The following is a 57,165-nucleotide window of genomic DNA, read 5'->3' on the forward strand; positions in this document are numbered from 1 at the left end:
AAACCGGCGACGATGACCGCGCGGTAGCGCATCCACGTCACCGAAATGCCCGCCGTATCGACGGCACCCGGATTTTCACCGACGGCGCGCAGGCGCAGGCCGAAACGGGTGCGGTAAAGTACCCACCACGACAGCGGCACCGCCAGGAAGGCGAGATAGGTGAGGATATTGTTGCCGGAAATGACGTTGGCATAAAGCGGTCCGATGTAGGGTACCTCGCGCATCGCATCCGCGCCGGGCAGGATGATCGGCGCAAAACGGCCCTCCCCCGGCAATTGCGGCGTGCGGCCGCCCTGCCCGAACCATGCCTGGCCGAGTACCACCGTCAGGCCGGCGGCGATGAAGTTGAGCGCCACGCCAGACACGATCTGGTTGCCACGATTGGTGATGACCGCGAAACCATGGATCAGCGAGAACGCGATAGAGACGCCAATGCCGGCCAGAAGACCGGCCCACGGGTTTGCGGTAAGATAGGCGACACAGGCGGAAGCGAAGGCCGCCGCCAGCATCTTGCCTTCAAGGCCGATGTCGAACACGCCGGCGCGTTCGGAAAACAGCCCGGCAAGTGCGGTGAAGAGCAGCGGGATGGTGAGGCGGATGGTCGAGCCGAGAATGCTGACCAGCATATCGAAAAAATCCATGTCAGCTCACCCCTTTGCCAGACGCTGGTAGATGTGGACGATCGCGGGCCGGTACATGTATTCAAGCGCACCGGCAAACAGGATCACCAGACCCTGGATGACCACGATCATCTCGCGGGTAATGTTGGGCATCTCAAAGGAAAGGTCTGCGCCGCCCTGATAGAGAATGCCGAACAGCAATGCCGAAAAGATGATGCCGAGCGGATGGCTTCGCCCCATCAACGAAACAGCGATACCAACGAAACCTGCACCACCGACGAACTCCACCTGCAGGCGGGCGGAAGCGCCCATGACCGGGTTCAGCGCCATCATGCCCGCCAGACCGCCGGAAATGAGCATGGCGATGATGACGGTGCGCGAATAGGGAATGCCGGCATAGATGGCTGCCGACGGGCTGACGCCCAGCGTGCGCATCTCATAACCCAGCTTGGTGCGCCAGATCAGCACCCAGACGAGAAAACACATGGCCAACGCAATGAGGAAAGACACGTTGAACGGCGCTGGGCCGAGCTTCAGACCAAATAGTGCCATCAGCCAGTCGAGCTTCGGCAATTGGCCACCCGGAAGAAAGGTGCGCGTTTCCGGCGCCATCTTCCCCGGCACGATCAGCACATTCACCAGCAGATAAACCATCAACGCCGCGGCGATGAAGTTGAACATGATGGTTGTGATGACGACGTGGCTGCCGCGCTTGGCTTGAAGCCAGGCCGGAATAAAGGCCCAGGCCGCGCCGAAGAGCGCCGCGCCGATGACGGCAAAGGGCATCGTCACATACCAGGGCACGTAACGGTCGAGCGCCAGCGCCACCAGCGCCGCACCCAGCCCGCCAATATAGGCCTGCCCTTCGGAGCCGATGTTGAACAGACCGGCATGGAAAGCCACGGCAACGGAGAGGCCGGTGAAGATGAAGCTCGTCGTGTAAAACAGAGTGAAGCCAATGGCGTCACCTCGGCCGAGAGCGCCCTCGATGAGCAGGCGAAGTGCCGCCAGCGGGCTTTCTCCAATCGACCACACGACGAGCCCGGAAATCAGAAAGGCGGTGACGACATTCAGCAGCGGCAGCAGGCCGTAGCTGATCCAGTTTGGCAGGGGGGTGGAAGCGGTACTCATTCATGCCTCATGCGGCGATGCCGGCCATCATCAGGCCCAGCGTCTGTTCTTCGGCTTCCGCCGTTTTTTCTCCAACGACCCGGCCCGCGAACATGACCATGATCCGGTCCGAAAGGGAACGGATTTCATCGAGTTCGACCGACACCAGCAAGATTGCCTTTCCAGCATCGCGCATTTCGATGATGCGGCGATGGATGAATTCGATCGCACCGATATCCACGCCACGGGTCGGCTGGCCGATGATCAACATTTTTGGATCCCGCTCGATTTCTCGGGCGACGACGATCTTCTGCTGGTTGCCGCCGGAAAAATTGGCGGTCTTCAGCTGCGGGTTCGGCGGGCGGATATCATATTTCTCGATCTTCTCGACCGCATCCCTGCGGATGGCCTCCGGGTTGAGGAAGGGGCCTTTTCCGTATCGTTCGTCATGATGATAGCCGAGGATGGAGTTTTCATATTCCTCGAATTTCAGCACCAGCCCCATGTGGTGACGATCCTCGGGGATATGCGCGAGGCCAAGCTTGCGCAAAATGGCCGGATCGGGGCGGTCCACCTTCTGCCCGTCCACCCATATTTCGCCGGATGAGGGCTTGCGGATACCGGCGATGGCCTCCAGCAGCTCCGACTGGCCATTGCCGGCAACACCGGCAATGCCAACGATTTCGCCAGCGCGGACATCAAGTGAAACGTCGTCCACCATTGTGACGCCACGGCTATCCTTGACGGTGAGATTGCGGATGGATAACAGCACCTCGCCCGGCGTCGTCTCGCCCTTTTCCACCCGGAGCAGCACGCGGCGGCCGACCATCAGTTCGGCCAGTTCCTCGACGCTGGTTTCGGAGGTCTTGCGGGTCGCCACCATCTCGCCGCGGCGCATGACGGAGACGGAATCCGTAATCGCCATGATTTCGCGCAGCTTGTGAGTGATGAGGATGATGGTCTTGCCCTGCTCGCGCAGTACGCCGAGGATCTTGAAAAGGTGATCGGCCTCGGCCGGCGTCAGAACGCCAGTCGGTTCGTCGAGGATCAGGATTTCAGCGCCACGATACATGGCTTTGAGGATTTCGACGCGCTGCTGCAGGCCAACAGGCAATTCCTCGATCACCGCGTCGGGGTCGACTTCCAGCCCGTAATCATCTTCCAGACGCTTCAGTTCCCTGCGCGCACCGGCCCGGCCTTTGGCCAGCAATGCGCCGCCCTCCGCGCCGAGCATCACGTTCTCAAGCACGGTGAAATTTTCCACGAGCATGAAGTGCTGATGCACCATGCCGATACCGGCATTGATGGCCGTCTGGCTGTCGCGGATCGAAACCGGCTTGCCATTCACGCGGATTTCACCGGCATCCGCCTGGTAAAAACCGTAGAGGATCGACATCAAGGTCGATTTTCCGGCACCGTTTTCCCCGATGATGCCGTGGATCGTACCCTTGGCAACGGTCAGATTGATATTTTTATTGGCGTGAACGGCACCGAATTTCTTGTCGATGCCCACGAGCTCGATTGCAGGGTCCATACTCAAACCGAAACCTCTCCGAAGGCTGGATATGAAAAGGGCGCAAGGTGAAAAATCACCATGCGCCCCAGTCAGATATCATATCATTTCGGGCAGGAATTGTCCGCCATGTAGTCATGAACCTTGATGGTGCCGGCAATGATGTCGGCCTTCGCCTTGTCTACAGCGGCAATCATCTCGGGCGTGATAAGAGCCTTGTTGTTGTCGTCGAGCGCGTAAGCCACGCCGTCTTCCTTGACGCCGAGTGCCACGATACCGGGCGTGAACTTGTCGTCCTTGGCATCCTTATAGGCGTTGTAAACGGCCAGATCGACGCGCTTGACCATCGAGGTCAGAACGGAGCCGGGATGCAGGTGGTTCTGGTTGGAATCGACGCCGATCGAGTACTTCTTGTTGTCGGCGGCGGTCTGGAGCACGCCGATACCGGTCGCGCCGGCTGCCGCGTAAATCACGTCCGCGCCCTGGTCGATCTGGTTCTTGGTGAGCTCGCCGCCGCGCACCGGGTCGTTCCAGGCAGCACCGGTGGTGCCTGTCATGTTCTGAAAGACTTCGATCTTGTCGTTGGCCGCCTTGGCACCCTGGGCGTAACCGCAGGCGAACTTGCGGATCAACGGAATGTCCATGCCGCCGATGAAGCCGACCTTGCCGGTCTTGGAAGCCATGCCTGCGAGGAGACCGACGAGGTAGGAACCTTCATGCTCCTTGTAGACGACCGAGCGAACATTCGGCAGTTCAACGACGGAATCGACGATGACGAACTTCGTGTCGGGGAATTCGGCGGCAACCTTTTCCATGGCCGAGGTCCAGGCGAAGGATACGGCAACGACCGGGTTGAAACCCTTGCTGGCGAAGTTGCGGATGGCCTGTTCGCCCTGCGTGTCGCTGGTCGGTTCGAAGTCGCGGAACTCGATGCCCGTTTCCGCCTTGAACTTTTCAGCGCCGGCCGCAGCGGCCTCGTTGAACGACTTGTCGAACTTGCCGCCCGTGCCATAGACCAGCGCCGGCTTGATATCCGCGGCAAGCGCGGAAGCCGACATTGCGGCAAGCGCAAAAAGCGTCAGAAGGGATTTTTTCATTGTGCAGCCCTGTTGTTGCAATTGATATTTTAAGGGTCCTCCCGCAATCCCGTTAACCGGGAGTGTCTGCGGAACCGCCAGCCGTGTTCCCGGCTGTGCTTGGCGCATATCCTTGCATGGCTCAATGAAAAATTCATCCGGTTTTTTTGACCCGGTGGAAAAACTTTAATCTGGCGTTTTTTTAGTCTTTCCACCGGGCAGAACTGCAAAAAATCTAGCCTATATTGCAGCTTACGCCGGTTCCCCTGAGCCCGCAGTAGCCGCCCGGGTTCTTGGCAAGATATTGCTGATGATAGTCCTCGGCATAATAAAATGTTTCAAGCGGGCCGATTTCGGTGGTGATGGCGCGGCCGTGACCGGCCTCATCCAGAGCCTGCTGAAAAGCATCACGCGCCTTCTGCGCCTGCTGCAACTGGCCTTCCGTCGTCGCATAAATGGCGGAACGATAGGTCGTGCCGACATCGTTGCCCTGCCGCATGCCCTGTGTCGGGTCGTGCTCCTCGAAGAATATTTTGAGCAGGCCTGACAGCGAGATCACGGCCGGATCGTAGACCACCTTCACCACCTCGGCGTGGCCCGTCTGGCCAGTCGTTGTTTCCTGGTAGGTAGGGTTTCGCGTAAAGCCACCGGCATATCCGACAGCAGTTACCCACACGCCCGGCGTTTTCCAGAACAGCCGCTCGGCGCCCCAGAAGCAGCCCATGCCGAGATAGATGATTTCCAGACCATCCGGATAAGGCCCCTTCAAAGGCCGGCCATTCACGAAATGGGCCTCCGGCACCGCGAGCGCTTCTTCACGGCCGGGCAGAGCCGTTTCTTCGGTCGGCATCGTCGTCTTTTTTGAAAGCGTATCGAACAGGAACATTCGGTCCTCCGTGCGGCCGGTTCCGCCGCGTCTTAAGGGTTCACATCTGCGGGGCGCAGGCTTTTACGCTGTCAGACTGTTGAGCGTCTCATTACTTTGCGCTTCCTGTAACCGGCCATCCAGCAAAGCAGGGATAACGCCAGGAAGAAGGCAAATGCAGGCACCCCCGACAGGGCATTTTCAATGAAGCGCCACGCTTCAGGGTGAATATAGTGAGCCAGGGTCGCTTCCACCATGGTGCGCGAGGCAGGAAGAAGATAGTTCCAGACCGACAGGATGCCGGTGATGTTGACCGAGGAGGTGGAAACCGAGCGGATCGAATCGAGCACACCGAGAAAAATCGCCGCAATGAGGAGAAGAAAGCTCAAAAACCGCAAAAAAGCTCTCATCAGGCATACCTCGGCTACGGCGCATCGTTTCGACAGCCACGTTTTAAAACATATATTGCATCGATAAAGCCGGGAAAACCGGTTTGCAACCGCGTCTAAAGACAGGAAATTGCCGACATTTCAAAAAACTGTCAGATTCGTGTTGATCCCTGCGAATTCATCGGTATATATCGCGCCGTTCCAGTGATTTGCATTTCTTCAAAACATGCAGATTTGAAAAAAGGACAGGTGGCCGAGTGGTTTAAGGCGCACGCCTGGAACGCGTGTGTGCGTGAAAGCGTACCGTGGGTTCGAATCCCACCCTGTCCGCCATTTCACCCGACGCTAGCCATTAAAACCAAGCCTCCTGCGTTCCCGCGCCATAGCGTGAAAGCCGCGTTTTACCGCTTCCACGAGCCTTGATGGCTATGCTTCCGCACAGACAGGGATTTCTTGCACTTTTTTGCTACCCTTACCGCTCTCTTGCGCCTTGCAGCAGGAAAAATCGCTCCTTATATACGCCGCATAACTGCAGCGAATACTGCAAATCCAAGTCAAGGAGCTGCTACAAGAATGCCTCACGGGGTTCCGGCAGCTCGCTTCAAGGAGAGAAGAGCATGGCAAAAGTAATCGGTATCGACCTTGGCACGACCAATTCCTGCGTCGCAGTGATGGACGGCAAGGACACGAAAGTAATTGAAAACGCGGAAGGTGCACGCACCACGCCGTCCATGGTGGCATTTTCCGACGATGGCGAACGCCTTGTCGGTCAGCCGGCCAAGCGCCAGGCTGTCACCAACCCGACCAACACCCTGTTTGCGGTCAAGCGCCTCATCGGCCGTCGTTATGAAGACCCGACCGTTGAGAAGGACAAGGCCCTCGTTCCCTTCGAAATCGTCAAGGGCGACAATGGCGATGCCTGGGTGAAGGCACAGGACAAGAACTATTCTCCCTCGCAGATTTCCGCGATGATCCTTCAGAAGATGAAGGAAACGGCTGAATCCTATCTCGGTGAGAAGGTCGAGAAGGCCGTCATCACCGTTCCGGCCTACTTCAACGACGCGCAGCGCCAGGCAACCAAGGATGCCGGCCGCATCGCCGGTCTTGATGTTCTGCGCATCATCAACGAGCCGACCGCGGCAGCACTCGCTTACGGCCTCGACAAGAAGGACGGCAAGACCATCGCCGTTTACGACCTTGGCGGCGGTACCTTCGATATTTCCGTTCTGGAAATCGGCGATGGCGTTTTCGAAGTGAAGTCCACCAACGGCGATACCTTCCTTGGTGGTGAAGACTTCGACATGCGTCTGGTCGAATATCTGGCCGGCGAGTTCAAGAAGGATCAGGGCATCGACCTGAAGAACGACAAGCTTGCCCTGCAGCGCCTTAAGGAAGCTGCCGAAAAGGCGAAGATCGAGCTGTCGTCCTCGCAGCAGACCGAAATCAACCTGCCGTTCATCACGGCTGACGCTTCCGGTCCGAAGCACCTGACGCTGAAGCTGACCCGTGCGAAGTTCGAAAGTCTGGTCGACGACCTGGTGCAGCGCACCGTTGCGCCTTGCAAGGCAGCGCTCAAGGATGCCGGCGTTTCCGCTTCCGAGATCGACGAAGTCGTTCTCGTCGGTGGCATGAGCCGCATGCCCAAGGTGCAGGAAGTCGTGAAGCAGCTGTTCGGCAAGGAGCCGCATAAGGGCGTGAACCCGGATGAAGTGGTTGCCATGGGCGCCGCCATCCAGGCTGGCGTTCTGCAGGGCGACGTCAAGGACGTTCTGCTGCTCGACGTGACCCCGCTGTCGCTCGGCATCGAAACGCTGGGTGGTGTCTTCACCCGTCTGATCGATCGCAATACGACGATCCCGACGAAGAAGAGCCAGACCTTCTCGACCGCCGAAGACAACCAGTCGGCCGTGACCATCCGCGTTTCGCAGGGTGAGCGCGAAATGGCGCAGGACAACAAGCTGCTCGGCCAGTTCGACCTCGTCGGCCTGCCGCCGTCGCCGCGCGGCGTTCCGCAGATCGAAGTCACCTTCGATATCGACGCCAACGGCATCGTGCAGGTTTCCGCCAAGGACAAGGGCACCGGCAAGGAACAGCAGATCCGCATCCAGGCTTCCGGTGGTCTCTCCGACGCCGACATCGAAAAGATGGTCAAGGACGCCGAAGCCAATGCTGAGGCCGACAAGAAGCGTCGTGCGGGCGTAGAAGCCAAGAACCAGGCAGAAAGCCTCATCCACTCCACCGAGAAGTCGGTGAAGGAATATGGTGACAAGGTTTCCGAGACCGACCGCAAGGCGATCGAAGACGCCATTGCCAGCCTGAAGACCGCGGTTGAAGCTTCCGAGCCTGACGCCGACGACATTCAGGCGAAGACCCAGACCCTCATGGAAGTGTCCATGAAGCTCGGTCAGGCCATCTATGAAGCGCAGCAGGCTGAGGCCGGCGATGCTTCTGAAGGCGGCAAGGATGACGTTGTCGACGCCGACTACGAAGAAATCAAGGACGACAAGAAGTCCGCATAACCGCGTGACTTTCCGTCTCCTGACAATTTATGCAAGACATCCGGCTGCCGCGTGCAGCCGGAAATCCATTTGCGGGGCTTGTTAACTGAATGGCGAAAGCAGACTTTTACGAAACACTCGGCGTCAGCAAGACTGCGGACGAAAAAGAGCTGAAAAGCGCCTTCCGCAAACTCGCGATGAAGTACCATCCGGACAAAAACCCTGATGATGCCGATTCCGAACGGAAATTCAAAGAAATCAACGAAGCATACGAAACGTTGAAGGACCCGCAGAAACGCGCGGCCTATGACCGTTTCGGCCACGCGGCCTTTGAAAATGGCGGCATGGGCGGCGGTGGCGGCTTTGGCGGCGGCGGTTTTGCCAATGGCGGCTTCTCGGATATTTTCGAAGACATCTTCGGCGAGATGATGGGTGGCGGACGTGCGCGCCGTTCCTCGGGCGGACGCGAGCGCGGTGCCGATCTTCGCTACAACATGGAAATCACGCTGGAAGAAGCCTTCACCGGCAAGACGGCGCAGATCAGGGTTCCGACTTCGATCACCTGCGACGTCTGTTCCGGCTCGGGCGCGAAACCCGGCACGCAGCCGAAGACCTGCGCCACCTGCCAGGGTTCCGGTCGCGTGCGGGCCGCACAGGGCTTCTTCTCGGTGGAGCGTACCTGCCCCACCTGCCACGGTCGCGGCCAGACGATTTCCGACCCGTGCGGCAAGTGCCACGGTCAGGGTCGCGTGACGGAAGAGCGTTCGCTCTCTGTCAACATTCCATCGGGTATCGAGGACGGCACACGCATTCGCCTGCAGGGCGAAGGCGAGGCCGGCATGCGTGGCGGTCCGGCGGGCGATCTCTATATCTTCCTGTCCGTACGTCCCCATGAGTTCTTCCAGCGCGATGGAGCCGATCTCTATTGCACCGTGCCGATCTCGATGACCACGGCAGCGCTTGGCGGCACTTTCGATGTCACGACGCTGGATGGTACGAAATCGCGGGTTACGGTTCCGGAAGGCACCCAGCCGGGCAAGCAGTTCCGTCTGAAGGGCAAGGGCATGCCGGTACTGCGTTCAGCGCAGACGGGCGACCTCTATATTCAGATTCAGATCGAGACGCCGCAGAAACTCAGCAAGCGCCAGCGCGAGCTGTTGCAGGAATTCGAGCAACTGTCTTCCAAGGAGAATAATCCGGAATCAACGGGCTTCTTTGCCCGGATGAAGGAATTCTTCGACGGCTGATCGCCGCCGCTCTCCAATTTCAGAAACGCCGCCATCCCTTGGGGACTGGCGGCGTTTTCGTTTTTGGTTCAGCCTGAAAAGCCGCCTTCTTCCAGATATTGCCGCTCCTCCGGGGTCGTTTCCCGCAACAGGATGTCGTTACGATGGGGAAAGCGACCAAAACGCTCGATGATCTCGCGATGTTCTTCGGCATGATGCAGATAAAGCCCACCAAGCGGCTGATTGAGACGGCACGCCCGATGCTGCGCCGCCAGATCCTCCGCGTGGGAAAAGGGCAGATAGAAGAAAACCCGCAAATCCTCACCCACCGCCTGATCATGCCCGCGCCTGATGGCTTCATCGGTCAGGAGCCGCGCCAGAGGATCGGTCGCATACATGTGCGCGGTGTCGCGAAAGCAGTTGCGCGGAAACTGATCCAGCAAAAGCATCAAGGCAAGGCTGCTTTCCGCGCCTTCCAGCCAGCCATCCAGTTCCCGCCTTGCGGCAGCGAAATGAGCATCACGGAAACGGTCGTGAAAATGACTGTCGAAGGCGGCATCCTTGTCGAACCATTTGTCGGGGCCGGCCTTCTTCCAGAAATCGACGATCTCGACGGCAAGTTTGGCGGTGTCGTTCTTCATCGTCTGCTCCCGTCAGTAGTGTGGCGGCCTTGTGATGGCAGGCGCGTCCAGCGATTGCTCCTCAAGGCTCAGGAAGCGCTCTGTCAGGCGGTCGAGCTTGGCGCGGGTCTGTTCAACAACCTTCCACTGCTCCGCCAGCTGGTCGGATAACTCCTCTATCACCTTCACCTGATGGGCGACCGCCTCCTCCAACGCAATGATCCTTTTTTCGGTTTCCGACGTCATGGTGACCTCTCTTTCCCGCCCTTCCTTGGGCTTAAAAGTGTGTGAGTCAACCATATGTCACTTTCGTGAAGCGAATTCGTTGCGTCGATCCCGGCATAAAAAAACCGGCGATGTCACCATCGCCGGTATCTAAAGTTTGATATCGCTCAGTCTTCTTCTACGAAAACCTCTTCGCGCTTCTTCTTCACGCTGGGCAGGAAGACGACGATCAGCACGGCCAACGCGATGAAAAGCAGGGTGGCGCTGATCGGCCGGGTGACGAAGGTCGATGGGTCGCCACGTGACAGGATCATGGCACGCCGCAGGTTTTCCTCCAGCAGCGGACCAAGCACGAAACCTAGAAGCAGTGGGGCAGGCTCGCAACGCAGTTTCACCAGCACGTAGCCGATGAAGCCGAAGAAGGCGACGGCGTAGAGATCGAAGACGTTGGAATTGACGCTGTAAACCCCGATGGCGCAGAAGGCCATGATGATCGGGAACAACACGTAATAAGGCACCGTCAGCAGCTTCACCCACAGCCCGATCAAAGGCAGGTTGAGGATGACCAGCATCAGGTTGCCGATCCACATGGAGGCGATGATGCCCCAGAACAGCGCCGGCTGCTCGGTTGCGACGTTCGGACCGGGCACGATGCCCTGAATGATCATGGCCCCGATCATCAGCGCCATAACTGGGTTGGCGGGAATGCCGAGGGTGAGCAGCGGGATGAAGGAGGTCTGAGCACCGGCATTGTTGGCCGATTCCGGACCGGCAACCCCGGCAACCGCGCCGTGCCCGAATTCTTCCGGGTTCTTGGAGACGCGTTTCTCCACGGTGTAGGAGGCAAAGGCGGCAAGGATCGCCCCGCCACCCGGCAGGATGCCGAGAGCCGAACCAATGGCGGTGCCACGCAGCACCGGTCCGATCATGCGCTTGAAATCCTCCTTCGACGGCATCAGGCTGCTTACCTTGGCGATCAGCACCGAACGGGTCCGCTCGTTTTCGAGATTGCGCAGGATTTCGGCGATACCGAAAACGCCGACCGCAACAGCCACGAAGTTAAGACCATCGGCATATTCGCGGATACCGAGGGTGAAGCGCGGCGTGCCGCTGTAAATATCGGTGCCGACGAGCCCGAGCAGCAGGCCGAGTACGACCATGGCCAGCGCCTTGACGATGGAGCCATGGGCAAGGGCGATGGACGAGACGAGGCCAACGACCATCAGCGAGAAATATTCGGCCGCGCCGAATTCCAGCGCGATCGCGGTCAAGGGTGGTGCGAAGATCGCCACCAGGAAGGTGGATACCGTGCCCGCAAAGAAAGAGCCGATGGCGGCGATGGCGAGAGCGGCACCCGCCTTGCCCTTGCGTGCCATCTGATAGCCATCGATTGCGGTGACGGCTGATGACGATTCACCCGGCATATTGATCAGGATTGCCGTGGTCGAGCCGCCATATTGTGCGCCGTAATAAATGCCGGCGAGCATGATCAGCGACGAGACCGGTTCGAGCTGAAAGGTGATTGGCAGCAGCATGGCAATGGTCGCCGTCGCGCCGATACCGGGCAGCACACCGATCAAAGTACCAAGCAGCACGCCGATCAAGCAGAAGAACAGGTTTGCCAGCGATGAGGCGGTGACGAAACCGAGAGCAAGATTATCGAGCAGATCCATCGCAGCACCTCAAAATTTAAGCCAGGGGCCGAAGCGCTGGAACGGCAGGCCGAGACCGTAGTTGAAAACAGCGACGGAAAAGACCGTGATAGCCGCGGAAAGAATGATCGCCATGAGTGGACTCATCTTGTGCGAGGCGAAGGAGGCGATGAGCGCGCTGAAAAACAACGCTGGCACAAAGCCAAGACCCCGGACCGTGAAACCGAAGAAGATCGGCGCCGGCAGGATGAAAAATATTCCACGCCATGCGATTGCTCCGATCCCTTCCCCGGCCGGGCGGGCCGACCGCAGGAAGATGACGCCGCCGAGCAGGATCAAGATGATTGCCAGAACCAGCGGGAAATAGCCCGGCCCCATGCGAAAAGCGGTTCCGATCTCCAGCCCATAGGACTGCAAGGCGAAAAAGACGCCAAGCCCCATGAAAATCGCCCCGCAGATCGCCTCGGCAGGGTCATTAAATAAAGACTTCATGAAAGATGCCCCTCCATCGCGGCCGGCGCCACACCGGTCCGCCTGTTGAAATGATCACGGCCGACCGGCGGCGAGATACCGCCGGTCCTTCCGCGTTCATCAGTCGGCATATTGGCCGGCAGCTTCGATCACCGGCTTCCAGCGGGCGATTTCGCTTTCAAGCTTGGCCTTCAGCGCCGCCGGCGTTGCATCGCTTTCCGACGAAGGCGTGGTGCCGAGTTCGGCAAAGCGGGCCGCGACATTCTTGTCCTTCAGCGCCACCTGCAGCGACTTGGAGAGCTTTTCGTTGATTTCGGCAGGTGTGCCCTTCGGCGTGTAGATACCGTGCCAGATACCCACCTCAAGCTTCGGCAGGCCCGCTTCAACGACGGTGGGCACGTCAGGCAAAACGTCCAACCGCTTCGGCGTGGTCACGGCATATGCTTTGACGGTTCCGCCCTGGATCTGCTTGGTGGTGTTGGTGGTCTGGTCGCACATGATATCGACCTGGCCGCCGAGCAGATCGGTCATTGCAGGACCTGTGCCCTTGTAGGGGACGGTGACCAGTGGGGTCTCGATGGCGCTCATGAACAGCATGCCGCACAGATGCGAAGCGGCGCCGATGCCGGCATTGGCAACGGTTACCTTGTCCTTGTTCGCCTTGGCGTAATCGATCAGCCCCTTGAGGTCCGTGGTTTCAAGGTTCTTGCGCGACAGGATGGTCATCGGCACTTCGGTGACCAGACCGACATATTCGAAAGCGTTCGTCGTATCGTAAGCGAGCTTGCGATAGAGCGTGGCGCTGGTCGCCATGCCGATATGGTGGAGAAGGATGGTGTAACCATCGGGATCAGCGGAGGCGACGCGGCCGGCGCCAAGCGTGCCGCCAGCACCGCCGACATTTTCAACGATGATCTGCTGGCCGAGATCCTTCGACATGGATTCAGCCACAAGGCGCGCGACCGTATCCGTCGGACCACCGGCGGCAAACGGCACCACCATGGTAATGTTTCGCTCGGGATAGTTCTGAGCGGATGCGGACAGCGCAAAAAGGGAAACGGCAGCGGCGGCAGCAAGGCCGGTAACTGTCTTCAGTATTTTCATCGATTCCTCCCGGATGAAAATGATCGCCACTTCAGCCGCGCATGCTCCTCCATGGCGGCCGGGGTGACGATATTTGCGATCCGGGATTGCCGTTCAGCAACGGCGGTCTCATTGCAGCGTCCACTTTTATCGCCGTCGTGAATGGTAATGGGTGGATTTCAACCCATAGGGCTTTATCTATGGGTGGAAATCCACCCATCAGACCTCTGTCATGTGCCGATGCAACCCGTATTTCTGCATTTTTTCGTAAAGCGTTTTGCGTGAAATACCGAGGCTCTCATAGACGGATTTGAGATTTCCGCCATGCACGGCGATGGCGTGCGCGATCAGGCTTTTTTCATAAGCGGCAACCCGCGGCGCCAGCGTCGAGGTGCCGTCATCATGAAGCGCCAGCGACATCTCGGACACATCGCTTTCCAGACCGAGCACGAAACGATCCGCGGCATTGCGCAATTCCCGCACGTTGCCCGGCCATTCCCGCAGCGAAACGGCAGAAAGCAGATGCTGCGGCACGTCCATATCTTCCCGCCCGAAGCGGGCTGCTGCCTCTCGCACCAGATGCAGGAAGAGCAGCGGTATGTCCGCACTCCGCTGCGAAAGCGACGGCACGAGAAGCGTCGCCACGTTCAGGCGATACAGAAGATCGGCACGGAACCGGCCGGCAGCGACTTCCTGCTCCAGATCGACCTTGCTGGTGGCGATGAAGCGCACATCGAGCTCGACCGTCTCATTGGAGCCGAGGCGGGTAATTACCCGCTCCTGTAAGACCCGCAGGAAGCGCCCCTGCAACTCGAAGGGCATGGAGCCAATTTCATCCAGGAGAATGGTCCCGCCGCGGGCATGTTCGAACTTGCCATAACGTGAACGCAGCGCGCCCGGAAATGCGCCGGCCTCATGGCCGAACAATTCGCTTTCGATCAGCGTCTGCGGAAGAGCAGCGCAATTGATCGCGACGAAGGGCCGGTTGGCTCTGGCGCTGATATCATGCAGCGCCCGCGCCACGACCTCCTTCCCCGCCCCCGTATCGCCGACGATCAGCGTATCGGCATCCGTCGCGCCAATGGCGCGGATGCGGTATCGCAGATCGACCATCACCTGAGTTCTGCCGGGCAAACGCGTTTCTAGATCGTCATGTTTGCCGGCCACGGCCTTCAGGCGGCGATTTTCGAGCACCAGCGCCCGCCGGTCATTGGCTCTTTTGATGATGCCGGCGAGATATTGCGGCGTGAAGGGCTTTTCGATGAAGTCATAAGCACCGTTGCGCATGGCGTTAACGGCAAGCTGAACATCGCCATGGCCCGTCATCAGGATGACAGGTATTTCCGGGTCAAGCTCGCGCACCTTCTGCAGCAGCGTCATGCCATCCATGACGGGCATGCGGATATCACTGACCACAACCCCGTCGAAGCTGTAGCCGATAAGCTCCAGCGCATGTTCGGCACTCGCCAGCATCGTTACGGCAAAACCCGAAAGCTCGAGTGCCTGCGCGGTGGAAAAGCGCAGCTCCTCTTCGTCATCGATCAACAGCACGCGCGAGGTGGTCATTCCGCAGCTGCCTCCAATCGCCAGTCGGCGGCCGGCAATTCGATCTCGAATTCCGCGCCGCCGTCTTCATGATTTCTCACCCGCAGCTGGCCGCCGAAATCCTTGATGATATTGTAGGAGATGGAAAGACCAAGACCGAGGCCGCGGCCCACACCCTTGGTGGTGAAGAACGGGTCGAAGATGCGTTCCGAAATCGCCGCCGGCACGCCGGGGCCATGGTCGCGAATGACAATCGATACCGCCTGACCATGTTGCAAGGCCTGCAGAGAGATGCGGCGGTCTTCGCGCCCTTCCACAGCATCGGCAGCATTGGAAATGATGTTGACGAGTACCTGCTGCAGCCGCACCGACCCGGCTTTCACCGCAAGCGGCACCGGGCCAAGATCGACATCCAGCATTGCATCGGCGGCCTTCAGCCGCGCACCGACGATTTCGAGCGTATCGCGAAGTACGGTTTCCAGCCCCACCGCTGCCGTTTTCTCGTTGGGCTTGCGGGCAAAATTCCTCAGATGTTTGCTGATCGACGCCATACGATCAATCAGGCCGGAAATGCGCCTGAGATTTTCCGTCACCTCTTCCAGACGCCCACGCTCCACCAGAAGCGAGGCGTTTTCAGCATAGTTCTTGGCGGCTGCCAGCGGCTGGTTGAATTCATGAGACAACGCCGCCGACATCTGCCCCAGTGCCGCTAGCTTGCCCGCCTGCACCAGATCGTTCTGCATCTTGCGCAACTGCTTTTCCGTCTGGCGGCGTTCGGCGATTTCGTGTTCGATTTCCTGATTGACCCGCGCCAGATCGGCCGTGCGCTCCTCCACCCGGCGCTCCAGCTCCGCCTGCGCCTCCGCCTGATGCGTCAGCCGTTCGCGCAGACGCCGTCGTCTCTGCAGCATGACGGCAACCAGCGCTGCTGCGAGGCACAGGCAGAGAATGATGGCAATCATTGCCGTCTTGATCTGCGTGCGCAGCGAACCCGTATCCATCAGCACGCTGACGGTCCAGCCCGCATCCGGCATCGGCTGCGACAGGACCATATACTCCCTCTCGCCATCATTTTGGGTGATCGTCATCAGCCGGTGCGAGCCGAAATTGCCATTTTTCAGCGGCAGTTCCGTGAGGGTCGCATTGGCATAGCGGCGGGAGGCTTCAGTGCGCGCCAGCCTCTCCGGCGTCAGCGGCATCAGGCCCGAATAAAGCCATTGCGGTGTACCGGTCATGAAGATGATGCCTTCCGGATCCGAAACCAGAATGCGGTTTTCGCCATCACCGAAAGACGCCTCTATGCCTTCAATATCCACCTTGAAAACGATGACACCCTTGATCTCTTCATTGAAGAGAATCGGCGCAGAGAAATAATAACCACGCTTGTGGGAGGTGGTGCCGAGCGCAAAAAAGCGCGACTGGAAACCCTTGGCAGCATCCTGAAAATAGGGCCGGTAACTGAAGTTCTCGCCCACGAAACTCGTCGGCCCATCGTAATTGCTGGCCGCGATGGTCTCCCCATCCAGCGTGATGATATAGATATCGGAGGATTCCAGCAGGGTGTTGATGGATTTGAGATAGACATTGGCGCGCTGGCGCAGGGTTTCATCCTTCGGATGCGCGACCAGTTCCTCAATGTCATCATGATCGGCAATCAGCGCGGGAAGTGGCTCATAGCGGCTCAAGAGCCCGCCGAGTGCCGAGACGGCGAGCCGGAGCGTCGTGCGGCCCTGATCGGACATTTCGTCGAAATAGCTTTCCGCGATGATGCCGCCGCCTCTGGTCACGGCGCCATAGCCGAGACCGAGGCCGAGAAATATCAACAAAACCCAGCGATATTTCACCGAAACTCCCCTCCTGCTGCGGGCCACAAACCCACTCTCCCTGAAAGAGTGTAGGAGGAGCGGCGGAATTTTCCAAGTGAGCGGAAAAGACGGCCGAACAGTCCTGAAAACAAAAAACCGGCCACGAGGACCGGTTTTTTGCAAATAAGATGTCGGAAAAGCTTATGCGCTTTCCTTCGGCGTCAGAACCTGACGGCCGCGATACATACCGGTCTTCAGATCGATATGGTGCGGACGGCGCAGTTCGCCAGAGTTCTTGTCTTCAACATAGGTTGCAGACTTGAGACCATCAGCCGAGCGGCGCATGCCACGCTTGGACGGGCTTGTTTTTCTTTTAGGTACAGCCATTTTTGTTACTCCACTTTAGCGGCGAAACAACGGAACCGGCCAGAACCAAAGGCCGAATGTCGGGTGTCTCGATATCGGAAATTTGGCGCGCTTATACATGCCCAAACGGGCTTTGACCAGCCCTGATGCGCATTTTTTCCGATTCAGCGGAAGCAGCGCAGCGATCTGCCTTCAGGCATCGCAAATCATGCCCAACGACCTATCAAAAATAACGCGCCTCTTGAAGTCGTCCATATGTCGAATTCACAAAAAGACCGCGTCCCCGATCAATGCGCCTCATCCCAATTGTCGGCCGCGCGGGCATCCACTTTTAGCGGCACCTTCATGGAAATGGCTGGCATGGCCGCATTCTCCATGACAGAGACCACGACAGGCAGGGTCTTTTCGATTTCCGCTTCCTCGACTTCGAAGATGAGTTCGTCATGCACCTGCAAAAGCATGCGGGCGGAGAGCTTTTCCGCCTCCAGCGCCGGCTCGATGCGGATCATGGCGCGGCGGATGATATCGGCGGCCGAGCCCTGGATCGGCGCATTGATGGCCGCACGTTCGTTGAAAGCTTTCACGGACGGGTTGGACGAGCGGATTTCCGGATAATGGGCACGACGGCCGAAAATCGTCTCAACATAACCGTTTTCGCGGGCGAAGGCCTTGGTTGCTTCCATGTAGTCGCGAATACCGGGAAAACGCTCGAAATATTTCTTGATGTAATCCCCCGCCTCCGAGCGCGCGATGCTGAGCTGGTTGGCGAGACCGAAAGCGGAAATGCCGTAGATGATGCCGAAGTTGATGGCCTTGGCGCGGCGGCGGACTTCCGACGGCATGCCTTCGACAGGCACGCCGAACATTTCCGACGCGGTCATCGCATGAATGTCGATGCCGTTTTCGAAGGCGTTTCTAAGCTGCGGGATATCGGCGACATGGGCAAGCACGCGCAACTCGATCTGGCTGTAATCAGCCGACAGAAGCTTGTGTCCTGGCGTGGTGATGAAGGCCGTGCGGATCTTGCGTCCCTCGGCCGTGCGGACCGGGATGTTCTGAAGGTTCGGTTCCGAGGACGAGAGGCGCCCCGTGGTGGTGGAGGCAAGCGCGTAGGAAGTGTGCACCCGTTTCGTCTCGGGATGGATGTAACCGGGCAGCGCATCGGTATAGGTGGATTTCAGCTTGGTCAGTTGCCGCCAGTCGACAATCTTGCGCGGCAGTTCGGCACCTTCCGCCGCCAGATCCTCCAGAACCTGCGCCGATGTTGACCATTGGCCGGTCTTGGTTTTCGAGCCGCCGGGCAGACCCATCCTGCCGAAAAGAATGTCGCCGAGTTGCTTTGGCGAGCCGATGTTGAAACGCTCGCCCGCCAGCTCGTAAATTTCCTCTTCGAAGCTCGCAGCCTTCTGGGCAAGTTCGCCGGAAAGGCGCGACAGTATCTGCCGGTCCACGGTGATACCGCGCTCCTCCATATGCGCCAGTACGGGCACAAGGGGGCGCTCCAGCCGCTCATAAACCTTGGTCAGCCGTTCCGAGACAAGCCGGGGCTTAAGCGCCATCCACAGCCGCAAGGTGACATCAGCATCCTCAGCCGCATAAGCGGTTGCCTTGTCGATATCGACAAAATCGAAGGTGACGCTCGACTTGCCCGATCCCGTCACGTCCTTATAGGCAATGGCCGTGTGGCCGAGCCAGCGTTCGGACAGGGAATCCATGCCATGTGTGGCCTTGCCGGCCTCAAGCACATAGGAAATCAGCATCGTGTCGTCGAAGCTCTGCATGACGACGCCGTGGCGTTTCATCAGCAGATAATCATATTTGAGGTTTTGCGCGACCTTGAGGACAGCCTCGTCCTCAAGCAGATCCTTCAGACGCGCCAGAGCTTCGGCAAAGGGCGCCTGCCCTTCGGCGAGCTTGATGCCGTCGCTGAAGAGATCGCCGCCGGAGCCGGTCTTGTGGGTCAAGGGAACGTAGGCGGCGCGGATATCCGTGCCCGAAGCATCCTTGCCATTATCGGCAATGGCCAGTGAAAAACCGACGAGTTCGGCCTGCATCGGGTCGAGCGAGGTCGTTTCCGTATCAAAGGCGACGACACCCGTTTCCCGGGCGGCGGCAATCCAGCGATCCAGCGTCGCGAGATCCCTGATCGTCGTGTAGGCGGCGGTATCGATCGTGGCGGCGGCAAAAAGCGCCTGTCGCGCCGTGGCGAGATCGGCGGGCGCGCTGCCTTCGCCAACCAGCTTTTTTGCGGAAGCGGCGGCCGAAGCCGTCGTATCCTTTGCCTCAGTGGGCACGACACCAGCCCCGGCGGCGGCCGGCGCATCGAGATCGGGGCCATGGGCATCGGCACCCCATTGCACCGGCACAATGGCAGCGTCGACGGCTGAGGCATCCGTTTCTGTCGCTTCGGCAACACGCCGGGTCAGCGTCGTGAATTCCATCGCCTTCAGGAAGGCGATGAGCTTCGGGCCGTTCTGCGGTTCCAGCACCAGTTCTTCAAGGGTCTGCTGCAGCGGCACATCGGTTCTGAGCGCCACGAGCTGCCGGGAAATACGGGCAAGATCGGCATTGGCGATGATGTTTTCCCGGCGTTTCTGCTGCTTGATTTCCCCTGCCCGCGCCAGAAGCGTATCGAGATCGCCATATTCCTCCAGCAATTGCGCTGCCGTCTTCGGCCCAATCCCGGGAATGCCCGGAACATTGTCGGTGGAATCGCCGGTCATCGCCTGCAGGTCGATCATCTTTTCCGGGCCGACGCCCCATTTTTCGATGACGTCAGGGACGCCGATCTGCTTGTCCTTCATGGCATCGTACATATGCACGTTGGCCGTGACGAGCTGCATCAGATCCTTGTCGGACGAGATGATGGTGACATCGGCACCGATCGCCTCAGCCTGCCGGGCATAGGTGGCGATGATATCATCAGCCTCGAAACCTTCAGTCTCTATGCAGGGAAGGTTGAAGGCACGCGTCGCTTCGCGGATCAGGCCGAATTGCGGCACCAGATCTTCAGGCGGCGCCGAGCGATTGGCCTTGTAGAGATCGTAAAGCTCGTTGCGGAAGGTTTTCGACGAATAGTCGAAAATTACCGCGAAATGGGTCGGCGTCACGCCGACATCGGTATTGCGGGCATCCTTCAGGAGCTTCCACAACATGTTGCAGAAGCCGGAAACGGCGTTGACCGGCAGCCCGTCCGACTTGCGGTTCAGCGGCGGGATGGCATGGAAGGCCCGGAAAATGAAACCGGAACCGTCAACGAGGAAGAGATGATCGCCTTTTTTCATGGGTAGCATGGATAGCGCGGGGCTGTTTTGACGTCCACCGAAACTTCGCACAAACCACCGTAAAGCGCGGGCAATGCGGCCGATTGCGCGGCCCGTAAAATTCACCGGAACGTTACCGATTTGTAATCCGCTCTTCCCTTGAAAAGCCGCATTTGGAGACACATTTCTTAGGGGACGGCGCCTGATCACGCCGTAGTCTGATAGCTGGCTCGTCCCCCGCCGCGTCAGACCGGACAAAGGCCTTTCCCCCTCTCCGGGCCTTTGTCCTCCAATATGACCGCCATGGCCGACCCCTCCCGGCCGTGGCGGTTTTATTTTGCGCCCTGCTTAGGCTGGCCTAAACATATCATGCGATATATATCACGCTATTAAAGTTGCCCGCTTTCCGCTGGCGACGACGTAGTATGGACGGAAGAATGGGGTTTTCCCGGGACGAATCGGCAATCTATCTCGCTGCGAAGATGGCGCGGGAATTTACCATGGCGCTGCAGAAAAGAGCGGCGGCGCTCGGTTTTTCTCCGGGCCAATTTCCCATCCTCATCGAGCTCTGGCATGAAGAAGGTCTGACGCAGCGGCAATTGCTGGATCGAATCGATGTTGAACAGGCAACGCTCGCCAACACGCTTTCGCGCATGGAACGTGACGGGCTTATTGTCCGCAAATCGCATCCGAGCGACCGCCGCGCCCAGATCATCGAACTGACCCAGCGCGGCAGAGATCTTGAGGCGAATGCCATTGCCGCTTCCGAGGCCACCGAAGACACATTGCTTGCGGACTTCCGCCGTTTCGAGCGGCAGCTTTTGCTGGAATACATGCGCCGGGCGATCGAAAGCGCAAAAAAAGCAAAATAACGTTTGCGGCCCAAAACCGCTTCGCAGTTTTCGTGAACTGCTCTATCGTTCCGGCGGCTGTGCGCTTGCCGATTCACGACAAGCCTGCCCCTTGTTTCCCGCGATATGCGATGCCCGGATATTCGTCTTTTCGCCGGGTTACGACAGACATGACAGGATCAGCGATGACAGACGTTTCCCCTATTCTTTCCAACGCCGACGACAATCTGACCTCCAGCCTCGAGCGGCTGTTCGAACTCGTGCGCATTCCGTCGATTTCCACGGACCCGGCCTATAAGGCAGAATGCCGCAAAGCGGCGGAGTGGCTGGTGAGGACGCTTTCCGCGCTCGGTTTTACGGCTTCCGTCCGGGATACGGCCGGCCACCCCATGGTCGTTGCGCATCACGATGCAGCCACCGAGGATGCACCGCATGTGCTTTTTTACGGCCACTACGACGTTCAGCCGGTCGATCCGCTCGATCTCTGGGAAAATGATCCGTTCGAGCCTGCTATCAAGGACATCGGCGCCGGCCGGAAGGTGATTACCGGACGTGGCACGGCTGACGACAAGGGCCAGCTGATGACCTTCGTGGAAGCCTGCCGGGCCTATAAGACGGTCAATGGCGGCCTGCCGGTGCGCGTTACCATTCTTTTTGAAGGCGAGGAGGAATCCGGCTCGCCTTCACTGAAGGCCTTCCTCGACGCCAATGCGCAGGAGCTGAAAGCCGATTATGCGCTGGTCTGCGATACCGGCATGTGGGACCGGGATACGCCCGCCATCGCCGCTGCCCTTCGCGGCCTGGTTGGCGAAGAGATCGTCATCACGGCGGCTGATCGCGACCTGCATTCCGGCCTTTTTGGCGGCGCCGCTGCAAACCCGATCCACATCCTCACCGATATCCTCGCCGGGCTGCATGACGAGACGGGTCGCGTGACGCTTGCCGGTTTTTATGACGGTGTCGAAGAAACGCCTGCCAACATCAAGGCCTCCTGGGAAACGCTTGGCCGCACGGCGGAAGCCTTCCTCGGTGAAGTCGGCCTTTCGGTCCCCTCGGGCGAAAAGGGCCGTTCCGTGCTGGAGCAGACCTGGGCGCGGCCAACGGCCGAAGTCAACGGCATCATCGGCGGTTATACCGGCGATGGCTTCAAGACAGTGATCGCCGCGAAAGCCTCCGCCAAGGTGTCGTTCCGCCTCGTCGGCGAGCAGGACCCCGCAGCCATTCGCGACAGCTTCCGGGCCTATGTGCGATCCAGAATTCCGGCCGATTGCTCCGTGGAGTTTCACGAACATGGCGCATCACCGGCCATCCAGCTGTCATACGATTCGCCCGTACTCACCAAAGCCAAGAATGCGCTTTCGGAAGAGTGGCCCAAACCCGCCGTTGTGATCGGCATGGGCGGCTCGATTCCGATCGTCGGTGATTTTCAGAAGATGCTGGGCATGGATTCGTTGCTTGTCGGCTTCGGCCTGACGGACGACCGCATTCACTCGCCGAATGAAAAATATGAGCTGCAGTCCTTCCACAAGGGCATCCGCTCCTGGGTCCGCATTCTGGACGCGCTCGCGGCGAAATAACAAAAAAAGAGGAAGCACCGGTGACCCGACGCTTCCTCCCTTTGCGTTTGCTCATTGCAAAAACAAAAAGGCCGGGCAAGCCCGACCTTTCCATCCGTTTTCCGTCAATGCCAGTACATCCGTGGTCAAAGCGTTCAACGGTGATGTTCCAGAGCGCGTCCACGTCCATGGCCGCTGCATTTCACCATCAGGATCGGCTGCTTCGGTTAATCTTTGGTTAACACGATAACAGCGGCACTTTCAAAATGCCCGCCTGACAGCTCTCATCCGAAACATTGTTGAACCCTATATTGGTATGCACTCGCGCCTTTTCAAGGCCTGTCTGTTCGCCGCGTCTTTCAAAAGAAAAAGGCCGGAAAAATCCGGCCTTTCCATTCATGCGAGTGACCCTTTCGAGCCAAAACGCTTATCAGGCAGCAACGAGGTTGCCTGCGGACATCTTGCCCGAGCGGCGGTCCTGCATCAGCTCGTAGGAGAGCTTCTGGCCGTCGTTGAGAGCGGTGAGGCCCGCACGCTCAACAGCAGAGATGTGAACGAACACGTCCTGCGAACCGTCGTCAGGCTGAATGAAGCCGTAGCCCTTGGTTGCGTTGAACCACTTTACTGTACCAGTCGCCATAACGATTTCCTTCCGTTGGCAATTGTATTTGCACTGCAAGCAGTGCGGACTTGGGTCGAATTTGAAGGAAAAGATCGTCGTGAGCGTCTGGAAAGACGCCGAAGCTCTGGTCGTCAAACAAATATCGATGGCGAAGTACCTAGGTTGGAAGGGGCTCAAAGTCAAGTTTCTTTGACAAGAGCAGTCGCCGAGAGGAGACGGGCGAGGCGACGACCAAATCGCCAAAACGCAAAAACCCGGCGCGGGAGGAGGTGCGCCGGGTTCTTGAAACTGACTGACAATTGGGAGGAGGAGTATTGTCAGTCCAATCGGGCGACGCTGGGAGGAGGAGTGCGTCGCTTCGATGATTTGAAGATACAGCATGCCAGCTTAAAAAACAGACGTTTCATCGCAGCGCAGCATTGCAAAAAATGCATGGCTGTATCAGGGCCACTTGAAGCGCGTCTGCGTAACGCCTAATAAATACGCATGTCCATCGAATCCGTCAGAGCATTTTTCACCGAGAAGTCGCCCGAAGTGACCGTGATTGAAACGGAAGCAAGTTCGGCAACGGTCGCTTTGGCCGCTGAAGCGCATGGTGTCGATCCCGACCAGATCGCCAAAACCATCTGCCTGAGGGCTGGCGATACGATTCTTCTCGTCGTTGCGGCCGGCACCAGACGCCTCGACAACCGAAAATTCCGCGATCAGTTTGGCGTAAAGCCGCGTATGCTCGGACCGGAAGAGGTGGTTGCGGTGACCAGCCATCCCATTGGCGGCGTATGTCCTTTCGGTCTTCCTTCGGTCCTGCCGGTGTTTTGCGACATATCGCTGAAAAACCATCAAGAGGTGGTTCCGGCAGCCGGCGCCACCAATGCGGCAGTGAAGATTTCGCCTGATGTCATGGCTGAATTGACGGGGGCGGACTGGGTCGACGTCTGTCAATGACGCGGATTTGATCCGGTCAGGACTTAACGCCGCCTTAAATCGCTGCATTTACACTCTTCATCCTGGATTAAGGATCGCGCAGGCATAGAAACCTGAACCCAACGGGGTGTGCGCGGTTTCGCGAATAGGAGCGATTTCGGCTGGATGGCAGGCAAGGGTAAATCACGCGAACGGGTAGAACCTTCTTTCGGGGATTTCCACGATTCCGGTGATGACCTGCGCCTTGACGCCAGCGAACGCATCGGCGGCACTGCAAAACAACAGGCCAAAAAATCCAAACCGGCATCCGGCCGTACCAAATCCCGAAAGAAAGAAAAGCGGAGCCGCAATACGGGCCGCGGCCTGACGGGCTTCATCCGCTCACTTTTTTACTGGTGCATCGTGCTCGGCATCTGGGGCGGTATCGGCGTTGCCGGACTTGTCCTTTATTATGGCGCGCGCATGCCGAGCGCCAGCAGCTGGTCGATTCCCGAACGGCCACCGAATGTGAAGATCGTTTCGGTCAATGGCAGCGTGCTTGCCAATCGAGGCACCACCGGTGGCGAAGCGCTCGCGCTGGAAGACATGTCGCCCTATATTCCGCAGGCTGTCATGGCGATCGAGGATCGTCGGTTCTATTCACATTTCGGGGTCGATCCGCTTGGTCTTGGACGCGCCATCGTAACGAACCTGCTGACCGGACGGGCGGTGCAGGGCGGCTCGACGCTGACGCAGCAGCTGGCGAAAAACCTGTTCCTCTCGCCGGACCGGACGCTGGAACGCAAGGTGCAGGAAGTGCTACTGTCCTTCTGGCTGGAGCACAAATACACCAAAGACCAGATCCTCGCGATGTATCTCAATCGCGTCTATTTCGGCTCCAATGCCTATGGCGTCGAGGCGGCTTCCAGGCGTTACTTCAACAAATCCGCGCGCGACGTCAATCTGGGCGAAGCGGCGATGCTGGCCGGGCTTCTGAAAGCCCCCTCACGCCTTTCACCGGCGCGTGATCCGAAGGCGGCGGAAGAGCGGGCCCAGGTGGTGCTGCAATCCATGCGCGATGTCGGCTTCATCACCGATGACGAAATCAAGACCGCCATGTCGCAGCCGCCGACCAAGGCGAAACGGTTCTGGTCCGGGGCTGAACATTACGCTGCCGATATGGTGCTTGAGGAAGTCCGTGGCCTGGTTGGTGAGGTCAAGCAGGACATCGTGGTCGATACGACCATCGACCCCAATCTCGAGCGCGACGCCGAGAAGGCGCTGACCCACGTGCTCCAGGGTGACGGCAAAAAGCAGGGCGCTTCGCAGGCGGCGCTGGTTTCCATCGATGGTACGGGTGCGATCCGCGCCGTCGTCGGTGGAGCGGATTATGCGGAAAGCCAGTTCAACCGCGCCGTGAAGGCAAAACGGCAACCCGGCTCGGCCTTCAAGCCCTTCGTCTACGTCGCCGCCCTCGAATCGGGGCTTACCCCCTATACGATCCGCAATGACGCACCGGTGCGCATCGGCAACTGGACACCGGAAAATTACGAGAAGAAGTATCGCGGCGAAGTCACGCTCGCCACTGCGCTTGCCAATTCGCTGAACACCATCGCCGCGCAGCTGGTGATGGAGGTTGGCCCGGAACGGGTGACGCAGGTCGCCCATCGCATGGGCATCGAATCGGAGTTGCAGAACAACGCCTCGATTGCGCTCGGCACCTCGGAAGTATCGCTGATGGAGCTGACCGCCTCCTATGCTCCCTTCATGAATGGCGGCTACAAGGCGACACCACATATCGTCAAACGCATCACCGATGCCGACGGCAAAGTGCTTTACGAAAACAAATACGACAATCCGCCCCGCGTGCTGAGCGAAGAGATCGCCGCGACCATGAACGGCATGTTGTCCCGCGTCATCACCGAAGGCACCGGCAAGGCCGCGCGGCTGCAAGGCTGGCAGGCGGCGGGGAAATCCGGCACGACCCAGTCCTTCCGCGATGCACTTTTTGTCGGCTACACAAGCAACCTCACCACGGGCGTCTGGTTCGGCAATGACGATGGCACTTCGATGAAAAAGGTCACCGGTGGCGGACTGCCGGCACGGGCATGGAAGGACTTCATGACCGCCGCCCATTCCGGGCTGTCGCCTTCGCCACTTTTCGGCCTCGGCGCAGGTGGTGTACCGCCGCTCGGGGACATGCAGCAGCCGGCACCGGAAGCTGCGCCCTCATCCATCGGCGAGATCATTTCCAACGCGTTGGGTGGCGGAACGACCGACACCCGGTCCTATCCCACTGCACCGGCTTCACCCAACCAGCCGGGCATGGCCATGCCGCCCGCAAATATTCCTTCCCGCGACATCGAACCCGGCTATCAGGCTGGTAACGGACCTGTGCCGCCCGCCGATATAGGCGGTCAGGCCCCAGCACAATCGGGGCCGAAGCAGACGACGCTGTTTGACATTCTGATGGGAAATTGAGCGGCGTCAGATAATGAGCCGGCAGGTCTCATGACGAATGACGGGATGGCCGCGGCTCGCTCGCCTTCCCGCAAAATCCTGCATTTCCGAAGAGTTTGGCCTTCGCATCCGCAGCCATGAGCGGAGACGGCGCAGCGGCGCAACATATGCGTGCGCGCCAATTAACCCTAGATTGCCATTTGCGCGAATACGGCTACATTTTCGGGTGACTTTTTTGGGTAAATGAATTATTAATCGTTCATATAAATTAATTTTCTTGTTTCATAATAACTTTTCAGGGCTCCATATTATGCTGGGTACTAAAGGCTCATCGCATGCCGTTTTTTACGGCGCTCCCTATCCTGCCGCCCCGTTTGAAACGGCGGAATTGCAATCTCCCGCCTCCGATAAGAAACCATCGTCATTGTTGCGCAGCCAGTTTGCGCTCAAAAGAACCATCGACATCGCAGGGGCGTCCATTGCCCTTGTTGCACTTGCCCCAGTTCTGGCCACCGTCGCATTGCTGGTAAAGCTCGACAGCAAGGGTCCCGTCCTGTTCTCGCAGGTGCGCTGGGGCATGAATGGAAGAAAAATCCGCGTCTATAAATTTCGCTCGATGCGGACGGAACTCGGTGACGTCACCGGGGTGGCGCAAACGGTGAAGAATGATCCGCGGATAACCCGTATCGGCGCCATTCTGCGCCGCACGAATATCGACGAACTACCGCAGCTGATCAATGTCCTGAAGGGCGATATGTCTCTGGTGGGGCCACGCTGCCACGCCATCGGCATGCTGGCGGCTGGCCGTCTTTATGAGGAGCTGGTTCCCCATTATCACATGCGGCATCGGATGCGACCCGGCATTACCGGCCTTGCCCAGATGCGGGGACTACGCGGCCCAACGGATCGCAGCGACAAGGCGCGTGCCCGGATCGTCTCCGATCTTTATTACGTCGACAATTTTTCGGTCTGGCTGGATATTAAGATCATGGTCGGAACGGTGATTTCCGAATTGCGCGGCGGCAAGGGCTTCTGATTCTTCAGGCGCCATTGCCGCCTCTGCAACCCGCACAAAATAAAAGCCCGGCAGCGATGCCGGGCTTTTATCATGAAACCATCATGATCATCAGTTCATCGGTGCGGGAGCCGCATTCGGATCCGGAAGCGGCGCCGGGTTTGCCGAAAGTGTCCGCAGATAGGCGATGAGATCGGCCCTCTCCGTCTCTTTCTTCACACCCGCAAAGCCCATGGCCGTGCCGGGAACGTGCTTCTTGGGAGCTTCGAGGAAGTAGTTGAGATGATCGTAATCCCAATGCACGGTAGCGCCCTTGGAGAAATCCTTCATCCCAGCGGAATAGCTGAAACCTTCGTGGCTGGCGATCGGCCGGTTGACGACATCGAAGAGATTGGGGCCGACCTTGTTTGCACCGCCACTCTCTCCGGTATGACAGCTCGTACACTTCTTGAAGACTGTCTCGCCCTTGGCAGCATCGGCGCTCGCCAGCAATTTTGCGATTGGCGTCGCGGCTGCAGCGGCTTCTCCGCCACCTGCCTCGCCACCGCTTTCTGCGGCAGCAATGGCAAAGCCTTCCTTCTCGGGCGCAGGCGCATGGAAAATGCCCTCAGACGCAATCGACACCGACATCAGGACGAAAACCGTGCCCAGCAACGCCCCAACGCCCATATTAACATAAGAATTCATCTATATGCGCTCCCTCGCATCCGCTCCATATAACCGGGCATCTTGAAATTGCTCGAAAGCTATGGCTTTTGCACAGCCTGCGCAACTTGAATAATGTTCCCCACTCCGTGACGTTTTGACACTTTTCGGGCGGGATTTGAAGGGTGTCGGATGAAGAATCGGGAATTCGAGAAAGCTGTCGTGCTCATACCGGCGCGAATGGCATCCACGCGCCTGCCCGGCAAGCCGCTCGCCGACATCGGCGGCAAGCCGATGATCGTGCAAGTGGCGCTGCGTGCGCGTGAAGCAGGGGCAGAACGAATCGTCGTTGCGGTCGATGACGAACAGGTATTTTCCGCCGTTCAGAATGCCGGTTTTGATGTGATGATGACGCGCGACGACCACCAATCGGGATCGGACCGCATTTTCGAAGCGCTGCAAAAGGCCGATCCCTATGGCAAGGCGGAATATGTCATCAATGTCCAGGGCGACCTTCCAACCATAGAGGCAGAAACCATTCGCGCTTCGCTGCGCCCGCTTGAAAATGCCGCCGTCGATATTGCCACGCTGACCGTGGAAATCACCGCCGAAGAAGAAAAAACCAACCCGAACGTGGTGAAGGTGGTGGGCAGCCCGCTTTCCGACACCCGTCTGCGCGCGCTCTATTTCACGCGCACCACCGCCCCTTACGGCGATGGCCCGCTCTATCACCACATTGGACTTTATACCTATCGCCGCGCAGCGCTCGAGACATTCGTGAGCCTTCCGCCCTCTCCGCTGGAAAAGCGCGAACGGCTGGAACAGCTGCGTGCGCTGGAAGCGGGCATGCGCATCGATGCGGAAATCGTCCGCTCGGTGCCGCTCGGCGTCGATACGCCGCACGATCTGGAAAAAGCCCGCAAAATTCTCGCAAGCAGAACCCTCTGACGGATAGTCCCATGACCTTGAGCACAAATCGTATTGCCTTCCAGGGCGAATTCGGCGCGAATTCCGACATGGCCTGCCGAGACATGTTTCCGGATATGGAGCCCCTGCCATGCCCGACATTCGAGGATGCATTCAACGCTATCGAGAGCGGCGAAGCCGACCTCGGCATGATCCCGATTGAAAACACGCTGGCCGGCCGCGTCGCGGATATTCATCACCTGCTGCCCGAATCACGCCTGCACATCATCGGCGAATATTTCATGCCGATCCGTTTCCAGCTGATGGTCGTACCGGGCGTAACGAAGGACGAGATTCGTACCGTGCATAGCCACATTCATGCGCTTGGTCAGTGCCGCAAGATCATCCGTTCGAACGGCTGGAAGCCGGTGATCGCCGGCGATACGGCGGGCTCCGCACGGCTGGTTTCAGAAAAGGGTGACCGCAGCATGGCGGCTCTCGCGCCGCGTCTTGCGGCCAGTCTCTACGGTCTCGAGATTCTGGCTGAAAATGTCGAGGATTCGGAAAACAACGTCACGCGATTCGTGGTACTGTCCCGCGATGAAAACTGGGCGAAGCGCCAGTCGAGCGACGAAATCGTCGTCACGACTTTTGTTTTCAATGTTCGCAACATTCCGGCCGCGCTCTACAAGGCCATGGGCGGTTTTGCCACCAACGGCATCAACATGACAAAGCTCGAAAGCTACCAGCTCGGCGGCAAATTCGTGGCGACGCAGTTTTATGCCGATATTGAAGGCCACCCCGACGACGAGCCGGTGCGGCATGCGCTGGACGAATTGCGCTTTTTCTCGGAAAAAGTCCGCATTCTCGGTGTCTATAAGGGCCATGCGATGCGCGGCAAGCTCAACCAGAGCTGAGCCTGCCGCAGGGCTTCATTTTGGCCATTCCACCCAGTCGCGCATCAGGCGATGCGCGATGGCGCCGCCGGGCGGGGCGGAAAAACCTTCCCCTGTTGCCGTCTCCAGCATTGTTGCGACTTCCGCCCGCGTGAACCAGCGGCAATCCTCCAGTTCGATCTCGTCACGCGCAATCTCAAAAGAGAGCGCCTCGGCATAACAGCCAATCATCAGCGTATGCGGCATCGGCCAGGGCTGGGAGGCGTGATATCGTACGCGGCCGATTTCGACGCCGGATTCCTCATGCGTTTCCCGGCGGACAGCCTGCTCGATCGTCTCACCCGGCTCCACGAAACCGGCAAGGCAGGAATACATTCCCGGCGCAAAATGTGCGCCGCGACCCAGCAGGCAAAGATCGCGCTCGATGTCGATCGTCATCATGATGACGACGGGATCGGTGCGTGGAAAAATAGTGTGGTTGCAGGCGGCGCAGATGCGCTTGTAGCCGCCGATCCGCAACTCCATGGTGCCGCCGCATCGTCCACAAAAGCGATTGTCGGCGTTCCAGTGCGTGAGGCTGACGGCCTGGGCGACCTCGCTCAGCAATTCCTCGTCGAGCAGATGATCGCGATAAAGCGTGCGGGCATCGGCAAGCTTGTAATGGCTCGCCAGCTGGTCTTCGGCCACGGCAACCGGCACCGCGATCCTCGGCTCGCCGGTTTCGCGATATCCGAGCAGCACGGCATTGTCGAAATCCGGCTGCAACTCGGCCAGTTCATAGGCGGAAAACAGGGGATCGATGACCTGCTCATCATGTTTCAGGACAAGCCGGTTGCCCGAGAAGGCAAAAATATGAGTGCCATCGATTTTGAGCGCATCGGCCACGCACTCTTCCGTCCGCTTTTCAGCGAAACGGTCGAGAGCGTTTTTGGAGAAGGCCGTCAGCAGACTTGCTTCGGGATGGGGGGCAGTGGTTTCAAAAATTTTCATGGAAATCATCAGAGCGCGCCGGAGATCTTTTTCATCAAATTTTCCTTCTCACCCGCCGCGTAAGGCACCGCCGTTCCGTGACCCCAGATAGGACCAGGCCAGCAGGTGTCGCCTTCATTGCGGGCGATAATGTGGACATGCAGCTGCCGGACGATATTGCCCAAAGCACCGACATTAATCTTGGTGGCTCCGGTGATTTCCTTCAAGGCGGATGCGACAAGATTGGTCTCGAATGTCAGCACGGCCTGATCGAGCGGAGTGAGATCGAACAATTCGCTGACGCCGTCCCGCTGCGGCACCAGCACCAGCCAGGGCCAGCGACTGTCGTTTTGCAAGCGCAGCTCGCAAAGACCCAAACGTGTCACAAGCACGCTGTCGCGCGCCAGTCTTTCGTCCAGCTGGAATGTCTCCAAGGCGTCCTCCATGTTTGTTTTCATTGTGATAGCAGTTTTTTGAAGGCTTGGCTTGCATTTGCTGTCGATATTGCCGATATGTGGCCCCGGGAGGTTGGTGGTGGACGAGCCACTCGCCAACCGGGTCAGGTCCGGAAGGAAGCAGCCCTAACGAGCCCGGCACGGGTCGCCGTGCCAGCCTCCCACCTTTTTCAAATGCCGCTCAGCTTTCGCCGGGCCAGTTCAGCCCCGAAACAAACTGGCAAAACAAACTGGCGAGGCGATGAGCGATACCGTACCAAACACATCGAGCGAATCCCAGGTCGGGACCGGCTACCGGGTACTGGCGCGCAAATATCGCCCCAAGGATTTTTCCGATCTGATGGTCGGCCAGGAGCCGATGGTCCGCACGCTGACCAATGCGTTTGAGACCGGGCGCATCGCGCAGGCCTATATGCTGACCGGCGTTCGCGGCGTGGGCAAGACCACCACGGCCCGCATTCTCGCCCGCGCACTGAACTACAAGACCGACACCATCGACAAGCCGACCATCGACCTGCGCATTCCCGGCGAACATTGCCAGGCGATCATGGAAGGTCGGCATGTCGATGTGATCGAGATGGATGCCGCCTCCCATACCGGCATCGACGATATTCGCGAAATCATCGAGCAGGTGCGCTATCGCCCGGTCTCGGCGCGTTACAAGGTCTATATCATCGATGAAGTGCACATGCTGTCGACGCAGGCTTTCAACGGTCTCCTGAAGACCCTGGAAGAGCCGCCGGAGCACGTGAAGTTCATCTTCGCAACGACCGAAATACGCAAGGTTCCGATCACGGTTTTGTCACGCTGTCAGCGGTTCGATTTGCGCCGGATCAGCGCCGCCGATCTCGTCGGACTGTTCACCGCCATTGCCGGCAAGGAAGGTTTCGAAGCCGACCCCCAAGCGCTTTCAATGATCGCCCGCGCGGCCGAAGGTTCCGCCCGCGACGGTCTTTCCCTGCTCGACCAGGCGATTGCCCATGGCGGCGGTCGTGTGGAGGCCGAAGCGGTGCGCGGCATGCTCGGCCTTGCCGACCGTGCGCGCATCGTCGATCTCTTCCAGCACGTCATCAAAGGCGATGTGGCAGCAGCGCTCTCGGAATTCAACGGCCAATATGAGGCCGGCGCGAACCCGGTTGTCGTTCTGAACGACCTCGCCGATTTCACCCACCTCGTGACCCGCATGAAATATGTGCCTGACGCAATGGAAGACCCTTCGCTTTCCGAAGTGGAGCGCGTGCGGGGCGCGGAGTTTGCCGAAACCATTGCTGTGACGGCGCTGTCGCGCATCTGGCAAATGCTGCTGAAGGGCATTCCGGAAACCGAAAACGCCTCACGCCCGGCGGGTGCCGCCGAAATGGTGCTGATCCGGCTTTCACATGCCGCCAATCTGCCGGCACCGGAAGATGCGGCGCGGCGCCTGCTGGAGCTTTCCAATGGCGAGGGCGGTTACGCCAACGGCGGGCCTTCAGGCGGCGGCAATGGTGGTGGCGCGCGCGCCTATTCGTCGGCGCAGACCGTGGCAGCCGGAAGACCTGCAGAATTTGCCGCCCCGAGGCAGGCCGGTCCGCAGCCCTCCGCAATGCTGCGCGCCGTTCCGGATAGCCGGCCGCAGGAGATGCACGTCGCTCCCCCGAAAACCGAAGAGCGGCCGGAGCCGAAGGTTCCCGTCAATTCGGTGCAGGATATTGCCGATCTCTGCCAGAAAAATCGCGATCCCGTCATGCGGGCAAAGGTCCGCAACTTCGTGCGGCTGGTGCGGCTGGAGCCCGGCCGGCTTGATATGCGCCTTGGCGACGGCGCGCCCGGTTCGCTACCCGGTGAACTTGGTGTCAGGCTAAAGGAATGGACCGGTCTTCACTGGATCGTCAGCCTCAGCAAGGAACAGGGTGAGCCGACCTTGGTCGAGGCGGAAGGCAATGCCCGTGATGCACGCCTGGTCGATGCGCGTCAGGACCCTGATGTAGCCGCGATTCTGGCGCAGTTTCCCGGTGCAAAGATTACCGACGTGCGTATCCGCGCCGCCATACAAGATGAGGTGGAGAACATTGCACCGCCATCGGTTGCCGAATCGAGCGAAGGCGACATCCTTCCCGGCGACGACATCGAATTTTAAACAAGAAGAACAGGAGATTGGCACATGCGCGACATCATGGGCATGATGGGCAAGGTCAAGGAAATGCAGTCCAAGATGGAGAAGGTGCAGCAGGAAATTGCCGCCCTCGAAATCGAAGGCCGGTCCGGTGGCGGTCTGGTGACCGTCATTCTTACCGGCAAGGGTGAAATGCGCGGCCTGAAAATCGATCCTTCGCTGCTTAAGGAAGACGAGATCGAAATCCTCGAAGACCTGATCGTTGCCGCCCATAAGGACGCCAAGGAAAAGGGTGAAGCGCAAGCCCAGGAAAAGATGGCCGACCTGACCGCCGGTCTGCCGCTACCGCCCGGCATGAAGCTGCCTTTCTGATAGACGCCACCGATCCGTCATTCCGGCCTTGAGCCGGGATGACGGGCATCACAACTTAACGAAGATACGTTCAATCTCAGGCTTCCAGCATCGCGCGAAACCGGCTTGCGAGCGGCGTTTCAAGATAGGCCGCGCGTTCGGCTTGGTTGAGCTGCATTGGACGGAAGCGCTGGAGAATAGTCGGTATCGGCAGTTTCGTTCCCCGATACGGTTCGAACGTCACCTCCTCGCCGGCCGCAAGCATTCCGCCTTTCAGCACCCGACAATAGAAGCCCGGCTGGCCCGCCTGCCGGAAGCGCGGTGCAAAATCGGGATCGCCGACGCGAGCCGACAGCGTCGCGCAGGGAATACGGGCGGCGGTCACCTCCAGCATGACGTCATTGGCCGTGAACCGGTCGCCGACATGCAGTTTTGCGCTGTTGACGCCCTCCAGAACGAGGTTCTCGCCGAAGAAACCGGGTTCGACTGCAAAGCCCAGTGTATCGGACCAAAAGTCGAGGTCGCCTGAGCCCATCACGTAGATTGCCTGATCCGGCCCGCCATGGTGTTTGCGATTGCAGACGGCATCGCTGACGATACCTTCCGCGTCTACCATGACCGGGCCATTCACAGCGTGTTTGAAGATGCCCGTCTTCGTCGTCTTTCCCGGGAGGCTTTTTGCCTCGCCGCGACATACCGCGCTAATTTTCATGGATTGCCCTTTGAGCTTCCTGATTCCCGTTTCCCGATTTATGCAGTAGAAAGCGCTCATGGCAAAACGAGTCACTGGCCCCGAAATCGAAAAACTGATCCAGCTTCTGGCAAAAGTGCCAGGGCTTGGCCCCCGCTCGGCGCGAAGGGCGGCGTTGCATCTCATCAAGAAGAAGGAACAGCTTCTCGGGCCTCTGGGCCATGCCATGGGCGAAGCCTATGACAAGGTGAAGATCTGCTCCTGCTGCGGCAATGTCGACACGATCGATCCCTGCACCGTCTGCGCCGACGACCGGCGCGACCAGTCGGTCATCATCGTGGTGGAAGACGTGTCGGATCTGTGGGCGCTGGAGCGGGCGGGTGCGATGAACACCGCCTATCACGTTCTGGGTGGTACGCTGTCGCCGCTCGACGGCGTCGGACCGGAGGACCTGAACATCAAGGGCCTGATCGACCGTGTGAGCGCCGGCGGCATTCGCGAGCTCATCATCGCCGTCAATGCGACGGTGGAAGGTCAGGCAACCGCCCATTACATCACCGACCGCCTCTCCGGGCTCGACATCAAGATCACCCGGCTTGCGCATGGCGTGCCGGTAGGCGGTGAGCTGGATTATCTCGACGAGGGCACCTTGACGGCGGCGCTTCGGGCCCGCACGACAATCTGAAGTCCCCCTCCCTCCCCGTCATTCAAAGAGGAGACCGAATGCGAAACCGTTTTGCCCCAAAGGCACTGGCTGCCCTTCTTTCCGTTTTTTCAGCAACGACGGCGTTGGCGCAATCGGCACCGACAGGAGCAGCGGCAGCCCGATATGATGCCGAATTTAATGCCTGGCTGAAAAAGGAAATCTGGCCGGAAGCCCGAAAGGCCGGCATTTCGCAAAAGACGCTTGATGCCACACTCAGCGGCCTCTCGATCAGCTGGAACCTGCCCGATCTCGTCATTCCCGGCCAGAAGCCGCCGAAGGAACAGAGCCAGAGTCAGGCGGAATTTTCCTCGCCCGGCGCCTATTTCTCCGAAAAGCGGCTGCAGGGGCTGGCCGGCACCGGCCGTTCGCTTGCAGCCACCCATGCGGCGACGCTGCGCAGGATAGAGGCGAAATACGGCGTTCCCGGCGATATCGTCGTTGCGATCTGGGGCCGCGAATCCGGCTTCGGCCGGGCAAAATTGCCGCATTCCGTGGTCGATGTTCTGGCCACGAAAGCCTATATGTCGACCCGCAAGGAGATGTTCCGCGCCGAACTGATCGATGCGCTGAAGATCGTCGAAAGCGGCGATATCGCAGCCTCGCGCATGATGGGCTCCTGGGCGGGTGCGCTCGGCCAGCCGCAATTCATGCCGTCGAGCTATCTGAAATATGCCGTGGACTTCGATGGCGACGGTCATCGCGATATCTGGAACTCCGTGCCCGATGCGTTGGCATCCATAGCAAACTATCTTTCGCAGCGCGGCTGGCAACGTAATCGTGACTGGGGTTTCGAAGTATCGATCCCCGCCAATGTCTCCTGCGCGCAGGAAGGGCCTGATCTCGCGCGGCCTGTGGCGGACTGGGCGAAAATGGGCATCACCCGCATTTCCGGAAAAGCCTTCCCGGCCAATGACCTCTCTGCCGATGGCATGATGCTGGTCCCGGCTGGCCGGCATGGACCGGAATTTGTGGTGACGCCTAATTTTTACGTCATCAAGGAATATAATAATTCCGATCTCTATGCGCTGTTCATCGGCAATCTCGCTGACCGCATCACCCACGGCGCGGGGCCGTTCAAGGGGGAATGGGGCAATGTCGGCTCGATGCTGCGCTCCGATGTTCTCACCATGCAGAAGGCGCTTGTGGCCAAGGGTTACGATGTCGGCAAGGCAGATGGGCTGGCCGGTTTCAAGACGCGTCGCTCACTCGGCGACTGGCAGGCTAAAAACGGCTTGGCCCCAACGTGTTTTCCAGACGCAAGCCTGAAGGCTAAGCTGAAATAGCACGTTACGGGCGACGTCGGAAAACCTCCCCGTCGTCATGCTCGGGCTTGTCCCGACCATCTGCAACCGATTGATTTAACGATACGTGGTTGGATCCTCGGGACAAGCCCGAGGATGACGTCGAGGGTTATGGCAAGGACCCAATAGCCTTTTTTACCTGGCCCGTTTCTGCCTCTCCCGGCCTCTCAATGCTGATCGGTGTGCGGCTTGTGAAAAATATCGTCGGTCGGCGGAATCGTTTGCCGTTCGATCATCCGGTGCACCCGTGGCCGTGTCTTGCCGCGGTGAAGCTCCAGCAGCCGGTCCCAGGCCTCCGCATCCGCCTGGGTGCGGCGGTGGTTGTGGCGGACATATTCCACCCATGTCGGCACATGGTAGCTTTCGGTCCAGATATCAGGGTTTTCGAGATCGCGCATCAGATTCCAGTTGCGTGCGCCATCACGCAGACGGATTCGGCGGCGCTCCGCCATCAGTGGCAGAAATTCGCCCAGATCCTCGTCATGGATTTCATAATCGATGAGAATGGCAATGGGCCCACTGCGTGGCTTGACGTCCAACCTCAGCGGCGGCTCGACGAAACGGTTGAGCGGATCGAGATTGAGCGAGGCGAAGGCCGGCATGGCGAGCTTGAGGCCGACGACGACGCCGAGCAGCATCAGCGCGCAGGAACAGAGAAGCGAATAGGAAATGCCGTAATCTTCCGCCAGCTCGCCCCACAGCCAGCTGCCGACCGCAATGCCGCCGAAGGTGAGCGTCTGATAAAGCGACAGCGCCCGGCCCACCACCCAGCGCGGCGTGGAGAGCTGGACGATGGTGTTGAAGAGCGACAGCGCCAGAACCCAGCAGGCGCCGGCAACGGTCAGCACCAGTGACGTGATGATGGCGCTCGTGCTCACCGCCGTCACACCGGCGCTGAAGGCGAAGCCTAAAAAGGCGACGCGCACGATCCATTCACTGGACAGAACCTCACGCAATCTGGCGCTGATCAGCGCCCCGCCGATGGCGCCGACGCCGAATGCACCCAGCATGACGCCGTAGGTCAAGGGGCCGCCCTCGACAAGATCGCGGGCGACGATGGGCATCAAGGCAAGGATGGCGCTTGCGGACAGGCCGAAAAGAAAGCCTCGCACCAGCACCTTGCCGATATTGGGCGACATCGCCACATAGCGCATGCCGGCCGATATGGCCGCCAGAAGCTGCTCGCGGGGCAGCGTCGAGGCATATTTCGGCGGCTGCCAGCGAAACAGGGCGTAGATCAGGGTGAAATAGCTCAGAGCATTCACAAAAAATGCGGCGGCAGCACCGGCGGCGGCGACGATAATGCCGCCAATGGCCGGGCCGACGCTGCGGGTAATATTGAAACCGACGCTGTTCAGCGTCACGGCGGCGGGCAAATCCTCACGCGGCACCATCTCGCCGACGGATGCCTGCCAGGACGGATTGTTGAGCGCGGTGCCGCAGCCGATCATGAAGGTAAAGAAGAGAAGCAGCCAGGGCGTGAGCCAACCGGACCAGGCAAAGACGGTGAGCAGCACGGAGGCCGTCAGCATCAGGAGCTGCGCCGAAATCATAATGCGGCGGCGGTCGAAACTGTCGGCCAGCGCGCCTGAAATCAACGAGAACAGCATGATCGGCAAAGAGGTGGAGGCCTGCACCAGCGCGATCATGTTTTCAGAACTCGAAAGCGAGGTCATCATCCATGCGGCGCCCACCGCCTGGATCAGTCCGCCGAAATTCGAGGCAAGGCTGGCGATCCAGATTCGTCTGTAAGTCAAATGCCTTAAAGGCGCGAGTGGCGATTTACGGTCAGGCACGCTCTGTCCACTTGATGCAACTGCGATTTGTCAAACGGCAACTATAGACAGTGCCGGCGATCATGCCAGCCTTTCCGACATGCTAAGGGTGAAAATGTGACGGAGGCGGCCCCCAAAGCGGAAGAGCCCGCTAAAACCTTGCAATCCTGCCCCGATGGGTCTATATGACCCCTGAAATTCTTGATCGCTTGATGAAGAGTGGGGCCGCAAGGCTCCGCTCTTTTTCGTTAGGCGAACCGGAAACCACGGGCTGAGCGCCCGGTGAAAATCGAAAGACCGGAAGGCCAGATGGCAGACACCGCACAAGAACCGCGACTGATAACCGAAACAGGCATCGACCAGCGCATCGCCGAGATCATCGAGCCCGTTCTGACGGGCATGGGGTATCTTCTGGTGCGCGTGCGGCTCTCCAACCAGAACGGCATGACGCTGCAGGTGATGGCCGAGCGCGAAGACGGAACCATGACCGTTCAGGACTGCGAAGCCATCTCGATGGCGATTTCACCGGTTCTTGATGTGGAAGATCCGGTCGAGAAAGCGTATCATCTCGAAGTTTCCTCGCCCGGCATCGACCGGCCGATGGTTCGCAAATCGGATTTCACCCGCTGGCAGGGCCATCTGGTGAAGGTCGAAACCTCCATTCTGGTCGAGAACCGCAAGCGGTTTCGCGGCAAGATCGTCGAGGTTGATGCTGACGGCTTCAAGCTGGAACGCGACCAGATTGCTTATGGCGAAGAGCCGACAGTCATTGTTCCGTTCACGGCGCTTTCGGATGCGAAGCTCATTCTGACGGACGACCTTATTCGGGATGCGCTGCGGGCAGACAAAGCGGCCAAGGCCGCCGCCGCAAACCAGAACGACGAAAACGAAGCAGACGAAGACTAATTCCAACGTAAAGCCCGGAAAACGGGCGATCCCCGCAATTATGCGACTTACGGAGATATAAAAATGGCAGTGAGTGCTAACCGGCTTGAGCTTCTGCAGATCGCCGATGCTGTGGCGCGCGAAAAGGTCATCGACCGCGAAATCGTGCTTGCCGCAATGGCCGACGCTATCCAGAAAGCCGCCCGCTCGCGCTATGGTTCGGAAACCAACATCCGCGCCGACATCAACTCCAAGACCGGCGAAATCCGCCTGCAGCGTCTTCTGGAAGTTGTTGAAGCGGCTGAAGACTATTCGACCCAGATCCCGCTGGAGCTTGCCCGCGACCGCAACCCGGATGCCAAGCTCGGCGACTTCATCGCCGATCCGCTGCCGCCGATGGATTTCGGCCGTATTGCCGCCCAGTCCGCCAAGCAGGTCATCGTGCAGAAGGTGCGCGAAGCCGAGCGTGACCGCCAGTATGACGAGTTCAAGGACCGTATCGGCGAAATCGTCAACGGCACCGTCAAGCGCGTCGAATACGGCAACGTCATCGTCGATCTCGGCCGTGGCGAAGGCATCATCCGTCGCGACGAGATGATCCCGCGCGAAAACATGCGTTACGGCGATCGCGTTCGCGCTTACGTCTACGACGTTCGCCGTGAACAGCGTGGCCCGCAGATTTTCCTGTCGCGTACCCATCCGCAGTTCATGGTGAAGCTCTTCACCATGGAAGTTCCGGAAATTTACGACGGCATCATCCAGATCAAGTCGGTTGCCCGTGACCCCGGTTCGCGCGCCAAGATCGCCGTCATCTCGAACGACAGCTCGATCGACCCGGTCGGCGCCTGCGTGGGTATGCGCGGTTCGCGCGTTCAGGCCGTTGTCGGCGAACTTCAGGGTGAGAAGATCGACATCATTCCGTGGAGCCAGGAGCCGGCGTCGTTCATCGTCAACGCCCTGCAGCCGGCGGAAGTCGCCAAGGTCGTTCTGGACGAAGAATCCGAGCGTATCGAAGTGGTTGTTCCTGACGAGCAGCTGTCGCTCGCCATCGGCCGCCGCGGTCAGAACGTGCGTCTGGCATCGCAGCTGACAGGCTGGGATATCGACATCATGACCGAGCAGGAAGAATCCGAGCGTCGCCAGAAGGAATTCAACGAGCGCACGGCCCTCTTCATGGAAGCGCTCGACGTCGACGAAATGGTCGGCCAGGTTCTGGCTTCGGAAGGCTTCGCGCAGGTTGAAGAACTCGCTTATGTCGATCTCGACGAAATCTCGTCGATCGATGGCTTCGACGAAGACACCGCCGATGAAATCCAGACCCGCGCCCGCGAATATCTGGAGCGCCTGGAAGCCGAAATGGACGCCAAGCGCAAGGAACTCGGCGTTTCCGACGAGCTGCGCCAGATCGACGGCCTGACCTCGCAGATGATGGTTGCGCTCGGCGAAGACGGCATCAAGACCATCGAGGACTTTGCCGGCTGTGCAGCGGACGATCTCGTTGGCTGGAGCGAGCGCAAGGATGGCGAGACGAAGAAGTTCGAAGGCATCTTCTCCAAGCTCGATGTTTCGCGCGTCGAAGCAGAGAACATGGTGGTGCAGGCTCGCCTTCTGGCAGGCTGGATCACCGCCGAAGAACTCGCTTCCGAACAGGAAGCCGATGCGGAAGCTGCCGAGGAGGCGGATACCGCCGAACAGGAATGACATCGCAGGCGCATGAGCCGGACGATCTGCCCGAGACTGACGATGACGGGGGGATCAAGGGCGACGTCAACGGACGTATGTGCATTGTGACACGGCAGAGCGGATCGCCGGATGAGCTGATCCGCTTCGTCGCAGGCCCGGACGGCAACGTCGTTCCGGACCTGAAACGCCAATTGCCGGGGCGCGGTTGCTGGGTGACACCCGAGCGCGCCCTGATCGAAAAGGCCATCGCGAAGAAGCTCTTCGCGCGGGCTCTGAAACGTGACGTCAAGGCCGGGCCCGAGCTTCTCGCTCTTCTCGACCGGCTGATGGCGCAGCATGTGGCTGGTATGATGAACATGGCGCGCAAGGCGGGCCAGTTCATCAGCGGCGCGACGAAGGTCGATGCTGCCGTCCGGTCCGGGAACGCGATCGCCGTGTTTCACGCGACCGATGCTGCGGCCGATGGCGTCAGAAAACTGGACCAGGCCCGCAAGGCCTGGGCACTCGGCAGCGATGCCGGCAATGAAATTCCGTCCTTCCGGCTCTTTAGCGAAGCCGAAATGGACGAGTTGATGGGCCAGAATGCTTTTATCCATGCCTGCGCGCTTGCAGGGCAGGCGGGTGAGGGTGTAGTGAAGCGCGCAACGATGCTTGAGCAGTACCGCCTTGGCGGCCAACCTCAGGCGGAACGCGACGCTGCCCGGACAGAACAATGACGCGGTTAACCGACATCAACGGTCGCCGCGTTCCGATGCAGCAATTGAACGACGAGACCTGATGGACGTCATCCGGTTCTCGTCCGAAGGAACGGGAACGGAATGACCGACAACAACGACGACAAGACACTTAACGCACAGCCTAAGAAGACTCTTACCCTCAAGCCGGGCGGGATGAATCAGGGCACCGTGCGGCAGGATATGGGTCGAGGTCGCACCAACGCGGTTGTCGTGGAAACACGCAAGCGCCGCCCCCATCGACCTGAAGACGAGAAGCCGGTTCAACCTGTCGCGGCAGCACCGAAGCCTGCCGCCCCTGCACCGGTTGCGGCGCGTCCGCAGGCTCCCCAGCCCCGCATTCACCAGCCAGGTGGCCAGCAGCAGCGTCCGGGTTCCTCCCAGTCGCAGCAACGCCCCGGCTCGTCCGCGCCTCAGCAGCGCCAGCCCGACCGTCCGCGTGGCAATGTTCTGCATGATCTTTCCGCAGGCGAAATGGAAGCCCGTCGCCGCGCGCTGATGGAAGCGCAGGCGCGTGACGTGGTTGAAGCCAAGCAGCGCGCCGAAGACGAAGCACGCCGCAAGGTCGAAGAAGAACAGCGCATCGCGGCCGAAAAAGTAGAAGCGGCAAACCGCGCGGCCGAAGAGGCTGCGGCTGCCAAGGCCGCGGCCAGCCAGCCTGTCGTTGAAGCAAGGGCCGAACCAGCCAGCGAAAGGCCGGCTGCCGCCGCGCCGGCGCCCCGCGCTGACGCCCGCCCGCAGTCTGCGACCGCGGCTCCGCGTTCCGCTCCCGTAATGCCCGATACTGCCGCTCCGCGTGGACGCCGTGCTGGTGGTGACGATGAGGACGATCGCGGCGCTCGGCGCGGCAGCAGCCTTCCGGCGCGCGGCAAGGTCGCCGCACCTGCACCGGCAAAGCCCGCCGCCCGCCTGAAAACGGAAGAAGAACGCCGCCGCGGCAAGCTGACCGTCACCTCGTCCAATCTGGATGAAGACGGCACGCCGCGCGGTCGCTCCATGGCATCCATGCGCCGCCGGCAGGAGAAATTCCGCCGCAGCCAGATGCAGGAGACCCGCGAAAAGGTTATGCGCGAAGTGATTCTGCCTGAGACCATCACTATTCAGGAACTGTCGCAGCGCATGTCCGAACGCGCCGTCGACGTCATCAAGTTCCTGATGAAGGAAGGCCAGATGATGAAGCCGGGCGACGTGATCGACGCCGATCTGGCTGAACTGATCGCGGTCGAATTCGGCCATACCGTCAAGCGCGTTTCCGAATCCGACGTGGAAGAAGGCATCTTCAACCAGACGGACGATGAAGGCGAGATGGTTTCCCGCCCGCCCGTCGTCACCATCATGGGTCACGTCGACCACGGCAAGACCTCGCTGCTCGACGCCATCCGTCAGGCGAACGTCGTTGCCGGCGAAGCCGGTGGCATCACCCAGCATATCGGCGCCTACCAGGTCGAGAAGAACGGTCAGAAGATCACCTTCATCGACACCCCCGGTCACGCCGCCTTTACGGCGATGCGTGCCCGTGGTGCGCAGGCGACGGATATCGCGGTTCTCGTGGTTGCCGCTGATGACAGCGTGATGCCGCAGACGATCGAGTCCATCAACCATGCCAAGGCAGCCGGTGTTCCGATCGTCGTTGCGATCAACAAGATCGACAAGCATGAGGCCAACCCTGAAAAGGTTCGCCAGCAGCTCTTGCAACACGAAGTCTTCGTGGAATCGATGGGCGGTGAAGTGCTTGACGTCGAAGTCTCCGCCAAGAAGCAGCTTGGTCTCGACAAACTGCTTGAAGCGATCCTGCTGCAGGCTGAAATTCTCGACCTCAAGGCGGATCCGAACCGCACCGCTGAAGGTACCGTCATCGAAGCGGAACTCGACCGCGGCCGTGGTGCCGTCGCTACAGTTCTCGTGCAGAAGGGTACGCTGAAGCCTGGTCAGATCATCGTGGCCGGCGACCAGTGGGGCCGTGTTCGCGCCCTCGTCAACGACAAGGGCGAACACGTCAAGGAAGCCGGTCCGGCCATGCCTGTCGAGATTCTCGGTCTTTCCGGCACACCATCTGCCGGCGACCGTTTCGCGGTTGTCGAAAACGAAAGCCGTGCTCGCGAGATTTCCGAGTACCGCCAGCGTCTGGCACGCGACAAGGCTGTCGCCCGTCAGACGGGCCAGCGCGGTTCGCTGGAACAGATGATGAGCCAGTTGCAGACTTCGGGAATGAAGGAATTCCCGCTGGTCATCAAGGCAGACGTGCAGGGCTCGGTCGAAGCCATCATCGCTTCGCTCGACAAGCTCGGCACCGACGAAGTCCGCGCTCGTATCGTTCACTCGGGCGCTGGCGCCATCACGGAATCGGATATCTCGCTTGCCGAGGCCTCCAACGCCGCGATCATCGGCTTCAACGTTCGCGCCAACGCACAGGCACGTACGGCTTCCGAACGCGCCGGTATCGAGATCCGCTACTACAACATCATCTACGATCTGGTGGATGACGTGAAGGCGGCGATGTCGGGTCTGCTTTCGCCGGAACGTCGCGAGACATTCCTCGGTAATGCCGAAATCCTTGAGGTGTTCAACATCACCAAGGTCGGCAAGGTCGCGGGTTGCCGCGTCGTCGAAGGCAAGGTGGAACGTGGTGCGGGCGTGCGTCTGGTACGCGACAACGTCGTCATCCACGAAGGCAAGCTCAAGACCCTCAAGCGCTTCAAGGACGAAGTCAACGAAGTGCCTGTCGGTCAGGAATGCGGTATGGCCTTCGAAAACTACGAAGACATCCGCGCCGGCGACACCATCGAGTGCTTCCGCGTCGAACACATCACGAGAACGCTCTAAGGCATTCCCAGGAAAATTGGACCCCGGTTTTCCGTCCGGAAATGCGATTAGAACAAGAGCGTTCTCGCCGCAAAACAGGAATTTACTGTCGGGCGCCGGCTTACCGGCGCTCGCTCCGTTTGAGGCATAACCAATGGCAAAAGCTACATCATCGGCCCCTTCCCAGCGCATGCTGCGCGTCGGCGAACAGGTGCGCGCCGCCCTGACCCAGATTCTCCAGCGCGGTGAAGTCCGCGACGATCTGATCGAAGGCACCGTCATTTCCATTTCGGAAGTGCGCATGTCTCCCGATCTCAAGATCGCCACCGCTTACGTGACGCCGCTTGGCGTTGCCGATCACACCGACATCATCACGGCACTCAACCGCCACGCCAAGTTCATGCGCGGCCGCCTCGGCCCGCAACTCCGGCAGATGAAATACATGCCCGAACTGCGTTTTCGCGACGATACGAGTTTCGACAATTATCAGAAGATCGACGCGCTTCTGCGCTCGCCTGAAGTGCAGCGCGATCTTGGACCTTCAAACGAAAAAGACGACGAACAGAACTGAAGCATGTCCAAACCACGCAAACAGCAGAACCGCAAACCCAAGGGCCGTCCGATTTCGGGCTGGCTGATCCTCGACAAGCCGCTCGATTTCGGCTCCACCGAGGCCGTCTCCAAGATCAAGTGGCTGTTCAACGCCCAGAAGGCCGGCCATGCCGGTACGCTTGATCCGCTCGCGTCCGGCATGCTGCCGATCGCGCTCGGTGACGCCACCAAGACCGTTCCCTACGTCATGGATGGCCGGAAAATCTACGAGTTCACCGTGACCTGGGGTGAGCAGCGCGCGACTGACGATCTGGAAGGCGAGGTGGCCGAAACTTCCGATCAGCGCCCGGACGAGCAGGCGATCCGCGATATTCTGCCCAATTATACCGGTGTGATCATGCAGACCCCGCCGCAATTTTCCGCCATCAAGATCGCCGGCGAGCGCGCCTATGATCTGGCGCGAGACGGCGAGACTGTGGAAATTCCCGCACGCGAGGTGGAAATCCATCGCCTGACGCTGCTGGCCTGCCCCGATACCGATACAGCGCATTTCGAAGTGGAATGCGGCAAAGGCACCTATGTGCGGGCGCTGGCGCGCGACATGGGCCGCGATCTCGGTTGTTTCGGCCATATCTCGGAACTGCGCCGCACCATGGTCGCGCCCTTCGGCGAAGACATGATGGTGCCGCTCGAAACCCTGACCGCGCTAGAAGCGATAGAAGACCGCGACGAGCGGTTGGAAGCGCTGGATGCCTATCTGATCGATACGGCGGAGGCGCTTTCCGCCCTTCCCCGCCTCATCATCAACGACGACCAGGCGTACCGGCTGAAGATGGGCAACCCCATCCTGCTGCGCGGGCGCGACGCGCCTGCCAACCATCCGGAAGCCTATGCCACTGCGCATGGCAAGCTCGTCGCCATTGGCGAGATCGGCGAAGGCGAGTTCCGGCCGAAGCGGGTTTTCGGCTAAGCCGGGCGGCGCGGGCAGGAATCAATCGCCTCTTTCCATTGCACCCGGAATAGTTTATAGGCAGCGCCAGCTTAGGCTTTGCCTGCGCTACTGAATGGCCAGAGCTGGACGACATCCCGGCTCTTTGGCGTCCCATTTTTCCTTAAAACAGAAAGGATCGTCCGATGTCGATTACTGCAGAGCGCAAAGCCGCCCTCATCAAGGAATATGCCACGAAGGAAGGCGACACCGGTTCTCCGGAAGTTCAGGTCGCAATCCTCACCGAGCGGATCAACAACCTGACCGGTCACTTCAAGGACCACAAGAAGGACAACCACTCCCGTCGTGGCCTTCTGACGCTGGTTTCGAGCCGTCGTTCGCTTCTCGACTATCTGAAGAAGAAGGACGAAGCCCGTTACTCCAAGCTGATCGGTGCTCTCGGCATTCGCCGCTAATAACTTCTCCGGCGGGTTTCGCAACGATGCCCGCCGGTTTTTATATCCGGTCTTTTGAGGCCGCATGAATTTCCGGGCGTTTGCCGCTGATGTGGCCCCCGGACGATAAGGGTGACCCGGATGGGCCGGCGCCGCCTTTTTCAACCGCAGACCTGTCATGGGGCAGGATTGCCGGATGCTTGCTTGTCGAAAGCCTCCCGCTGTCTTGCCCGTGATTGAGTCACCGCGCTGCCACCGCCGGCACGATGCCGGAGCGGCAGCCACAACCAAGGACAAGATATGTTCAATCAACACTCCGTGGAAATCGAATGGGCAGGCCGCCCGCTGAAGCTTGAGACCGGCAAGGTTGCCCGTCAGGCTGACGGCGCCGTCATCGCAACCTACGGCGAGACGATGGTTCTCGCGACCGTGGTTTCCGCAAAGTCTCCGAAGCCGGGCCAGGACTTCTTCCCGCTGACGGTCAACTACCAGGAAAAGACCTACGCAGCCGGCAAGATCCCCGGCGGTTACTTCAAGCGCGAAGGGCGCCCGAGCGAAAACGAGACGCTCGTTTCGCGCCTGATCGACCGCCCGATCCGCCCGCTGTTCCCTGAAGGCTACAAGAACGACACGCAGGTCGTCGTGACCGTTATCCAGCACGATCTGGAAAACAACCCGGACGTCCTGTCGATGGTTGCGGCTTCCGCAGCGCTGACGCTCTCCGGCGTTCCCTTCATGGGCCCGGTTGGCGGCGCGCGCGTTGGCTACATCAACGGCGAGTATGTCCTTAACCCGCATCTGGACGAAATGGACGAGTCTGTTCTCGATCTCGTCGTTGCCGGTACGCAGGACGCCGTTTTGATGGTTGAGTCCGAGGCCAAGGAACTCAACGAAGAAATCATGCTCGGCGCCGTCATGTTCGGCCACAAGGGCTTCCAGCCGGTTATCGACGCGATCATCAAGCTCGCCGAAGTTGCCGCCAAGGAGCCGCGCGAATTCGAACCGGAAGATTTTTCCGCTCTCGAAAACGAGATGCTCGCCCTTGCGGAAGCTGAACTGCGCGACGCTTACAAGATCACCGAAAAGGCTGCCCGTTATGCCGCCGTCGACGCCGTGAAGGCCAAGGTGAAGGCGCACTTCCTGCCGGAAGAAGGCGAAGCCAAGTATACGCCGGAAGAAATCGGCGCTGTCTTCAAGCACCTTCAGGCGAAGATCGTTCGCTGGAACGTTCTGGACACCAAGAGCCGCATCGACGGTCGCGACCTGTCGACCGTTCGCCCGATCGTTTCGGAAGTCGGCCTGCTGCCACGCACCCACGGTTCGGCTCTCTTCACCCGCGGCGAGACCCAGGCGATCGTTGTTGCGACCCTCGGCACCGGCGAAGACGAACAGTACGTCGACAGCCTGACCGGCATGTACAAGGAACGCTTCCTGCTGCATTACAACTTCCCGCCCTACTCGGTCGGTGAAACAGGCCGCATGGGCTCCCCGGGCCGTCGCGAAATCGGTCATGGCAAGCTCGCATGGCGCGCTATCCGTCCGATGCTGCCAAGCGCGGAACAGTTTCCCTACACACTGCGCGTCGTTTCGGAAATCACCGAATCCAACGGCTCCTCGTCGATGGCAACGGTTTGCGGCACCTCTCTCGCTCTGATGGACGCAGGCGTTCCGCTTGCGAAGCCGGTTGCCGGTATCGCCATGGGCCTGATCCTCGAAGGCGATCGTTTCGCGGTTCTCTCCGACATTCTCGGTGACGAAGACCACCTCGGCGACATGGACTTCAAGGTTGCGGGTACGGCCGACGGCATCACCTCGCTGCAGATGGACATCAAGATCGCCGGTATCACCGAAGAGATCATGAAGATCGCTCTGGAGCAGGCACAGGGTGGCCGCAAGCACATTCTCGGCGAAATGGCCAACGCCATCACCGAGAGCCGTGGCCAGCTCGGCGAATTTGCGCCGCGCATCGAAGTGATGAACATCCCGGTCGACAAGATCCGTGAAGTCATCGGTTCGGGCGGTAAGGTCATTCGCGAAATCGTCGAAAAGACCGGCGCGAAGATCAACATCGAAGACGATGGCACCGTCAAGATCGCTTCTTCTTCCGGCAAGGAAATCGAAGCGGCCCGCAAGTGGATCCACTCGATCGTTGCAGAACCGGAAGTCGGCGCCATCTATGAAGGCACTGTTGTCAAGACCGCTGACTTCGGCGCTTTCGTCAACTTCTTCGGCGCGCGTGACGGCCTCGTCCACATTTCGCAGCTCGCTTCCGAGCGCGTTGCCAAGACCTCCGACGTCGTCAAGGAAGGCGACAAGGTCTGGGTCAAGCTGATGGGCTTCGATGAGCGTGGCAAGGTTCGCCTGTCCATGAAGGTTGTCGACCAGGCAACCGGCAAAGAAGTCGCTGCCGACAAGAAAGACGGCGAAGCCGCTGCCGAATAAGGCCGCGCCGCCAGACCCTATCGAGGCGCGGGTTCTGCCCGCGCCTTTTTTTCGTTTTTGTTATCGTTTGTTTTTCGGGAAACCTGTTTCCACTTTTCCGTGACAAACTCCATCCTTACCTTGAGGACGCTCCAATGAGCCGTGACGCCGTGAAAACCCTTTTCCATCCCTTTGCCTCGGACATGCTTGCCATGCCGAAAGAAGGCGAACGCGTTCTGTTTCTGGGAGCGGAAGCCGGTCCGCGGCTGGATGGCTTCGACGCAGAGATCGTCGCGGTTCAGCATCTTCGGCCGCTCTATCGCGCTCTCGAGGCCCAGGGCACAAGGGTCGCTCCTGACATTTCCGGCGACGATTACGATGCGGCGTTGCTGCTTTGCGGCAAACACCGTGGCGAAAACGAAAACCGTGTCGCAGAAGCACTTTCGCGCGTGAAGGCCGGTGGCTTGATCGTCGCGGCCGGATCGAAGGAAGATGGCATTGTGACGCTGCGCAAGACGCTGGCGAAGCTCGGCATCGAGTCGGAATCAACACCAAAATATCACGGTGTCGCAATCTGGTTCAAACGGCCGGACGATGTTTCAGCCGTCGTCTCCAAGCTTGCCCAGAAGCCCGCGACGGTCGAGGGCCGCTTTACCGCCCTGCCCGGTATGTTCTCGCATGATCGCGTGGATGACGGTTCGGAGCTTCTCGCGTCGCGCCTGCCGACCGATTTTGACGGCAATGCCGCCGATTTTGGTGCGGGCTGGGGTTATCTCTCCGTCATGCTGGCAGAAAAATCGCCGCGCACTGCCCGTATCGATCTTTTCGAAGCGGACTGGAATGCGCTGGAATTCGCCAAGACCAATCTTCTCGAAAACAATCCGCGGCTGACGGCGCGCTTCTTCTGGCAGGATCTGGCCAATGAGCCGCCGAAGGAAAAATACGATCTCATCATAATGAACCCGCCTTTCCATGCGGGCGGACAGGCGGCGGAACCCGCGCTTGGCCAGGCCTTCATCAAGGTTGCCGCCGGCGCGTTGCGCAGCGGCGGCAAGCTGCTGATGGTGGCCAATCGTGGCCTGCCCTATGAGCCGGTTCTGGCTGCCGAATTCCGCACGACTGCCGAAGTGTGCCGCAACGCCCGCTTCAAGATTCTGAGCGCCCAGAAGTAATCAGATCAGCTCAGCAGCCAGGCCCATAGCGACACGGACAGAACGCCGGTCGCTGTGGAGATGCTGATCGTGGAGGCCGCGACACTGTGACCGATACCGAAGCGGTTGGCGATCAGCCAGGCATTGACCCCCGTCGGCACCGACGAGGTCAGCACGAGCGCCGCCGTCCACTCGTGGCTGAGGCCGAGCGCGTGGCCGGCAACCCATACGCAGGCAGGCAGAAGCAGCAGCTTGAAAACGGTCATGGTGACGGCAATACCCATATTGCCGCGAATGGTATATTTCGTCAGCGCCATGCCGAGCGAGATGAGAGCCGCCGGTCCAGCAATTGAGGCAATCTGATCGACCACGGTTTTCAAAATGGGCGTCAGGTCCACGCCGGAAACATTGGTCGAAAGCCCAATTGCAAGTCCGATCACCAGCGGATTGGTAACGAGATTGCGGCCCACCTGTTTAAAGACCGCAGCCATGCCGCGCTTTTCGCCACCGACCGCCTTATGTGTGGCATTTTCCATCAGGATGGTCCCGGCGATCATCATGACCGGCAGATGGATGGCGAGCAGGATGGAGAGAGCCACCAGCCCCTCGTCTCCCACCGACCGCCCGACCAGCGGCAGACCGATGAAGATATTATTCGCAAAGGCCGAGGAAATGCCGGCAATAACGGCGATGCGGACATCCTGCTTGAAGACATAACGGGTGACAATATGCCCGACCGTCCAGGTGACGGCCACGCCGGCGAAGTAGGTCATCCAGAGACGGAAAGGCGATGCACCGTGGAAATTCGCTTCCGCAAGCGTGCGGAAGATCAATGTCGGTACCGCGATCTTGAAGACGAAATCGCTCAGAATATCGCCGGCATCCGCCCGGAACAGGCCAGCCTTGACCGTCAGCCAGCCGATCAGGATGAGAATGAAAATCGGGGCAACATTCGCGGCAACGGCAGACATGGCGGGAAAGCTTTCACGGCTTTTTCAGGAGATACTCCGCCTTAGAGCCTTTTCCGCGGGAATGGAATCGCGAATGCGCTTTCGTTCCTTGTTTTCATCAAATGAAGCGTGCCGTAGGGGAAGGGTGATAGGCGGAAGCATCGCTCACCATCCGCGCAATGCCAGCAGGCTGGAACGTCCCCCCAAAAAGAAAAAGCGGGGTCACCCCCCGCCTTTTATGTCCGTTAAATGCCGCCAGTACATCCGTGGCGGAGATAACGGTAGAGCCAGAAAACCTCATGCCTTCAATTTCGGTACGCATTCACGCACCTTTTGCTCTGATCGGAGTAGTAGCTTAACCACATTACAGAGAAATGACGCGCTTCCGCCTGTCGTGGAGAGCCGCATATTTTCTCCTTGGGCTTTTCTTGCAGCCAGAAATGTTTAAGACCATTCGAAAAAGCACATCCCGTGCGAACCGGATAGGGCCCATGACGAAATTCGACGTACTGACTGTCGGCAATGCCATCGTCGACATTATCTCCCGCTGCGATGATCGCTTTCTCAACGATAATGCCATCACCAAAGGTGCAATGAACCTTATCGACGCGGAGCGCGCTGAACTGCTTTATTCGCTGATGGGACCGGCACTCGAAGCCTCCGGTGGCAGCGCGGGCAATACGGCGGCAGGCGTGGCCAATTTCGGCGGTAAGGCCGCCTATTTCGGCAAGGTGGCCGAAGACCAGCTCGGCGAAATTTTCCAGCACGATATTCGCGCACAGGGCGTCTATTTCGAAACCAAGCCGGAAGGCACCTTCCCGCCGACTGCGCGTTCGATGATCTTCGTGACCGAAGACGGCGAGCGTTCGATGAACACCTATCTCGGCGCTTGCGTCGATCTCGGTCCGGAAGATGTGGAAGATGATGTGGTGGCGCAAACCAAGGTCACCTATTTTGAAGGTTACCTGTGGGACCCGCCACGCGCCAAGGACGCCATTCGCGAATGCGCCCGCATTGCCCATGAAAACGGCCGCGAAGTCTCCATGACGCTCTCCGACAGCTTCTGCGTCGGCCGCTACCGCGACGAATTCCTCGACCTGATGCGGTCAGGGACGGTGGATATCGTTTTCGCCAACAAGCAGGAAGCACTCTCGCTTTACGAAACCGACGATTTCGAGCTGGCGCTGACCAAAATCGCCGCTGATTGCAAGATCGCCGCGGTGACGATGAGCGAAGAAGGCGCTGTTATCGTGCGCGGCACGGAGCGTGTGAAGGTGGAAGCCTATCCGGTGCATGACGTGGTCGACACGACGGGCGCGGGCGATCTTTTCGCCGCAGGTTTCCTGTTCGGTTACACGCAGGACCGTTCGCTTGAAGATTGCGGCAAGCTTGGCTGCCTTGCGGCAGCTGCTGTCATTCAGCAGGTCGGGCCACGCCCCATGTCATCGCTGAAGGCGCTGGGCAAAAAGCACGGCCTTATTTAAAGGCTTCGCCGGGGTAAGCGCCCCAGATTTCCCCCTGGGATACCCAGCCGGAGGCCTGACCGGCCTCGGCACGGCACCAGTCGCCATTACATTCGCCGATCCGGAAGACGACGCCCGGCTCCAGCCGGGCGATGACCGAAGCACCAGACTGCGCTTCGCGGCGCATGTTCACGTAAACTTCCTTGCCCTTGCCGCGCATCCATGGAGCGGCCACGGCCGTGCGCTCACCTGACAGCAGCGCCTGATTGACCCAACCCTCCGTACCGTCGGCATCGCGGATGCGCCGCCAATTTTCATATTCCTGGATGATTTCTACCGGCATACCCGATTTCATATACATCCATGACACGGCATAATCCGTGCTGGGGCCGATGCGCATGTTGACGCGCTTGGATTTCAGGCTGACGAAACGCGGCAGCGGCAGGCCGCTTGCGCCCTTGGCCGCACCCTGCGCCATGGCTTCGCCCGCCGCACCCAAGAGGCCGAGAGACAATGCAATGCAAACGATAGAAACCACACTGCGCATGCCCATTTCCGTTTCCCGCCTTCTGCAAACCGGATGATATTTTAAGGAGGCGCGTTTCCACATGCCTCAAGCCGCGGCGAGTTTTGTTTGTCTTCGCCGGTGGGTCTGGTAGAAACGCCCTGATTGAAAGAAATTATCGCTCTTTCTGGTTAATGACTTCTGAACAAGGCAGCGGCAAACGATGACCCACAAGAAGAGACCGACAGTCTATATCACCCGCAAATTGCCTGACGTTGTTGAGACCAGAATGCGCGAGCTCTTCGATGCGGAACTGAATATCGACGACAGCCCACGCAGCGAGGAAGAGCTTGTCGCCGCCATGCAGCGGGTGGACGTGCTGGTACCGACCGTGACCGACCGCATCACCGCCGCGATGATCGAGAAAGCCGGACCGCAGCTGAAGCTGATCGCCAGCTTCTCCAACGGCATCGACCATGTGGATGTCGATGCCGCGGCCCGGAAGAGCATCACCGTCACAAATACACCGAATGTACTGACCGAGGACAGCGCCGATATCACCATGGCGCTGGTGCTGGCCGTGCCACGCCGCATGATCGAGGGCACGCGCGTGCTCGCCAATGGCGCCGATGAGTGGCTGGGCTGGTCTCCGACCTGGATGCTTGGGCGCCGCATTTCCGGCAAGCGTATCGGCATTGTCGGCATGGGCCGCATCGGCACGGCCGTTGCGCGGCGCGCCAAGGCCTTCGGCCTTTCCATTCACTACCATAACCGCAAACGCGTCAATCCGGCGACGGAGACGGAGCTGGAGGCAACCTATTGGGACAGTCTCGACCAAATGCTGGCGCGGGTGGACATCGTATCGGTCAATTGCCCTTCGACACCAGCGACCTACCACCTGATCTCGGCACGGCGGCTGGCCCTGATGCAGCCGACCAGCTACATCGTCAATACGGCGCGCGGCGATATTATCGACGAAGCGGCGATGATCCAGTGCCTGCGCGAAGGCAAGATCGCCGGGGCCGGTCTCGATGTCTATGAGAATGAGCCGCAGGTGAAGCCCAAGCTCATCAAGCTCGCCAAGGAAGGCAAGGTCGTGCTGCTTCCGCATATGGGCTCGGCAACGATCGAAGGCCGCATCGAAATGGGCGACAAGGTCATCATCAACATCCGTACCTTGTTTGACGGGCACCGCCCACCAAACCGGGTGTTGCCGGGGCGCAGCTAAGTTCAGAAATAGAGCTGCTGTCCGGGCTGCGCTGAACGCGCTCATCGGAAAAATCGTTTAGCCCAGGACTTTCGTCATCTCAATCGAGGTCGTGCGATCATACCCGGCGTGGGCGTTTTCGGCAGTCTTGACGAAACCCCATGCTCCAAACTTGACGTGATTGGAAACAAGTTCAATCCGGGTTTCCAGCCTGAGCGCCGGCAGCGCCAGTTCCCGAGCCAGCGCTTCGGCCTGCTGCAGAAGCAGCCTGCCGATACCCTTTCCCTGCGCTTTCGGGGAAACGCATAGCTTGCCGACATAAAGCGAGACCGGCGGTTCAGGCCGGCAAAACAGACAACCCAACAACTTATCGCCATCCTGTGCCACGAAAGCGACCTCTGCGCTTGCCTTTTCGGCGAGATTTTCGAGTGTCAGACGATGTGCCGATGATGGCGGGTCGATGATACCATCCATATATGCAAAGGACGCCATGATGAGCGCCAGCAAGTCCTGCCAGCGGTCGAATTCGTCGCCTATCTTCACGATCTCGATCATGGTTTCCTGCCCGACGTCCTACGCTTGTATCGCACCGTTTCAAAACGTGCCGACAGGGCGTCATAGAGGAGCAGGCGGCCAATGAGGGGCTCACCGGCACCGGTGATCACCTTGATCGCCTCCATGGCCATCAGGGTGCCGATTACACCGGTCAGCGCGCCGACAATGCCCGTTTCCGCACAATTCGGTATCAGCCCTTGTGGTGGCGGCTCGGGGAACAGGTCACGATAGCCGGGGAAAAGATTACCGTCGGCACTGGTTTCATAGGGTTTCAGGACCGTAACCGAGCCATCGAAACGACCGACGGCGCCGGTGACCAGCGGTCTTTTTGCAGCCTCTGCGGCGTCCGCTGCGGCATAACGTGTATCAAAATTGTCCGAGCCGTCGATCAAGAGATCGAAGGATGGCAGGTGGTCATGCGCCCACACCTGCGAGAAGCGTTCCTCATACACAAGCGTGCGGACATGCGGATTGAGCCGGGCGATGGTCTTGCGAGCACTTTCCGTTTTCAACTCGCCAATGGTGCCAGTATCGTGGATCACCTGCCGCTGGAGATTGGAAAGGGAAACCACATCATCATCGATCATGCCGAGGGTGCCGACACCGGCGGCGGCAAGATAATGAAGGACGGGCGCGCCCAGCCCGCCGGCACCTATCGCCAGCACCCGCGCCGCCTTCAGCCGTTGCTGGCCAGCGCCACCGATTTCCGGCAGCAGGATATGGCGCTTGTAACGCTCGATTTCTTCCAGGCTCAGCGGGTCCATGCCGTACTCCATTTCTCTGCCGTCATGCCGTGATGCTCCCATGGGAAACATTGAAGAACTGTGCCCGCTCGCCAAGAGCGGAGAACATGGCCGCATCCGTTCCGGTCATGAAACTCTGACCGCCCAGCGCGTGGATGAGATCGAACAGGGCGGCACGCCTGCCCTCATCCAGATGGGCGGCAATTTCGTCCAGCAGCAGAACCGGCGCGTAACCGGTCATATTGGCGGTGAGCTGCGCATGCGCAAGCACCAACCCTACCAGCAGCGCCTTCTGCTCCCCGGTCGAGCAGCGTTCGGCTTCCATTTCTTTTTCCGCGTGGCGAACGAAAAGATCGACACGGTGCGGCCCATCCAGCGTGCGGCCTGCGGCTGCATCCCTATACCGGCCCTCTCGTAGCATGAGACCATATTCGTCTTCCAGATCGACGGCCGGACGGTTGAGCCTGTCATCCATAAAGCCGGCGAGCGATAGCGCTGCGGATGGGAAGGCCGTATCGCCGGCCCTGCCTGCGATCAGGGTTTTCAACAGACCGAGCATTTCATAACGGGCGACCGCCATGGAGATGCCGAGTTCGGCCATCTGTTTTTCAATGCCATCCAGCCATACGGGATCAAAGCGGCCTTCCGAAAGCAGACGGTTGCGGCCGCGCATGGCTTTCTCGAAATCGCTTGCCCGCCGGCCATGGCCCGGATCGAGCGACAGGACCAGCCGATCGAGAAAACGCCGGCGGTCCGATGACGAGCCGGTAAAGAGGCCATCCATGGCGGGCGTCAGCCACAGAACCCGCAGATGGTCCGTCAATTCGTCAACGGATTTCACCGGCGTTCCGTTCAGCCGCAGGCGGCGCGACACCACCTCGCCATCCCCCTCTATCCCAGTGCCGATGGCGACTTCACCCCCCATGCCCTCGACATCTGCAAAGATCGAAAAGCCGGTGGCCTCGGCACCCACACGCGTGACATCGGAGAGGACGGCACGTCGCAGGCCGCGTCCTGGAGAAAGAAACGAAACCGCCTCCAGAAGGTTGGTCTTGCCGGACCCGTTGTCGCCGGTCAGCACCACATGGCGCTCATCAAGGACAAGTGCGGCCGCCGCATAGTTGCGGAAGTCCGTGAGTTTAACGCGGGAAAGCGACACCTTGTTCGTCATGTTTACGGCCTAAAACGAAGCTGGCCGAATGGCAAGGTGGCGAATGCCCGCGCTCATCAGCCAGCGCCAAAACCACGCGAATTATTCAACAGTGGCAACTTTTTTAGCGGGCGGCTATTTATGGACGGTTCGTTGTCACCGGTAACCCGCCCATGCGCCTTATTCTTTCTCTCGTTCTCATGATCGGCCTTCTGTCGTCCTGCGCCGGAAGGCCGGGAGCGGACGTGCTGCAAGCAGTCGATACAAGAGCGAAGAACGCAAAAATCGTCACCGCCTATGTGGCGAGTACGCGTGAAAAAAGCGAAGAGGCAAAAAAGGGGTTCAGCGCCATTCGCGCGGCCGAACCGAATTATGCCCGCTTCGACATCTCGATACCGCCGAACCACAAGAGCGGAAAAATTGAATGGTCGACCGGCAAACCGGATGCGAAGAAGGATTT

General features: G+C 59.4%; 51 protein-coding genes, 1 tRNA gene and 1 other RNA gene (2 of these 53 running past the window's edge). 27 read left to right on the plus strand and 26 right to left on the minus strand.

The annotated features are described in order from the left end of the window. From ACFVTJ_RS16470 to ACFVTJ_RS16495, 6 genes are all read right to left on the minus strand, one after another. On the minus strand, positions 1-641 hold the 5' portion of the coding sequence (locus ACFVTJ_RS16470) for an ABC transporter permease (protein WP_386909121.1). Its footprint begins 331 nt before the window's first position; 641 of the gene's 972 nt are visible here — the first part of the coding sequence; the start codon lies at positions 639-641; the stop codon falls past the left edge of the window. Positions 642-647: 6 nt separating this feature from the next. Continuing rightward, positions 648-1,751: an ABC transporter permease gene (locus ACFVTJ_RS16475; protein WP_386909123.1), complete on the minus strand. Its 1,104-nt coding sequence runs from the start codon at positions 1,749-1,751 to the stop codon at positions 648-650. A gap of 7 nt (positions 1,752-1,758) precedes the next feature. Further along, positions 1,759-3,264: an ABC transporter ATP-binding protein gene (locus tag ACFVTJ_RS16480; RefSeq protein WP_386909247.1), complete on the minus strand. Its 1,506-nt coding sequence runs from the start codon at positions 3,262-3,264 to the stop codon at positions 1,759-1,761. Between the two features lie 83 nt (positions 3,265-3,347). Beyond that, the gene (locus tag ACFVTJ_RS16485; protein ID WP_386909125.1) at positions 3,348-4,340 is read right to left on the minus strand and encodes a BMP family protein; all 993 of its coding nucleotides are present in this window, start codon (positions 4,338-4,340) and stop codon (positions 3,348-3,350) included. 214 nt (positions 4,341-4,554) lie between these two features. Further along, positions 4,555-5,205, minus strand: coding sequence for a peptide-methionine (S)-S-oxide reductase MsrA (gene msrA, locus ACFVTJ_RS16490; RefSeq protein WP_386909127.1), 651 nt, complete (start codon positions 5,203-5,205; stop codon positions 4,555-4,557). 71 nt (positions 5,206-5,276) lie between these two features. Beyond that, entirely contained in the window at positions 5,277-5,594 is a 318-nt protein-coding gene (locus tag ACFVTJ_RS16495) for a hypothetical protein (RefSeq protein WP_386909129.1), read from the minus strand. Positions 5,595-5,816: 222 nt separating this feature from the next. On the opposite strand from ACFVTJ_RS16495, the gene ACFVTJ_RS16500 reads away from it, so the two are divergent. From ACFVTJ_RS16500 to dnaJ, 3 genes are all read left to right on the plus strand, one after another. Further along, positions 5,817-5,906, plus strand: a tRNA-Ser gene (locus tag ACFVTJ_RS16500). A gap of 284 nt (positions 5,907-6,190) precedes the next feature. Beyond that, the gene (dnaK, locus tag ACFVTJ_RS16505) at positions 6,191-8,092 is read left to right on the plus strand and encodes a molecular chaperone DnaK (protein ID WP_035219639.1); all 1,902 of its coding nucleotides are present in this window, start codon (positions 6,191-6,193) and stop codon (positions 8,090-8,092) included. An 89-nt stretch (positions 8,093-8,181) separates the two neighbouring features. Further along, on the plus strand, positions 8,182-9,318 hold the full coding sequence (gene dnaJ / locus ACFVTJ_RS16510) for a molecular chaperone DnaJ (protein WP_004439156.1): 1,137 nt from the start codon (positions 8,182-8,184) through the stop codon (positions 9,316-9,318). A 68-nt stretch (positions 9,319-9,386) separates the two neighbouring features. Here dnaJ and ACFVTJ_RS16515 read toward each other — a convergent pair whose 3' ends face one another. The 9 genes from ACFVTJ_RS16515 to polA all read right to left on the minus strand — a co-directional run bounded on the left by ACFVTJ_RS16515 (position 9,387) and on the right by polA (position 20,348). After that, a complete protein-coding gene (locus ACFVTJ_RS16515; RefSeq protein ID WP_386909132.1) occupies positions 9,387-9,938 on the minus strand; it encodes a DUF924 family protein in 552 nt (183 codons plus the stop codon). 12 nt (positions 9,939-9,950) lie between these two features. Next, positions 9,951-10,163, minus strand: a complete 213-nt coding sequence (locus ACFVTJ_RS16520; protein ID WP_386909134.1) for a SlyX family protein — start codon at positions 10,161-10,163, stop codon at positions 9,951-9,953. A 146-nt stretch (positions 10,164-10,309) separates the two neighbouring features. Further along, positions 10,310-11,815 (minus strand): tripartite tricarboxylate transporter permease, encoded by a 1,506-nt coding sequence (locus ACFVTJ_RS16525; protein WP_386909136.1) that lies wholly within the window; start codon positions 11,813-11,815, stop codon positions 10,310-10,312. 9 nt (positions 11,816-11,824) lie between these two features. Beyond that, complete coding sequence (locus tag ACFVTJ_RS16530; protein WP_173985996.1) at positions 11,825-12,286, minus strand: tripartite tricarboxylate transporter TctB family protein; 462 nt, start codon at positions 12,284-12,286, stop codon at positions 11,825-11,827. A gap of 99 nt (positions 12,287-12,385) precedes the next feature. After that, positions 12,386-13,369: a tripartite tricarboxylate transporter substrate-binding protein gene (locus tag ACFVTJ_RS16535; RefSeq protein WP_386909138.1), complete on the minus strand. Its 984-nt coding sequence runs from the start codon at positions 13,367-13,369 to the stop codon at positions 12,386-12,388. A gap of 198 nt (positions 13,370-13,567) precedes the next feature. Continuing rightward, a complete protein-coding gene (locus ACFVTJ_RS16540; protein WP_386909140.1) occupies positions 13,568-14,914 on the minus strand; it encodes a sigma-54-dependent transcriptional regulator in 1,347 nt (448 codons plus the stop codon). Beyond that, a complete protein-coding gene (locus ACFVTJ_RS16545; protein WP_386909142.1) occupies positions 14,911-16,737 on the minus strand; it encodes an ATP-binding protein in 1,827 nt (608 codons plus the stop codon). The genes ACFVTJ_RS16540 and ACFVTJ_RS16545 overlap by 4 nt, the downstream gene beginning before the upstream one ends. A gap of 162 nt (positions 16,738-16,899) precedes the next feature. Further along, positions 16,900-17,085, minus strand: coding sequence for a 50S ribosomal protein L32 (gene rpmF, locus ACFVTJ_RS16550; protein ID WP_003507205.1), 186 nt, complete (start codon positions 17,083-17,085; stop codon positions 16,900-16,902). A gap of 266 nt (positions 17,086-17,351) precedes the next feature. Then, entirely contained in the window at positions 17,352-20,348 is a 2,997-nt protein-coding gene (polA, locus tag ACFVTJ_RS16555; RefSeq protein WP_386909145.1) for a DNA polymerase I, read from the minus strand. A 416-nt stretch (positions 20,349-20,764) separates the two neighbouring features. Between polA and ACFVTJ_RS16560 the strand changes: the two genes are divergently transcribed. Together ACFVTJ_RS16560 and ACFVTJ_RS16565 are read left to right on the plus strand one after the other, a co-directional pair. Further along, positions 20,765-21,199: a MarR family winged helix-turn-helix transcriptional regulator gene (locus ACFVTJ_RS16560; protein ID WP_162688010.1), complete on the plus strand. Its 435-nt coding sequence runs from the start codon at positions 20,765-20,767 to the stop codon at positions 21,197-21,199. A 164-nt stretch (positions 21,200-21,363) separates the two neighbouring features. Then, positions 21,364-22,755 (plus strand): dipeptidase, encoded by a 1,392-nt coding sequence (locus tag ACFVTJ_RS16565; RefSeq protein WP_386909147.1) that lies wholly within the window; start codon positions 21,364-21,366, stop codon positions 22,753-22,755. Positions 22,756-23,164: 409 nt separating this feature from the next. Here the strand turns inward: ACFVTJ_RS16565 and ACFVTJ_RS16570 are convergent, their stop codons facing one another. Beyond that, entirely contained in the window at positions 23,165-23,374 is a 210-nt protein-coding gene (locus ACFVTJ_RS16570; protein ID WP_003492998.1) for a cold-shock protein, read from the minus strand. A gap of 468 nt (positions 23,375-23,842) precedes the next feature. Between ACFVTJ_RS16570 and ACFVTJ_RS16575 the strand changes: the two genes are divergently transcribed. From ACFVTJ_RS16575 to ACFVTJ_RS16585, 3 genes are all read left to right on the plus strand, one after another. Then, positions 23,843-24,301, plus strand: a complete 459-nt coding sequence (locus ACFVTJ_RS16575) for a YbaK/EbsC family protein (protein WP_386909150.1) — start codon at positions 23,843-23,845, stop codon at positions 24,299-24,301. Positions 24,302-24,445: 144 nt separating this feature from the next. Then, positions 24,446-26,740, plus strand: coding sequence for a transglycosylase domain-containing protein (locus ACFVTJ_RS16580; protein ID WP_386909152.1), 2,295 nt, complete (start codon positions 24,446-24,448; stop codon positions 26,738-26,740). A gap of 289 nt (positions 26,741-27,029) precedes the next feature. Continuing rightward, positions 27,030-27,755 carry a sugar transferase gene (locus tag ACFVTJ_RS16585; protein WP_386909153.1) on the plus strand — a complete coding sequence of 242 codons (726 nt, stop codon included), beginning with the start codon at positions 27,030-27,032 and terminating at the stop codon, positions 27,753-27,755. Positions 27,756-27,845: 90 nt separating this feature from the next. Here ACFVTJ_RS16585 and ACFVTJ_RS16590 read toward each other — a convergent pair whose 3' ends face one another. Further along, entirely contained in the window at positions 27,846-28,421 is a 576-nt protein-coding gene (locus ACFVTJ_RS16590) for a c-type cytochrome (RefSeq protein ID WP_386909155.1), read from the minus strand. A 150-nt stretch (positions 28,422-28,571) separates the two neighbouring features. On the opposite strand from ACFVTJ_RS16590, the gene ACFVTJ_RS16595 reads away from it, so the two are divergent. Both ACFVTJ_RS16595 and ACFVTJ_RS16600 read left to right on the plus strand, forming a co-directional pair. Then, positions 28,572-29,327 (plus strand): 3-deoxy-manno-octulosonate cytidylyltransferase, encoded by a 756-nt coding sequence (locus tag ACFVTJ_RS16595; protein WP_386909157.1) that lies wholly within the window; start codon positions 28,572-28,574, stop codon positions 29,325-29,327. 11 nt (positions 29,328-29,338) lie between these two features. Then, complete coding sequence (locus ACFVTJ_RS16600; RefSeq protein WP_386909159.1) at positions 29,339-30,202, plus strand: prephenate dehydratase; 864 nt, start codon at positions 29,339-29,341, stop codon at positions 30,200-30,202. Positions 30,203-30,217: 15 nt separating this feature from the next. On the opposite strand, the gene nudC is transcribed toward ACFVTJ_RS16600, so the two are convergent. After that, positions 30,218-31,180 (minus strand): NAD(+) diphosphatase, encoded by a 963-nt coding sequence (gene nudC, locus ACFVTJ_RS16605; RefSeq protein WP_386909161.1) that lies wholly within the window; start codon positions 31,178-31,180, stop codon positions 30,218-30,220. Beyond that, the gene (locus tag ACFVTJ_RS16610; protein WP_386909163.1) at positions 31,180-31,608 is read right to left on the minus strand and encodes an HIT domain-containing protein; all 429 of its coding nucleotides are present in this window, start codon (positions 31,606-31,608) and stop codon (positions 31,180-31,182) included. The genes nudC and ACFVTJ_RS16610 overlap by 1 nt, the downstream gene beginning before the upstream one ends. Before the next feature lie 65 nt (positions 31,609-31,673). Here ACFVTJ_RS16610 and ffs point away from each other — a divergent pair. From ffs to ACFVTJ_RS16625, 3 genes are all read left to right on the plus strand, one after another. Next, positions 31,674-31,770, plus strand: an RNA gene (ffs, locus tag ACFVTJ_RS16615) — signal recognition particle sRNA small type. A gap of 76 nt (positions 31,771-31,846) precedes the next feature. Continuing rightward, complete coding sequence (locus ACFVTJ_RS16620; protein ID WP_386909165.1) at positions 31,847-33,721, plus strand: DNA polymerase III subunit gamma/tau; 1,875 nt, start codon at positions 31,847-31,849, stop codon at positions 33,719-33,721. A gap of 24 nt (positions 33,722-33,745) precedes the next feature. Then, positions 33,746-34,069 (plus strand): YbaB/EbfC family nucleoid-associated protein, encoded by a 324-nt coding sequence (locus ACFVTJ_RS16625; protein ID WP_386909167.1) that lies wholly within the window; start codon positions 33,746-33,748, stop codon positions 34,067-34,069. A 76-nt stretch (positions 34,070-34,145) separates the two neighbouring features. Here ACFVTJ_RS16625 and ACFVTJ_RS16630 read toward each other — a convergent pair whose 3' ends face one another. Continuing rightward, positions 34,146-34,760 (minus strand): MOSC domain-containing protein, encoded by a 615-nt coding sequence (locus ACFVTJ_RS16630; protein WP_386909169.1) that lies wholly within the window; start codon positions 34,758-34,760, stop codon positions 34,146-34,148. 58 nt (positions 34,761-34,818) lie between these two features. On the opposite strand from ACFVTJ_RS16630, the gene recR reads away from it, so the two are divergent. Next, the gene (gene recR, locus ACFVTJ_RS16635; protein WP_386909171.1) at positions 34,819-35,424 is read left to right on the plus strand and encodes a recombination mediator RecR; all 606 of its coding nucleotides are present in this window, start codon (positions 34,819-34,821) and stop codon (positions 35,422-35,424) included. Positions 35,425-35,462: 38 nt separating this feature from the next. Then, positions 35,463-36,728, plus strand: coding sequence for a lytic murein transglycosylase (locus ACFVTJ_RS16640; RefSeq protein WP_386909173.1), 1,266 nt, complete (start codon positions 35,463-35,465; stop codon positions 36,726-36,728). A 185-nt stretch (positions 36,729-36,913) separates the two neighbouring features. On the opposite strand, the gene ACFVTJ_RS16645 is transcribed toward ACFVTJ_RS16640, so the two are convergent. Further along, positions 36,914-38,542 carry an MFS transporter gene (locus ACFVTJ_RS16645; RefSeq protein ID WP_386909175.1) on the minus strand — a complete coding sequence of 543 codons (1,629 nt, stop codon included), beginning with the start codon at positions 38,540-38,542 and terminating at the stop codon, positions 36,914-36,916. 288 nt (positions 38,543-38,830) lie between these two features. Between ACFVTJ_RS16645 and rimP the strand changes: the two genes are divergently transcribed. From rimP to ACFVTJ_RS16690, 9 genes are all read left to right on the plus strand, one after another. Next, complete coding sequence (gene rimP / locus ACFVTJ_RS16650; protein ID WP_386909177.1) at positions 38,831-39,427, plus strand: ribosome maturation factor RimP; 597 nt, start codon at positions 38,831-38,833, stop codon at positions 39,425-39,427. A 63-nt stretch (positions 39,428-39,490) separates the two neighbouring features. Further along, positions 39,491-41,107 carry a transcription termination factor NusA gene (gene nusA, locus ACFVTJ_RS16655; protein WP_003524306.1) on the plus strand — a complete coding sequence of 539 codons (1,617 nt, stop codon included), beginning with the start codon at positions 39,491-39,493 and terminating at the stop codon, positions 41,105-41,107. Next, a complete protein-coding gene (locus tag ACFVTJ_RS16660; RefSeq protein ID WP_386909179.1) occupies positions 41,104-41,805 on the plus strand; it encodes an RNA-binding protein in 702 nt (233 codons plus the stop codon). The genes nusA and ACFVTJ_RS16660 overlap by 4 nt, the downstream gene beginning before the upstream one ends. Before the next feature lie 102 nt (positions 41,806-41,907). Continuing rightward, positions 41,908-44,646 (plus strand): translation initiation factor IF-2, encoded by a 2,739-nt coding sequence (gene infB / locus ACFVTJ_RS16665; RefSeq protein WP_386909181.1) that lies wholly within the window; start codon positions 41,908-41,910, stop codon positions 44,644-44,646. Between the two features lie 133 nt (positions 44,647-44,779). Beyond that, entirely contained in the window at positions 44,780-45,196 is a 417-nt protein-coding gene (rbfA, locus tag ACFVTJ_RS16670) for a 30S ribosome-binding factor RbfA (RefSeq protein WP_003507167.1), read from the plus strand. A gap of 3 nt (positions 45,197-45,199) precedes the next feature. Continuing rightward, positions 45,200-46,147 (plus strand): tRNA pseudouridine(55) synthase TruB, encoded by a 948-nt coding sequence (gene truB, locus ACFVTJ_RS16675; RefSeq protein ID WP_386909184.1) that lies wholly within the window; start codon positions 45,200-45,202, stop codon positions 46,145-46,147. Positions 46,148-46,311: 164 nt separating this feature from the next. Further along, the gene (gene rpsO / locus ACFVTJ_RS16680) at positions 46,312-46,581 is read left to right on the plus strand and encodes a 30S ribosomal protein S15 (protein WP_003492949.1); all 270 of its coding nucleotides are present in this window, start codon (positions 46,312-46,314) and stop codon (positions 46,579-46,581) included. A 279-nt stretch (positions 46,582-46,860) separates the two neighbouring features. Further along, positions 46,861-49,002, plus strand: a complete 2,142-nt coding sequence (gene pnp / locus ACFVTJ_RS16685) for a polyribonucleotide nucleotidyltransferase (protein ID WP_386909186.1) — start codon at positions 46,861-46,863, stop codon at positions 49,000-49,002. Between the two features lie 134 nt (positions 49,003-49,136). Continuing rightward, entirely contained in the window at positions 49,137-50,153 is a 1,017-nt protein-coding gene (locus tag ACFVTJ_RS16690; protein ID WP_386909188.1) for a class I SAM-dependent methyltransferase, read from the plus strand. Between the two features lie 5 nt (positions 50,154-50,158). Here the strand turns inward: ACFVTJ_RS16690 and ACFVTJ_RS16695 are convergent, their stop codons facing one another. After that, on the minus strand, positions 50,159-51,103 hold the full coding sequence (locus tag ACFVTJ_RS16695) for an AEC family transporter (RefSeq protein WP_386909190.1): 945 nt from the start codon (positions 51,101-51,103) through the stop codon (positions 50,159-50,161). 470 nt (positions 51,104-51,573) lie between these two features. On the opposite strand from ACFVTJ_RS16695, the gene ACFVTJ_RS16700 reads away from it, so the two are divergent. Then, on the plus strand, positions 51,574-52,566 hold the full coding sequence (locus ACFVTJ_RS16700; protein ID WP_386909192.1) for an adenosine kinase: 993 nt from the start codon (positions 51,574-51,576) through the stop codon (positions 52,564-52,566). Here ACFVTJ_RS16700 and ACFVTJ_RS16705 read toward each other — a convergent pair. Then, positions 52,559-53,092, minus strand: coding sequence for an SH3 domain-containing protein (locus ACFVTJ_RS16705; protein ID WP_386909249.1), 534 nt, complete (start codon positions 53,090-53,092; stop codon positions 52,559-52,561). The genes ACFVTJ_RS16700 and ACFVTJ_RS16705 overlap by 8 nt on opposite strands. Positions 53,093-53,273: 181 nt before the next feature. Between ACFVTJ_RS16705 and ACFVTJ_RS16710 the strand changes: the two genes are divergently transcribed. Further along, complete coding sequence (locus tag ACFVTJ_RS16710) at positions 53,274-54,278, plus strand: 2-hydroxyacid dehydrogenase (RefSeq protein ID WP_386909194.1); 1,005 nt, start codon at positions 53,274-53,276, stop codon at positions 54,276-54,278. A gap of 57 nt (positions 54,279-54,335) precedes the next feature. On the opposite strand, the gene ACFVTJ_RS16715 is transcribed toward ACFVTJ_RS16710, so the two are convergent. Genes ACFVTJ_RS16715 through recF form a run of 3 tightly spaced genes read right to left on the minus strand, consistent with a single transcriptional unit; the run spans position 54,336 to position 56,726 of the window. Then, on the minus strand, positions 54,336-54,812 hold the full coding sequence (locus tag ACFVTJ_RS16715; protein WP_386909196.1) for a GNAT family N-acetyltransferase: 477 nt from the start codon (positions 54,810-54,812) through the stop codon (positions 54,336-54,338). Further along, a complete protein-coding gene (locus tag ACFVTJ_RS16720) occupies positions 54,809-55,576 on the minus strand; it encodes a molybdopterin-synthase adenylyltransferase MoeB (protein ID WP_386909197.1) in 768 nt (255 codons plus the stop codon). Before ACFVTJ_RS16720 ends, ACFVTJ_RS16715 begins: the two co-directional genes overlap by 4 nt. A 22-nt stretch (positions 55,577-55,598) precedes the next feature. Further along, complete coding sequence (recF, locus tag ACFVTJ_RS16725) at positions 55,599-56,726, minus strand: DNA replication/repair protein RecF (protein WP_386909199.1); 1,128 nt, start codon at positions 56,724-56,726, stop codon at positions 55,599-55,601. Positions 56,727-56,878: 152 nt separating this feature from the next. On the opposite strand from recF, the gene ACFVTJ_RS16730 reads away from it, so the two are divergent. Then, positions 56,879-57,165 carry the start of an alpha/beta hydrolase gene (locus tag ACFVTJ_RS16730; protein ID WP_386909201.1) on the plus strand. The gene runs 826 nt beyond the window's last position, so 287 of the gene's 1,113 nt are visible here — the first part of the coding sequence; its start codon is at positions 56,879-56,881; its stop codon lies off the right edge, out of view.

Source organism: Agrobacterium sp. NPDC058088 (assembly GCF_042885035.1).
GTDB lineage: Bacteria > Pseudomonadota > Alphaproteobacteria > Rhizobiales > Rhizobiaceae > Agrobacterium.

Coding starts and splice junctions, on each gene's coding strand:
- ACFVTJ_RS16475 (WP_386909123.1), bottom strand. CDS start 1,751: ATGAGTACCGCTTCCACCCCCCTGCCAAACTGGATCAGCTACGGCCTG.
- ACFVTJ_RS16480 (WP_386909247.1), bottom strand. CDS start 3,264: ATGGACCCTGCAATCGAGCTCGTGGGCATCGACAAGAAATTCGGTGCC.
- ACFVTJ_RS16485 (WP_386909125.1), bottom strand. CDS start 4,340: ATGAAAAAATCCCTTCTGACGCTTTTTGCGCTTGCCGCAATGTCGGCT.
- msrA (WP_386909127.1), bottom strand. CDS start 5,205: ATGTTCCTGTTCGATACGCTTTCAAAAAAGACGACGATGCCGACCGAA.
- ACFVTJ_RS16495 (WP_386909129.1), bottom strand. CDS start 5,594: ATGAGAGCTTTTTTGCGGTTTTTGAGCTTTCTTCTCCTCATTGCGGCG.
- dnaK (WP_035219639.1), top strand. CDS start 6,191: ATGGCAAAAGTAATCGGTATCGACCTTGGCACGACCAATTCCTGCGTC.
- dnaJ (WP_004439156.1), top strand. CDS start 8,182: ATGGCGAAAGCAGACTTTTACGAAACACTCGGCGTCAGCAAGACTGCG.
- ACFVTJ_RS16515 (WP_386909132.1), bottom strand. CDS start 9,938: ATGAAGAACGACACCGCCAAACTTGCCGTCGAGATCGTCGATTTCTGG.
- ACFVTJ_RS16520 (WP_386909134.1), bottom strand. CDS start 10,163: ATGACGTCGGAAACCGAAAAAAGGATCATTGCGTTGGAGGAGGCGGTC.
- ACFVTJ_RS16525 (WP_386909136.1), bottom strand. CDS start 11,815: ATGGATCTGCTCGATAATCTTGCTCTCGGTTTCGTCACCGCCTCATCG.
- ACFVTJ_RS16530 (WP_173985996.1), bottom strand. CDS start 12,286: ATGAAGTCTTTATTTAATGACCCTGCCGAGGCGATCTGCGGGGCGATT.
- ACFVTJ_RS16535 (WP_386909138.1), bottom strand. CDS start 13,369: ATGAAAATACTGAAGACAGTTACCGGCCTTGCTGCCGCCGCTGCCGTT.
- ACFVTJ_RS16540 (WP_386909140.1), bottom strand. CDS start 14,914: ATGACCACCTCGCGCGTGCTGTTGATCGATGACGAAGAGGAGCTGCGC.
- rpmF (WP_003507205.1), bottom strand. CDS start 17,085: ATGGCTGTACCTAAAAGAAAAACAAGCCCGTCCAAGCGTGGCATGCGC.
- polA (WP_386909145.1), bottom strand. CDS start 20,348: ATGAAAAAAGGCGATCATCTCTTCCTCGTTGACGGTTCCGGTTTCATT.
- ACFVTJ_RS16560 (WP_162688010.1), top strand. CDS start 20,765: ATGGGGTTTTCCCGGGACGAATCGGCAATCTATCTCGCTGCGAAGATG.
- ACFVTJ_RS16565 (WP_386909147.1), top strand. CDS start 21,364: ATGACAGACGTTTCCCCTATTCTTTCCAACGCCGACGACAATCTGACC.
- ACFVTJ_RS16570 (WP_003492998.1), bottom strand. CDS start 23,374: ATGGCGACTGGTACAGTAAAGTGGTTCAACGCAACCAAGGGCTACGGC.
- ACFVTJ_RS16575 (WP_386909150.1), top strand. CDS start 23,843: ATGTCCATCGAATCCGTCAGAGCATTTTTCACCGAGAAGTCGCCCGAA.
- ACFVTJ_RS16580 (WP_386909152.1), top strand. CDS start 24,446: ATGGCAGGCAAGGGTAAATCACGCGAACGGGTAGAACCTTCTTTCGGG.
- ACFVTJ_RS16585 (WP_386909153.1), top strand. CDS start 27,030: ATGCTGGGTACTAAAGGCTCATCGCATGCCGTTTTTTACGGCGCTCCC.
- ACFVTJ_RS16590 (WP_386909155.1), bottom strand. CDS start 28,421: ATGAATTCTTATGTTAATATGGGCGTTGGGGCGTTGCTGGGCACGGTT.
- ACFVTJ_RS16595 (WP_386909157.1), top strand. CDS start 28,572: ATGAAGAATCGGGAATTCGAGAAAGCTGTCGTGCTCATACCGGCGCGA.
- ACFVTJ_RS16600 (WP_386909159.1), top strand. CDS start 29,339: ATGACCTTGAGCACAAATCGTATTGCCTTCCAGGGCGAATTCGGCGCG.
- nudC (WP_386909161.1), bottom strand. CDS start 31,180: ATGATTTCCATGAAAATTTTTGAAACCACTGCCCCCCATCCCGAAGCA.
- ACFVTJ_RS16610 (WP_386909163.1), bottom strand. CDS start 31,608: ATGAAAACAAACATGGAGGACGCCTTGGAGACATTCCAGCTGGACGAA.
- ACFVTJ_RS16620 (WP_386909165.1), top strand. CDS start 31,847: ATGAGCGATACCGTACCAAACACATCGAGCGAATCCCAGGTCGGGACC.
- ACFVTJ_RS16625 (WP_386909167.1), top strand. CDS start 33,746: ATGCGCGACATCATGGGCATGATGGGCAAGGTCAAGGAAATGCAGTCC.
- ACFVTJ_RS16630 (WP_386909169.1), bottom strand. CDS start 34,760: ATGAAAATTAGCGCGGTATGTCGCGGCGAGGCAAAAAGCCTCCCGGGA.
- recR (WP_386909171.1), top strand. CDS start 34,819: ATGGCAAAACGAGTCACTGGCCCCGAAATCGAAAAACTGATCCAGCTT.
- ACFVTJ_RS16640 (WP_386909173.1), top strand. CDS start 35,463: ATGCGAAACCGTTTTGCCCCAAAGGCACTGGCTGCCCTTCTTTCCGTT.
- rimP (WP_386909177.1), top strand. CDS start 38,831: ATGGCAGACACCGCACAAGAACCGCGACTGATAACCGAAACAGGCATC.
- nusA (WP_003524306.1), top strand. CDS start 39,491: ATGGCAGTGAGTGCTAACCGGCTTGAGCTTCTGCAGATCGCCGATGCT.
- ACFVTJ_RS16660 (WP_386909179.1), top strand. CDS start 41,104: ATGACATCGCAGGCGCATGAGCCGGACGATCTGCCCGAGACTGACGAT.
- infB (WP_386909181.1), top strand. CDS start 41,908: ATGACCGACAACAACGACGACAAGACACTTAACGCACAGCCTAAGAAG.
- rbfA (WP_003507167.1), top strand. CDS start 44,780: ATGGCAAAAGCTACATCATCGGCCCCTTCCCAGCGCATGCTGCGCGTC.
- truB (WP_386909184.1), top strand. CDS start 45,200: ATGTCCAAACCACGCAAACAGCAGAACCGCAAACCCAAGGGCCGTCCG.
- rpsO (WP_003492949.1), top strand. CDS start 46,312: ATGTCGATTACTGCAGAGCGCAAAGCCGCCCTCATCAAGGAATATGCC.
- pnp (WP_386909186.1), top strand. CDS start 46,861: ATGTTCAATCAACACTCCGTGGAAATCGAATGGGCAGGCCGCCCGCTG.
- ACFVTJ_RS16690 (WP_386909188.1), top strand. CDS start 49,137: ATGAGCCGTGACGCCGTGAAAACCCTTTTCCATCCCTTTGCCTCGGAC.
- ACFVTJ_RS16695 (WP_386909190.1), bottom strand. CDS start 51,103: ATGTCTGCCGTTGCCGCGAATGTTGCCCCGATTTTCATTCTCATCCTG.
- ACFVTJ_RS16700 (WP_386909192.1), top strand. CDS start 51,574: ATGACGAAATTCGACGTACTGACTGTCGGCAATGCCATCGTCGACATT.
- ACFVTJ_RS16705 (WP_386909249.1), bottom strand. CDS start 53,092: ATGCGCAGTGTGGTTTCTATCGTTTGCATTGCATTGTCTCTCGGCCTC.
- ACFVTJ_RS16710 (WP_386909194.1), top strand. CDS start 53,274: ATGACCCACAAGAAGAGACCGACAGTCTATATCACCCGCAAATTGCCT.
- ACFVTJ_RS16715 (WP_386909196.1), bottom strand. CDS start 54,812: ATGATCGAGATCGTGAAGATAGGCGACGAATTCGACCGCTGGCAGGAC.
- ACFVTJ_RS16720 (WP_386909197.1), bottom strand. CDS start 55,576: ATGGACCCGCTGAGCCTGGAAGAAATCGAGCGTTACAAGCGCCATATC.
- recF (WP_386909199.1), bottom strand. CDS start 56,726: ATGACGAACAAGGTGTCGCTTTCCCGCGTTAAACTCACGGACTTCCGC.